The organism is Sinobaca sp. SA16-1 (genome assembly GCF_059510515.1).
In genome coordinates this window covers 459330-517000 of sequence record NZ_JCAKFL010000001.1, presented here as the reverse complement: position 1 = coordinate 517000, position 57671 = coordinate 459330, and the positions used below count along the sequence as shown (strand labels likewise).

At 44.9% G+C, this 57671-nt stretch carries 56 protein-coding genes and 1 pseudogene (2 of these 57 cut by a window edge); 35 read left to right on the top strand and 22 right to left on the bottom strand.

Annotated elements, in window-relative coordinates:
• The 9 genes from atpD to AC5W2J_RS02405 form a co-directional block, all read left to right on the top strand.
• On the top strand, nucleotides 1-362 hold the 3' end of the coding sequence (atpD, locus tag AC5W2J_RS02445) for a F0F1 ATP synthase subunit beta (RefSeq protein WP_496057892.1). It extends 1051 nt beyond the left edge of the window; 362 of the gene's 1413 nt are visible here — the last part of the coding sequence; its start codon lies beyond the left edge, outside the window; the stop codon is at nucleotides 360-362.
• A gap of 31 nt (nucleotides 363-393) precedes the next feature.
• On the top strand, nucleotides 394-798 hold the full coding sequence (locus AC5W2J_RS02440; RefSeq protein ID WP_496057891.1) for a F0F1 ATP synthase subunit epsilon: 405 nt from the start codon (nucleotides 394-396) through the stop codon (nucleotides 796-798).
• 413 nt (nucleotides 799-1211) lie between these two features.
• Entirely contained in the window at nucleotides 1212-1439 is a 228-nt protein-coding gene (locus AC5W2J_RS02435; protein WP_496057890.1) for a DUF1146 family protein, read from the top strand.
• A gap of 179 nt (nucleotides 1440-1618) precedes the next feature.
• Nucleotides 1619-2938 carry a UDP-N-acetylglucosamine 1-carboxyvinyltransferase gene (gene murA / locus AC5W2J_RS02430; RefSeq protein ID WP_496057889.1) on the top strand — a complete coding sequence of 440 codons (1320 nt, stop codon included), beginning with the start codon at nucleotides 1619-1621 and terminating at the stop codon, nucleotides 2936-2938.
• A gap of 150 nt (nucleotides 2939-3088) precedes the next feature.
• Nucleotides 3089-3904: a flagellar hook-basal body protein gene (locus tag AC5W2J_RS02425; RefSeq protein WP_496057888.1), complete on the top strand. Its 816-nt coding sequence runs from the start codon at nucleotides 3089-3091 to the stop codon at nucleotides 3902-3904.
• A gap of 22 nt (nucleotides 3905-3926) precedes the next feature.
• Entirely contained in the window at nucleotides 3927-4766 is an 840-nt protein-coding gene (locus AC5W2J_RS02420; protein WP_496057887.1) for a flagellar hook-basal body protein, read from the top strand.
• A 47-nt stretch (nucleotides 4767-4813) separates the two neighbouring features.
• Nucleotides 4814-5098: a DNA-directed RNA polymerase subunit beta gene (locus tag AC5W2J_RS02415; RefSeq protein WP_496057886.1), complete on the top strand. Its 285-nt coding sequence runs from the start codon at nucleotides 4814-4816 to the stop codon at nucleotides 5096-5098.
• A 73-nt stretch (nucleotides 5099-5171) separates the two neighbouring features.
• A complete protein-coding gene (gene fabZ / locus AC5W2J_RS02410; RefSeq protein ID WP_496057885.1) occupies nucleotides 5172-5609 on the top strand; it encodes a 3-hydroxyacyl-ACP dehydratase FabZ in 438 nt (145 codons plus the stop codon).
• Between the two features lie 155 nt (nucleotides 5610-5764).
• Entirely contained in the window at nucleotides 5765-5938 is a 174-nt protein-coding gene (locus tag AC5W2J_RS02405) for a hypothetical protein (protein WP_496057884.1), read from the top strand.
• An 82-nt stretch (nucleotides 5939-6020) separates the two neighbouring features.
• Here AC5W2J_RS02405 and AC5W2J_RS02400 read toward each other — a convergent pair whose 3' ends face one another.
• On the bottom strand, nucleotides 6021-7097 hold the full coding sequence (locus tag AC5W2J_RS02400; RefSeq protein ID WP_496057883.1) for a branched-chain amino acid aminotransferase: 1077 nt from the start codon (nucleotides 7095-7097) through the stop codon (nucleotides 6021-6023).
• 89 nt (nucleotides 7098-7186) lie between these two features.
• Nucleotides 7187-8365, bottom strand: a complete 1179-nt coding sequence (locus AC5W2J_RS02395) for a YbfB/YjiJ family MFS transporter (RefSeq protein ID WP_496057882.1) — start codon at nucleotides 8363-8365, stop codon at nucleotides 7187-7189.
• A gap of 85 nt (nucleotides 8366-8450) precedes the next feature.
• Here AC5W2J_RS02395 and AC5W2J_RS02390 point away from each other — a divergent pair, with 85 nt between their 5' ends.
• The 3 genes from AC5W2J_RS02390 to ytvA all read left to right on the top strand — a co-directional run bounded on the left by AC5W2J_RS02390 (nucleotide 8451) and on the right by ytvA (nucleotide 11674).
• Complete coding sequence (locus tag AC5W2J_RS02390) at nucleotides 8451-9950, top strand: methyl-accepting chemotaxis protein (protein WP_496057881.1); 1500 nt, start codon at nucleotides 8451-8453, stop codon at nucleotides 9948-9950.
• Nucleotides 9951-10411: 461 nt separating this feature from the next.
• Nucleotides 10412-10786, top strand: coding sequence for a hypothetical protein (locus tag AC5W2J_RS02385; RefSeq protein WP_496057880.1), 375 nt, complete (start codon nucleotides 10412-10414; stop codon nucleotides 10784-10786).
• A gap of 105 nt (nucleotides 10787-10891) precedes the next feature.
• The gene (gene ytvA / locus AC5W2J_RS02380; RefSeq protein ID WP_496057879.1) at nucleotides 10892-11674 is read left to right on the top strand and encodes a YtvA family blue-light photoreceptor; all 783 of its coding nucleotides are present in this window, start codon (nucleotides 10892-10894) and stop codon (nucleotides 11672-11674) included.
• 41 nt (nucleotides 11675-11715) lie between these two features.
• On the opposite strand, the gene AC5W2J_RS02375 is transcribed toward ytvA, so the two are convergent.
• Entirely contained in the window at nucleotides 11716-11895 is a 180-nt protein-coding gene (locus tag AC5W2J_RS02375) for a CsbD family protein (protein ID WP_496057878.1), read from the bottom strand.
• Nucleotides 11896-11998: 103 nt separating this feature from the next.
• On the opposite strand from AC5W2J_RS02375, the gene AC5W2J_RS02370 reads away from it, so the two are divergent.
• The 4 genes from AC5W2J_RS02370 (at nucleotide 11999) to dgoD (ending at nucleotide 15666) form a co-directional block, all read left to right on the top strand.
• Nucleotides 11999-12784, top strand: a complete 786-nt coding sequence (locus AC5W2J_RS02370) for an IclR family transcriptional regulator (protein ID WP_496057877.1) — start codon at nucleotides 11999-12001, stop codon at nucleotides 12782-12784.
• 100 nt (nucleotides 12785-12884) lie between these two features.
• Complete coding sequence (locus tag AC5W2J_RS02365) at nucleotides 12885-13526, top strand: bifunctional 4-hydroxy-2-oxoglutarate aldolase/2-dehydro-3-deoxy-phosphogluconate aldolase (protein ID WP_496057876.1); 642 nt, start codon at nucleotides 12885-12887, stop codon at nucleotides 13524-13526.
• Between the two features lie 2 nt (nucleotides 13527-13528).
• Nucleotides 13529-14521 (top strand): 2-dehydro-3-deoxygalactonokinase, encoded by a 993-nt coding sequence (locus AC5W2J_RS02360; protein ID WP_496057875.1) that lies wholly within the window; start codon nucleotides 13529-13531, stop codon nucleotides 14519-14521.
• A complete protein-coding gene (gene dgoD, locus AC5W2J_RS02355; protein ID WP_496057874.1) occupies nucleotides 14518-15666 on the top strand; it encodes a galactonate dehydratase in 1149 nt (382 codons plus the stop codon). Before AC5W2J_RS02360 ends, dgoD begins: the two co-directional genes overlap by 4 nt.
• Nucleotides 15667-15705: 39 nt before the next feature.
• Here the strand turns inward: dgoD and AC5W2J_RS02350 are convergent, their stop codons facing one another.
• Nucleotides 15706-16563, bottom strand: coding sequence for a MurR/RpiR family transcriptional regulator (locus AC5W2J_RS02350; RefSeq protein ID WP_496057873.1), 858 nt, complete (start codon nucleotides 16561-16563; stop codon nucleotides 15706-15708).
• Nucleotides 16564-16745: 182 nt separating this feature from the next.
• Between AC5W2J_RS02350 and AC5W2J_RS02345 the strand changes: the two genes are divergently transcribed.
• Genes AC5W2J_RS02345 through gnd form a run of 3 tightly spaced genes read left to right on the top strand, consistent with a single transcriptional unit; the run spans nucleotide 16746 to nucleotide 20596 of the window.
• On the top strand, nucleotides 16746-18320 hold the full coding sequence (locus AC5W2J_RS02345; protein ID WP_496057872.1) for a gluconokinase: 1575 nt from the start codon (nucleotides 16746-16748) through the stop codon (nucleotides 18318-18320).
• Complete coding sequence (locus tag AC5W2J_RS02340) at nucleotides 18317-19669, top strand: GntP family permease (RefSeq protein ID WP_496057871.1); 1353 nt, start codon at nucleotides 18317-18319, stop codon at nucleotides 19667-19669. Before AC5W2J_RS02345 ends, AC5W2J_RS02340 begins: the two co-directional genes overlap by 4 nt.
• Nucleotides 19670-19690: 21 nt before the next feature.
• Nucleotides 19691-20596, top strand: a complete 906-nt coding sequence (gene gnd / locus AC5W2J_RS02335; RefSeq protein ID WP_496057870.1) for a phosphogluconate dehydrogenase (NAD(+)-dependent, decarboxylating) — start codon at nucleotides 19691-19693, stop codon at nucleotides 20594-20596.
• Nucleotides 20597-20969: 373 nt separating this feature from the next.
• On the opposite strand, the gene AC5W2J_RS02330 is transcribed toward gnd, so the two are convergent.
• Nucleotides 20970-21101: a hypothetical protein gene (locus AC5W2J_RS02330; protein WP_496058225.1), complete on the bottom strand. Its 132-nt coding sequence runs from the start codon at nucleotides 21099-21101 to the stop codon at nucleotides 20970-20972.
• Nucleotides 21102-21398: 297 nt separating this feature from the next.
• Entirely contained in the window at nucleotides 21399-23009 is a 1611-nt protein-coding gene (locus tag AC5W2J_RS02325) for a long-chain-fatty-acid--CoA ligase (RefSeq protein ID WP_496057869.1), read from the bottom strand.
• 208 nt (nucleotides 23010-23217) lie between these two features.
• Between AC5W2J_RS02325 and AC5W2J_RS02320 the strand changes: the two genes are divergently transcribed.
• From AC5W2J_RS02320 to AC5W2J_RS02300, 5 genes are all read left to right on the top strand, one after another.
• Nucleotides 23218-24213: a 2-hydroxyacid dehydrogenase gene (locus AC5W2J_RS02320; protein ID WP_496057868.1), complete on the top strand. Its 996-nt coding sequence runs from the start codon at nucleotides 23218-23220 to the stop codon at nucleotides 24211-24213.
• The gene (locus tag AC5W2J_RS02315) at nucleotides 24206-25576 is read left to right on the top strand and encodes an aspartate aminotransferase family protein (protein ID WP_496057867.1); all 1371 of its coding nucleotides are present in this window, start codon (nucleotides 24206-24208) and stop codon (nucleotides 25574-25576) included. The genes AC5W2J_RS02320 and AC5W2J_RS02315 overlap by 8 nt, the downstream gene beginning before the upstream one ends.
• A 129-nt stretch (nucleotides 25577-25705) precedes the next feature.
• Nucleotides 25706-26905, top strand: coding sequence for an N-acetylglucosamine-6-phosphate deacetylase (gene nagA, locus AC5W2J_RS02310; RefSeq protein WP_496057866.1), 1200 nt, complete (start codon nucleotides 25706-25708; stop codon nucleotides 26903-26905).
• Between the two features lie 2 nt (nucleotides 26906-26907).
• Nucleotides 26908-27636, top strand: a complete 729-nt coding sequence (gene nagB, locus AC5W2J_RS02305) for a glucosamine-6-phosphate deaminase (protein ID WP_496058217.1) — start codon at nucleotides 26908-26910, stop codon at nucleotides 27634-27636.
• Nucleotides 27637-27678: 42 nt separating this feature from the next.
• Complete coding sequence (locus AC5W2J_RS02300; protein WP_496057865.1) at nucleotides 27679-28413, top strand: GntR family transcriptional regulator; 735 nt, start codon at nucleotides 27679-27681, stop codon at nucleotides 28411-28413.
• 108 nt (nucleotides 28414-28521) lie between these two features.
• Here the strand turns inward: AC5W2J_RS02300 and nagE are convergent, their stop codons facing one another.
• Nucleotides 28522-29895, bottom strand: a complete 1374-nt coding sequence (gene nagE / locus AC5W2J_RS02295; protein ID WP_496057864.1) for an N-acetylglucosamine-specific PTS transporter subunit IIBC — start codon at nucleotides 29893-29895, stop codon at nucleotides 28522-28524.
• Between the two features lie 16 nt (nucleotides 29896-29911).
• Nucleotides 29912-30835 carry an N-acetylmuramic acid 6-phosphate etherase gene (gene murQ / locus AC5W2J_RS02290; protein WP_496057863.1) on the bottom strand — a complete coding sequence of 308 codons (924 nt, stop codon included), beginning with the start codon at nucleotides 30833-30835 and terminating at the stop codon, nucleotides 29912-29914.
• A 346-nt stretch (nucleotides 30836-31181) separates the two neighbouring features.
• Here murQ and AC5W2J_RS02285 point away from each other — a divergent pair, with 346 nt between their 5' ends.
• The 6 genes from AC5W2J_RS02285 (at nucleotide 31182) to AC5W2J_RS02260 (ending at nucleotide 38999) form a co-directional block, all read left to right on the top strand.
• The gene (locus AC5W2J_RS02285) at nucleotides 31182-33542 is read left to right on the top strand and encodes a glycoside hydrolase family 31 protein (RefSeq protein WP_496057862.1); all 2361 of its coding nucleotides are present in this window, start codon (nucleotides 31182-31184) and stop codon (nucleotides 33540-33542) included.
• A 533-nt stretch (nucleotides 33543-34075) separates the two neighbouring features.
• Nucleotides 34076-34831: a C40 family peptidase gene (locus AC5W2J_RS02280; RefSeq protein ID WP_496057861.1), complete on the top strand. Its 756-nt coding sequence runs from the start codon at nucleotides 34076-34078 to the stop codon at nucleotides 34829-34831.
• Nucleotides 34832-34971: 140 nt separating this feature from the next.
• Complete coding sequence (locus AC5W2J_RS02275) at nucleotides 34972-35664, top strand: Na-translocating system protein MpsC family protein (protein ID WP_496057860.1); 693 nt, start codon at nucleotides 34972-34974, stop codon at nucleotides 35662-35664.
• 179 nt (nucleotides 35665-35843) lie between these two features.
• The gene (locus AC5W2J_RS02270; RefSeq protein WP_496057859.1) at nucleotides 35844-36746 is read left to right on the top strand and encodes an ROK family protein; all 903 of its coding nucleotides are present in this window, start codon (nucleotides 35844-35846) and stop codon (nucleotides 36744-36746) included.
• A 99-nt stretch (nucleotides 36747-36845) separates the two neighbouring features.
• The gene (locus AC5W2J_RS02265; RefSeq protein ID WP_496057858.1) at nucleotides 36846-37490 is read left to right on the top strand and encodes a hypothetical protein; all 645 of its coding nucleotides are present in this window, start codon (nucleotides 36846-36848) and stop codon (nucleotides 37488-37490) included.
• A gap of 510 nt (nucleotides 37491-38000) precedes the next feature.
• The gene (locus tag AC5W2J_RS02260; RefSeq protein ID WP_496057857.1) at nucleotides 38001-38999 is read left to right on the top strand and encodes a C40 family peptidase; all 999 of its coding nucleotides are present in this window, start codon (nucleotides 38001-38003) and stop codon (nucleotides 38997-38999) included.
• Nucleotides 39000-39050: 51 nt separating this feature from the next.
• On the opposite strand, the gene AC5W2J_RS02255 is transcribed toward AC5W2J_RS02260, so the two are convergent.
• Nucleotides 39051-39284, bottom strand: a complete 234-nt coding sequence (locus AC5W2J_RS02255; RefSeq protein ID WP_496057856.1) for a DUF2273 domain-containing protein — start codon at nucleotides 39282-39284, stop codon at nucleotides 39051-39053.
• A 184-nt stretch (nucleotides 39285-39468) separates the two neighbouring features.
• Here AC5W2J_RS02255 and AC5W2J_RS02250 point away from each other — a divergent pair, with 184 nt between their 5' ends.
• A complete protein-coding gene (locus tag AC5W2J_RS02250) occupies nucleotides 39469-39885 on the top strand; it encodes an Asp23/Gls24 family envelope stress response protein (protein WP_496057855.1) in 417 nt (138 codons plus the stop codon).
• A gap of 236 nt (nucleotides 39886-40121) precedes the next feature.
• On the top strand, nucleotides 40122-40868 hold the full coding sequence (locus tag AC5W2J_RS02245; RefSeq protein WP_496057854.1) for a glucose 1-dehydrogenase: 747 nt from the start codon (nucleotides 40122-40124) through the stop codon (nucleotides 40866-40868).
• A 1-nt stretch (nucleotide 40869) separates the two neighbouring features.
• Here AC5W2J_RS02245 and AC5W2J_RS02240 read toward each other — a convergent pair whose 3' ends face one another.
• Entirely contained in the window at nucleotides 40870-41319 is a 450-nt protein-coding gene (locus tag AC5W2J_RS02240; protein ID WP_496057853.1) for an OsmC family protein, read from the bottom strand.
• Nucleotides 41320-41491: 172 nt separating this feature from the next.
• On the opposite strand from AC5W2J_RS02240, the gene AC5W2J_RS02235 reads away from it, so the two are divergent.
• Nucleotides 41492-42949, top strand: a complete 1458-nt coding sequence (locus AC5W2J_RS02235) for a glycoside hydrolase family 32 protein (protein WP_496057852.1) — start codon at nucleotides 41492-41494, stop codon at nucleotides 42947-42949.
• 36 nt (nucleotides 42950-42985) lie between these two features.
• On the opposite strand, the gene speB is transcribed toward AC5W2J_RS02235, so the two are convergent.
• From speB to AC5W2J_RS02205, 6 genes are all read right to left on the bottom strand, one after another.
• Nucleotides 42986-43933 (bottom strand): agmatinase, encoded by a 948-nt coding sequence (speB, locus tag AC5W2J_RS02230; protein WP_496057851.1) that lies wholly within the window; start codon nucleotides 43931-43933, stop codon nucleotides 42986-42988.
• A gap of 24 nt (nucleotides 43934-43957) precedes the next feature.
• Nucleotides 43958-45349, bottom strand: coding sequence for a YjiH family protein (locus AC5W2J_RS02225; protein WP_496057850.1), 1392 nt, complete (start codon nucleotides 45347-45349; stop codon nucleotides 43958-43960).
• 57 nt (nucleotides 45350-45406) lie between these two features.
• On the bottom strand, nucleotides 45407-46786 hold the full coding sequence (locus tag AC5W2J_RS02220) for a sigma-54 interaction domain-containing protein (RefSeq protein WP_496057849.1): 1380 nt from the start codon (nucleotides 46784-46786) through the stop codon (nucleotides 45407-45409).
• Between the two features lie 92 nt (nucleotides 46787-46878).
• A complete protein-coding gene (locus tag AC5W2J_RS02215) occupies nucleotides 46879-47676 on the bottom strand; it encodes a carbon-nitrogen hydrolase family protein (RefSeq protein ID WP_496057848.1) in 798 nt (265 codons plus the stop codon).
• The gene (locus tag AC5W2J_RS02210) at nucleotides 47673-49013 is read right to left on the bottom strand and encodes a purine-cytosine permease family protein (RefSeq protein ID WP_496057847.1); all 1341 of its coding nucleotides are present in this window, start codon (nucleotides 49011-49013) and stop codon (nucleotides 47673-47675) included. The genes AC5W2J_RS02215 and AC5W2J_RS02210 overlap by 4 nt, the downstream gene beginning before the upstream one ends.
• Nucleotides 49014-49039: 26 nt before the next feature.
• Nucleotides 49040-50491 carry an aldehyde dehydrogenase family protein gene (locus tag AC5W2J_RS02205; RefSeq protein ID WP_496057846.1) on the bottom strand — a complete coding sequence of 484 codons (1452 nt, stop codon included), beginning with the start codon at nucleotides 50489-50491 and terminating at the stop codon, nucleotides 49040-49042.
• Between the two features lie 225 nt (nucleotides 50492-50716).
• Here AC5W2J_RS02205 and AC5W2J_RS02200 point away from each other — a divergent pair.
• Nucleotides 50717-51902, top strand: a pseudogene (locus tag AC5W2J_RS02200) (pyridoxal phosphate-dependent aminotransferase).
• A gap of 27 nt (nucleotides 51903-51929) precedes the next feature.
• Here AC5W2J_RS02200 and AC5W2J_RS02195 read toward each other — a convergent pair.
• Nucleotides 51930-52706, bottom strand: coding sequence for a Cof-type HAD-IIB family hydrolase (locus AC5W2J_RS02195; protein WP_496057845.1), 777 nt, complete (start codon nucleotides 52704-52706; stop codon nucleotides 51930-51932).
• 93 nt (nucleotides 52707-52799) lie between these two features.
• Entirely contained in the window at nucleotides 52800-53246 is a 447-nt protein-coding gene (locus AC5W2J_RS02190) for a DUF4385 domain-containing protein (RefSeq protein WP_496057844.1), read from the bottom strand.
• 142 nt (nucleotides 53247-53388) lie between these two features.
• On the opposite strand from AC5W2J_RS02190, the gene AC5W2J_RS02185 reads away from it, so the two are divergent.
• Nucleotides 53389-55350 (top strand): glycoside hydrolase family 15 protein, encoded by a 1962-nt coding sequence (locus AC5W2J_RS02185; RefSeq protein WP_496057843.1) that lies wholly within the window; start codon nucleotides 53389-53391, stop codon nucleotides 55348-55350.
• A 124-nt stretch (nucleotides 55351-55474) separates the two neighbouring features.
• On the opposite strand, the gene crcB is transcribed toward AC5W2J_RS02185, so the two are convergent.
• The 4 genes from crcB to larB all read right to left on the bottom strand — a co-directional run.
• The gene (gene crcB / locus AC5W2J_RS02180) at nucleotides 55475-55849 is read right to left on the bottom strand and encodes a fluoride efflux transporter CrcB (RefSeq protein WP_496057842.1); all 375 of its coding nucleotides are present in this window, start codon (nucleotides 55847-55849) and stop codon (nucleotides 55475-55477) included.
• Nucleotides 55846-56268, bottom strand: coding sequence for a fluoride efflux transporter FluC (locus AC5W2J_RS02175; RefSeq protein WP_496057841.1), 423 nt, complete (start codon nucleotides 56266-56268; stop codon nucleotides 55846-55848). Before AC5W2J_RS02175 ends, crcB begins: the two co-directional genes overlap by 4 nt.
• A 93-nt stretch (nucleotides 56269-56361) precedes the next feature.
• The gene (gene larC, locus AC5W2J_RS02170; RefSeq protein ID WP_496057840.1) at nucleotides 56362-57555 is read right to left on the bottom strand and encodes a nickel pincer cofactor biosynthesis protein LarC; all 1194 of its coding nucleotides are present in this window, start codon (nucleotides 57553-57555) and stop codon (nucleotides 56362-56364) included.
• Nucleotides 57552-57671: the 3' end of a nickel pincer cofactor biosynthesis protein LarB gene (gene larB / locus AC5W2J_RS02165; protein WP_496057839.1), read on the bottom strand. It continues 558 nt past the right edge of the window; 120 of the gene's 678 nt are visible here — the last part of the coding sequence; the start codon falls outside the window, past its right edge; the stop codon is at nucleotides 57552-57554. Before larB ends, larC begins: the two co-directional genes overlap by 4 nt.

Here is a 57671-nt window from a genome sequence, read left to right as displayed (position 1 = left end):
CCCGTGCTCTTTCTCCGGAAATTGTTGGAGAAGAGCATTATCAAGTGGCTCAGGAAGTTCAGCAGACGCTTCAGAAGTATAAAGAACTGCAGGATATCATTGCTATCCTGGGTATGGATGAGCTCTCGGAAGAAGATAAACTTATTGTGCACCGCGCAAGACGTGTCCAGTTCTTCCTATCCCAGAACTTCCACGTAGCAGAACAGTTTACCGGCCAGACAGGATCTTATGTCCAGGTGAAAGACACCATCAGAGGATTCCGTGAAATTCTGGATGGAAAACATGATGACGTGCCTGAAGATGCGTTTCGTCTAGTAGGTCCAATTGAAGCTGTGCTGGATAAAGTAAAAGCATCGTCTTAATAATTGAGGCTGCTGTGAAGGAGGATAAATGATGTCTACTACCAAACTTAGTATCGTTACTCCTGACGGCACAGTTTATGAGGGAGAAGCAGACCTGGTCAGTGTACGTTCCACTACGGGGGAACTCGGTATACTGCCAGGCCATATTCCTTTAGTTGCGCCCCTGGAAACAAGCCCTGTGCGGGTGACAACAAATGCGGGCACAGATCTTGTAGCGGTCAGCGGCGGCTTTGTAGAAGTGCGTCCTGATAAGGTGACTATATTAGCCGAGTCAGCAGAGCGCCCGGAAGAAATAGACAAAGGTCGTGCGCAGACGGCAAAAGAAAGAGCGGAAGAGCGACTAAACCGTGCTAAACAGGAAGAAATTGATATCAAGCGGGCACAGCTTGCTCTAAAGCGTGCCAATACCAGGCTTGAAGTAGCAAAACAAAAATAAAAAATGGTTCACTGTGTCCAAACAGTGAACCATTTTTTATTTTTATACGTTTTCTTTTTGGAGAAACCTTATGAATTAAGCAATTCATTTCTATATTTGTAATTTTCTTTCTATTGTTGTAATCTTTTTGTAAAGATAATTTAAAAAACATGTTATATTGTATTTACTATTTCTGTAAATGTGGTACATTAGGTAAGGAAATATTTAACTTTTTCATTTTTTGCACAACTTTTGTCCTGAATTTTAAAAAAATATGTAAAAAACCACGTGATGTTTTATGTTTATGCTGAAAAGGGAAAGGAAAGACTGGGTAAGCTATTCTGGGACTAGGAATTTTGACCCTTCTTTTATGTCTGCATATAGCTTATGATAGTGTGCGGATTGTACCCTCCTCAAGTAAGGAGTTTTTTCGAATGGAAGCCGGTCAGGAAGCAATTTTACATATACTCGTTAACATCTTTTTTCTGATAGTAGTATGGTGGACCCTGCAGGCCTTTCGTTTTGATGTCTTTTTGAGAGATCCCGAAGGCTTAAGAGCTAAATTGCTTTATGTATTCGTCACAATAGCTATCAGTTATCTTGTCAGTTCGTTTTTCATGGAATACCTGCAAGGCTCTTTCATGTTAAGAAACCTGCTTTAAAACGAAAATTTCAAGAAAAAGCAATAAATCTGTAACCTTTGCTGCATGCTGCCGACTATATTAGGTGGAACCATGCTCGATGCAGCATAACTGGCAATCGTCACCGTAACTAACCTTAGATAATCAATTGAGAATAATAATGTTTAATAATGATGTATTAAATAGTGGAGGGAAAAATGGTGGAAAAAATTCTAGTACGAGGTGGAAAACGCTTAAAAGGATCAGTGAAAGTAGAAGGAGCGAAAAATGCCGTTCTACCTGTTATTGCAGCATCTCTGCTTGCAGAAACAGGAAAAAGCACGATCTATGAGGTACCGCCTTTAGCCGATGTATATACAATGAAGAGCGTCCTTTCCCATATTGACGCACGAATTGATTATAAAGATGGAATCTTTACAGCAGACGCAAGCGGATCGATCGGAACGGAAGCCCCGTTTGAATATGTACGTAAAATGAGAGCATCCTTTCTTGTTATGGGCCCAATGCTTGCAAGAAAAGGACTTGCTCATATTGCGCTTCCAGGCGGATGCGCGATCGGATCGCGTCCTATTGACCAGCACCTGAAAGGCTTTGAAGCGATGGGTGCTATTGTAGAAATCGGCAACGGCTATATTGAAGCCAAAGTGGAAGGGCGTCTAAAGGGAGCCCGTATATACATGGATTTCCCAAGCGTAGGCGCAACGGAAAACATTATGATGGCAGCGGCTCTTGCAGAAGGAACGACAATTTTGGAAAACGTAGCAGAAGAGCCGGAAATTGTAGACCTTGCCAATTACATTAATGCGATGGGTGGAAAAGTACGCGGTGCAGGCACCGGCACTATCCGCATCGAAGGTGTAGAAAGCATGCATGGTGCGGTTCACACTATTATTCCAGACCGTATTGAAGCAGGTACATTTATGATCGCCGCAGCTATTACAGGAGGAGAAGTTTTTGTAGAAGGCGCGCTTCATGAGCACCTTCGTCCTCTCGTAGCGAAAATGAGAGAAATGGGCGTTATTATTGAAGATGAAGATAACGGCATGCTCGTAAAAGGTCCTGATATGCTTCGTCCGGCTGATATCAAAACATTGCCGCATCCTGGTTTCCCAACAGACATGCAGGCCCAGTTTATGGCTCTTCTTACACAGGCGCACGGTACGGCTGTTATCACGGAAACAGTCTTTGAAAACCGCTTCATGCATGCAGAAGAATTCCGCCGCATGAATGCTGATATTAAGACAGAAGGAAGAACAGCTGTTGTTACAGGCCCGGCTCACTTAATCGGCGCCGAAGTAGCAGCAACAGACCTTCGTGCAGGTGCCGCTCTTGTTCTTGCCGGTTTAGTGGCAGAAGGAGAAACATCTGTAACGGAACTTCGCCACCTGGACAGAGGCTACGTAGATTTCCATCAAAAGCTGCAGGCACTTGGAGCCAACGTTACACGTGTCAGCATAGAAGAAAGCAAAGGAGAAGAAGTAGAAGAAAATACAGTACTTCGTTCCGTACAAAACCGTTAATATGTAAAGCCCAGGCCCGGCGCTCACGCGTCGGGCTTTTTATTTTAAAAAAATGGATAAAAAAAGTACACATTATTTTTTTTCTGCCGATATAGTGAAGGAGAGTACTACCAGCAGCGGAAAGAAACTAAAAAAGGATGTGGCGCCCGGATGTTAAGAGGGTTTTATAGTGCAGCCAGCGGAATGATAACCCAGCAGCGGAAAACGGAAATGCTTAACAATAATATATCGAATGTGAATACACCTGGTTTTAAAGAAGATAAAGGGGCAATCCGGACGTTTCCAGAGATGCTTCTGCAGGCTAAAAATACTACCGGCCAAAAGGGGCATGGCTCCTACCCGATTGGAGATCTGGCTACCGGCGTTTATATGCAGGAAAAGACGGCCAACACGATGCAGGGAGATCTTCAGGAAACGGGGAATGCTGTGGATATTGCTATTTTAAATGGTAATGTTCCTGAAAATGAAGCAGGAGACCCGAGCTCTATTTATTTTGCAGTGACGAATGATGAAGGAGAAACAGGCTACTCCCGCAATGGCAATCTGGCCGTGGATGGGGCAGGCTTCTTAACGACGAGCCAGGGGCATTATGTTCAAGGAACCGACGGACAACCGATAGCTGTAGGGAATGAACGGTTTTCACTAAGCCGGGAAGGCATCGTGACAACAGAGGATGGAGAGGAAGTTGGGGAGATTGCTGTAGCTTATGCAGAAAATAGCGATGACCTCGTAAAAGAAGGATCGGGGCTGTATCGTTCAGAGAATGGAGACCTTCCGTTAGCCGGTGAGGCAGGAGCAGACTATCAGCTGCAGCAGGGCTTTGTGGAGCGGTCCAACGTAGATGCTACGCAGACGATGGGAGAGCTGACGAGCAGCTACCGGAATTTCGAATCCAATCAGAAGATACTTCAGTCATATGACCAGAGCATGCAGCGCGCCGTAAATGAAGTCGGCCGTCTGGGATAGCTATAACTAAAGGAGACAGTGTATGAATTCAATGATGATGCCTGCATACAATACAATGGGAGAACTTCAGAAACAAATGGATGGCATTACGAACAACCTTTCCAACAGCAATCAAATTGGCTATAAACGAAGAGAAAGTACATTTTCTGATCTATTGTTCCAGCAGATCAACAATCAGCCTAACGCCAATCAGCTGGGCCGCAAAACGCCCGAGGGCATCCGCCAGGGAAATGGAGCGGGCATTGCCCAGACCGCTATCCGTCTGGAGCAGGGCGCTTTAAAACAGACAGATCGTGAACTCGATTTTGCAATTACTGCCGAAGATTCCTTCTTTCAAGTAGAAAACACGCAGGGAGAAGGGGCGGAAAGGCGCTATTCCAAAGATGGCAACTTTAAGCTGTCTGAGAACCCGCAGGTGCCCGGCTCATGGACATTAGTAAATAGTTCAGGGGAATATGTACTCGGAGAGAACGGGGAGAGAATAAACGTGCCTGACGGCGCAGGAGAGATTGCACTGCGTAATAACGGACAGCTTACAGCCGTTCTGGAAAATGGGGAAACAGCAGAAATAGGCAGCATTGAACTGGCCAAAATACTTAAACCGCAGCTTTTGGAAAATCAGGGCGGTAATTCTTATACACTTCCAGATCCTGCATTGCTTGATATCGCAGAAGGAGATATGATAGAGTTGCAACCGGGAACATCAGATCTGCTTCAGCAGAAAACATTGGAGCAGTCTAATGTTGATATGGGACAGGAAATGACAAATCTTATTCAGGCACAGCGTAATTATTCCTTCAACGCCCGTGCAATTACGCAGGGAGACCAAATGATGGGATTAATTAACAGCGTTCGCGGTTAATCAACATGCTGCTGGCTTGCCGGATGGATGGTATAGGAGAGAAACCGATGAAGCCAGGAAAAAAGCCCAGGCAGGGGACGACCAGAACGGAACAGAGGCATAGGCATAGAGGAAAACCAGCATCGGACAGCGGAGCTCCTCATAAAGAAGAAAACCAGGATAGAACCATTCCCCCTTTATGGAAGCGTCTTGTAGGCCTGCTTATCGTACTGCTTATCCTCGCTGTTGTGGGATTGATTGTCGGCTATCTTATTTTAGGAGACGGCGGGTCTTTACAGGTGTTGAATCCCGTGACTTGGATTGAACTGATCCGCTTTGTAACGGGTCGATAGATAGCACAGCCTGTTTATGGCATACTATAAACAGGCTGTGTTTTAGTATGCTCAAAAAAGAGGAGAGATACATATGTTAACTATTGACGAAATTAAAGACATTATTCCGCACCGCTACCCCTTTCTTCTAATTGATAAAGTGATAGAAGTAGAAGATGGCAAACGAGCCGTAGCTGTTAAAAATGTTACAGCGAATGAAGAGTTTTTTAACGGCCATTTCCCGGATTATCCAGTAATGCCCGGTGTGCTTATTGTAGAAGCGATGGCTCAGACCGGCGCTGTAGCGTTGTTAAAGCTGGAAGAAAACCGCGGAAAACTGGCTTTGTTTGCAGGCATTGATGGCTGCCGGTTTAAGCGCCAGGTCAAACCGGGCGATCAGCTTACGCTGGAAGTGGAAATTAAAGGATTCCGCCGTTCTATTGGTAAAGGAAAAGCCACTGCCACAGTAGATGGCGAAATTGTAGCAGAAACAGAACTGACTTTTGCGCTGCAGGACGCACCGTCTGCTTAAGTGAAGCTGAATAATGAATAGATGGAAAAGCCCGGCCTGTATGGATGCCGGGCTTTTTTTCTATCTGGTTTATACAGGCATTATATAAAAAAGAACAGGCTGGCTGTGATAAAATGAAAAGAAACAGTTACAACGTATAAGGGGGGGCTCCTGCAATGCTTCTAACATCCAAAGAAAAAAAGCATCTGCTCAAAGTGTTAAAACGAGATCAGTATAAGTGGTTTCATCCGCAGGCGGAAAAAGAAAAATCAAAAGAACTGTACGATAAAATCAAACAGACGGTCCGAAACGAAAAAATAAATGAAGATAAGCCAAGCAGTAAGCTTTAAAGGATCTATCAGCACGATGGATTGATATGAAGCGTTAAAAAAACGAGAAAGCCCCTAGGGCTTTCTCGTTTTTAGGTGCCTATTAAGTCTGGACAGCAACGGTCCAGTTCATTTTATCTTCAATCATACCAGTTTGGATACCGGCGATCGTTTCATACAGCTCGAGGGAAAGTTTTCCCGTTTTCCCGTGGTTGATCAAAAGGTCTTTGCCTTTCCATTTAAGCGTGCCTACCGGGGAAATAACGGCTGCGGTGCCGGTACCGAATATTTCTTCCAGGGTGCTGTTTTCATGAGCTGCCTCTACTTCATCTATAGAGATCAAACGCTCAGTCACTGGAATATCCCAGCTTTTAAGCAGCTCGATTACGGAATTACGGGTAATCCCTTCCAGGATGCTGCCGTTTAATGCAGGTGTAATCACTTCTCCATTAATTTTAAAGAAAATGTTCATACTGCCTACTTCTTCTATATATTTCTTATCAATGGCATCAAGCCAGAGCACCTGGTCGTAGCCAAGATCTTCTGCTTTTTTCTGGGCTTTCAGGCTTGCTGCATAATTGCCTGCCGTTTTAGTAAAGCCGACGCCGCCTTTTACCGAACGGACATAATCGTCCTCTACAAAAATACTTACCGGGCTCATCTGCTCGGAGTTGGAATAATAGGCTCCCACCGGAGATAAAATAATGATGAGTTTATAGCGTGAGGAAGGCTTGACGCTGAGGCTTGCTTCCGTCGCGATAATGAAGGGACGGATATACAAGGACTGGCCCTCTTTCGTAGGGATCCAGTCTTTTTCAAGCTTAACCAGTTCTTTTAAGGCTTCCACCATGAAATCTTCATCAATTTCGGGAATGTTCATGCGGCGGTTGGATTCGTTCAGGCGTTTGAAATTTTTCTCCGGGCGGAATAAAAGCAGCTTATCCTGAAAATGATAGGCTTTTAATCCTTCAAATACCGCCTGCCCATAGTGAAACACAAGACTGGATGGATCCATTGTTAACGGCTGGTATGGAACAATTCTAGGGTCATGCCAGCTGTCGTCTGTGCTGTAATCCATAATAAACATGTGATCGGTAAATTCTGCGCCAAAGCGGAGATTATCATAATCCGGCTTTGACTTTTTTTCTTCTCTCTCTTGAATGGCCAATGATAAAGACATACCGTATCGCTCTCCTTGTGTGTAAATACAATCGTATGGTGTGCATTATAGCAAGTATACTCTTAAAAAACCACTTAAGGAAAGACTGTTCAAGAATAAGAGGTAATCGAGTTCTCAATCACGCGGCTTTTAAGAAACAATAACAAAATACTAATCAGAAGCACTCCTGCCGATAGAATAAATCCACCGGTATATTCACTGCCGGTTGTTACGGCTGCCGCTGCCAGCGGTCCAATAAGCTGGCCGATGCCGTAGCTTGCGGTGAGACCTCCCATAATAAGCTGCGGCTTTAGAGGCTGCAGCTGTCTGGCAAGCATCATCGTTAACGCTACAATGCCCATGAAAGAGCCTCCATAGCCGATGGCAGAGACTACGGCAAATCCTGTCGTTGGAGAAAGAATCGGCAGAAGCACCGCTGCGGTCTGTAAAATATAGGCGCCCTTTAACGCAGAAAGGATTCCGATATGCTTTTGCAGCCAGGCCCAGAATAAGCAGGAAGGAATAACTGCCGCCCCGACAACAGCCCATATGTAGGATGGAGACAGGCCGAGTTCTCCTTTGGAAGACAAAAGCGAAATAATAAAGGTTCCGAATATAATGTAGCCAAAGCCTGCACAGCCATAGATGAGATAAAGAGCCTGCACGGCTTTGGGGTCTGGAGTATCGACGGCAATAAAGGAGGCTTTATCAGAAGACGGTGTCTGATTGGACGGCTCAGGGAGCTTTAGCTGCAGACCGAGCCAGATTAACAGGGACAGCACGAGGCTGATAACCCCAAAGCCTAGCCAGGCACCTTCCATTCCAACTCTTTCGACTAAAGAAGGGGTAAACAGGCCGGACAGCAGAATGCCGCCGCCTACGCCGCCATAGAGCACTCCGGATACAGGCAGATGGTCATAGCCTTTTAATTTATTAAGGACAAAAGCGGCAACAAGGACAAACACCAGGCCGCTTGCAACGCCCGACAGCAGCCGCCACACAAACCAGGGGAAAAGAGAGCCGCTCAGCCCCATAGCAGCTGTAGTGAGGACACTGACAGCCAGTCCGGAATAGATAATGCCTCTGCCTGGTTCAAGGCGGCGTGCCCACATTGCTCCAATAAAATAACCTGTATAGTTAGCGGAGGCCAGAAGTCCGGCAGAAAAAGGAGCAAGGCCCCGGCTTTCCATTGGAGGGAGAAGTGGTGTAAAAGCAAACCGGCCAATTCCCATTACAACGGACAAAGCAAGAAACCCGGCTGCCATATAAACGATTGGTATCCATTTCATTGTATCAGCCTCTTTTTTTATAGTTCTTATTTCCTTGTTTAATTATTTTCTCCATATTTATATGTAATTATTATGTGAATAGGTAATGCTTTGGATTGGAGGCGGTGCTCTTTTTATTATGACGGCCGTCCTTATTTTACACCAAATGTTTCATTGGCAGCATATTATGATGAATCACAGCGGATCAGGCAGCAGCCTGAACGGCTTTTCCCTGGTTATGGCTGTTGTCTTCATTGCAGGGGCTGCAGGGCTCTATATTTCTTCTCTGCTGGTTTATATGGCTTCAGCAGCAAACGCTAAACTTCCGCTTATGTTAACGCTTGCGATAACGTTGACTGCGATGGGGACCATTGCTGCAGGAGAAGGAATGGTGGAATACCATTTTTCTATATTTGTCTCTCTTGCTATTGTAGCTTATTACAGAAGCATCCCGCTGCTTTTATTATCAGCTTCTCTATATGCGCTGCATCACATTACCGGTTTTCTCTTTTTTTCGGCTGCGGTCTACGGGATGATGGAATATAATCTTGTCATGGTGACCGTGCATGCCGTATTTGTTATCCTTACTGTTACTGCCCTGGTATTTCAAATTAAGTCCAGCGAAGCATTCAATAGAAAACAGGCTGCTGTTCAACGGAAGCAGGAAGAGGTTATTGCAGGATTAACGCAAAATATCCGAGGTGCCTCTGCTGATCTGAAAAACGCGTCTGCTGATCTATTCACCAATACGAGAGAAACGGAACTGGCTGCACAGGAAATCAGTTCCGCTGTTACTGCCCTTTCCGGCGGGCATGAAAGGCAGGCTGTTCAAACAGAAAAAGAGGTGGAAGCCCTAAAGGATATAGAATACCTTATTCATGATTTAGCGGGCCACAATAAAGCGGTCCAGGCTTCCTCCGGTCAGTGGGCGGCGCAGTCTTCAGCCGGCGTGAAATCACTGCAGGAATTTACAGAAACGATGGAAGCGGTAGATGCTACGATGAAGGATGCATCGGAAACGATCAAGGTGCTGGAAGAAAGGTCCGCTAAAATAGGAGGAATGATCGAATTAATTACAAGCATTGCCGATCAGACAAATCTGCTTTCCTTAAACGCCTCGATTGAAGCGGCAAGAGCGGGAGAAATGGGCAAAGGTTTTGCGGTAGTGGCAGATGAAGTACGAAAGCTTTCCGAGCAGTCTAATAACTCAGCTAAAAGCATAAAGCATATCGTAACAAATATCCAAAAAGACATTCATTCGGCTTCTTCTGCCTGGAAAAAAGGCGAGGAACAGCTTGAAGAGGGTAAGGCGCTTACGGCCGAAGCAGCAGAGATGCTGGGACAGATTGCAGCCGGCGCCGACATCGTCCACAAACAAATGGAGCAGTCGATGCAGAATACCGGCCAGCTCTTAAGTAAAACGGGCATTCTGGTGCAGTCCTCTGAAGCGACGACCGAGCTGACAACTGCTAATTTAATGGAAGCCCGCTCGGTTTCTGCTGCTGCAGAGCAGCAGTCTGTAAGCATGAAAGGATTATCGGTAGCCATTGCGGCCGTGGATGGACTGGCCGGACAGTTGAAATGTACAGCAGAAAAACTAAAATAAAAAGCCGGCACCCTCTTATAGAGAGGGGACCAGCTTGTTTTCCGGCGTACTGCTGTATTTATCATTAAAAGCTAAAATAGGGCACGATGCGCAGCTTTCGTTGATTCCGGTGCAGGTAACCATGCATTCCATTTTTCCTTTGTTATATACCTGGGATAATTCCTGTTTAACATAACAGTTAAGCTTAGAACAAAAAACCAGCTGTTCTGAAAGAGCATATTCCATCGTGTGCACCTCCCTTATTATTTGCCTTAAAAGTATCTTTATACTTCTATATACCCATTATAGGAGTGTGGAAACAACAATATTTTTCATTCGCATAAAAATATTTTCTTTAAATTAGCGATAAAATGTTTAAAAAGAACTGAAATAAGGAAAATATTACTAATATACGTAATGGTACAATGAATTGCCTTTCTTTATCCGGAGGACTGTTTTGCTGTACCGGGAAGGGGGCTGAAATGAAATATTGGACATACATACTTTTTCTTTTATCTATTTCAGCCCTGCTGGCCGGGTGTGGAACAAAAAGCGGAGAATCGGCTCTTCTGGAAGAAAGTCCGGAAAGCCCTTCTTTTTTTCTTTTTTCCAATGATGAAAATATGACAGCGGAAAAACCTTTTTATGACGCGCTTCTTACCTACTCCAATGTATGTGGAGAAGCCGGCGGGGCAGCGGTGGAAATTCTAAGTCAAACGGCCGGCATGGAAAACGGCACTGCATCTTTTCTTTTTGCGGATCAGAAGCAGGAAACCCCTTATGAGGGAGAAGCTGATGCAGAAAGCATCTATACCTTTATGGAGGAACATGCCCCGTGTCCGGTGGAAGGTAAGTAATAAACAATGCAGAAAAAGCGAATGTTTTCAAATAGTAGCAGGGTATTATTTGTAAGAGTATAATGTAGAAAAATGATGTTGGTAGATAGAGAGAGGTAAACTGCGATGAAAGATAATTATATTTCAAAGGAGTTCGCTGATTCACTCGTTGTGCAGACAATTGATTCAGCACAGGTGGGCGTTACCATCACGGATCCTTCTCAGTCGGATAATCCGATTATTTATTTGAACAATGGTTTTACGGAAATTACCGGATACACGAGCAGCGATACGCTCGGCCGCAACTGCCGGTTTCTGCAGAGTGATGTTGCAGCAGGCGATGCGGTCGAAGAAATGCGGCGCGGCATAAAAGAAAAGAAGCCGGTTACTGTGGAAATACTCAACCGCCGTAAAGATGGCCGCGTCTTTTGGAATGAAATATATATAGAGCCTTTGTATAGAGAAGGAAAGCTCTATTTTCTTGGCGTGCAGAAAGATATATCCAAACAAAAAGAGTATGAAGAAAACCTGGAAAAAACCCAGGAACAGGTCTCTCAGCTGTCAACGCCTATCGTTCCTATTACAGAAGAGTTCTCGGTGCTTCCTATTATTGGGGATTTATCCTATGAACGGTTTGAAACGATCCGCAATTATATATCGGAAACCTATTATTCGATGCATTACTCTTACCTGGTGCTGGATCTATCCGGTCTGGGGAAATACGATAATATGGTGGCGGATGGGCTTTTAAATCTCAATCGTCTGTTAAAAATGCTTGGAGCAAAACTTATTATTACAGGCCTTTCTCCGGAATTGTCGATTGCCTTTGTAGGAAGAAACATCAATCTAACCGATATTCAGACGGCATCGACCGTGAAAAACATTTTAAAACAATACGATATAACCTAAAAAAGCCGAAAATCCTCTCCAGGATTTTCGGCTTTTTTTTATTAATTTTTCTTCTTTAGGTTTCCAATGCCTTCTTGGGTTTTGCCTTTGGTTTTATCTTTTTTTCCATCTGCCTGCATATCCGGATCGTTTTTTGCGTTTCCTACCTGATCTTTTACTTCACCTTTGGCTTTGTTTACTGTACTTTTTGCTTTGTCGCTGAATCCTTTTTTATCTGCCATTATGTTTCGCTCCCTTTATAAGTTAATACTCTTATATTCCTCTCCGGCCGGGAAATGAAACCGGATTATGGTATACTAACGGCTGAATAAGGAGGTTAATTTTATGAACAACAATAAAGGACCAGCTTCCGGTGCCTCTATTCAAGCGGTAGACCGGGCCCTGTTAATTTTGGATCTGCTTCAGGATCGTCCGGAAGGAATGGGAGTAACGGAACTGGCTAATAAGCTGGACGTAGCTAAAAGCACGGTACATCGGCTGCTGATGTCATTGCAAAAGAAAAAATATGTAGTGAAAACAGCGGATAAATATCTGCTTGGCTTAAAATGTCTGGAAATAGGTGAAGCTATGTCCGCCCGGCTCGACATAAGAACGACAGCTTCTCCTATATTAGAAGCGCTCTCCAAAAAAACCAAAGAAACGGTGCATTTAGTTACTATGGATGAAGGAGAAGTCGTTTATATAGATAAAAAAGAAAGTGAAGCTGTTATACGAATGTTTTCCCAGATTGGAAAACGTGCCCCGGTGCACTGTACAGGAGTAGGAAAGGCAATGCTTGCTTACTATCCGGAACAGCAGATTGAAGAGATTCTCGACAGACATCCTATGAAACAATTTACCGCAAATACGATTACAACAATAGCAGATATGATTCCTCATCTGGCAGATATACGTGATAAAGGCTGGGCAATAGATGATGAAGAACATGAAGAAGGCATTAGGTGCGCAGCAGCCCCTATATTTAATCGCGCAGGAGAAATAGAGGCTGCTATTAGTATTGCAGTTCCAATGATGAGGGTGAAAAATAAAGAATTTGACAGTTATATAGCTGAAATAAAAACAGCGGCTCATGAGATATCAAAAGCGATGGGCAGCCAAAAGATTTCTTGACGGCGCTTTCAAAATGAGTATAATAATAAAAATATATGAATGTATTTTTATTTAACCATAATAAGGAACATCGTTCCGTAATGAGGAACAAGGAGGCGCTATGAAAAATAAGTTACTGGAAACATTAAAAGAAAAAAAGCTGGCAGCGATTATCCGTACAGAAACAAGTGCAGGTTTGGATAAAACAATTGAAAGTCTTTATAAAGGAGGTATTCGTTTTATTGAGGTGACATTAAATACTCCCCATGCTCTTAAAATAATTGAAGACAATGCTGGTCGTTATGACGATCTTTATCTTGGTGCAGGAACTGTACTGGATAAAGAATCAGCTGCCGCTGCCATCAGAGCCGGAGCAGTTTTTCTTTTAACTCCGACATTTGATGAAGAAGTAGTGAAATTGGGGAACCAATATGGTGTGCCGGTAATCCCGGGAGTGATGACACCGACAGAAATACTGGCAGCCTACCGGGCTGGAGCTGAACTAGTGAAAATTTTTCCAGCGCACGCTTTAGGAAGCTCCTATATAAAGGATGTGAAGGGGCCGCTTCCCTTTGTTGAAGCAATGGCGGTAGGAGGTATTTCAAAAGAGAATGTTTCGGAGTACTTTCAGAAAGGCTGGCACTCCGCAGGAATTGGAAGCTCCCTTGTGAATCCGGTATGGATAAAAAATCAGGAATTTGAACGAATAGAAAAGCAGGCAGCAGTATTCGTAGAGCTGGCACGTTCTGCAGAAAGGAAATAAATATGGCATACATTATGCTGATTGATTCAGGAACTACAAATTCCAGAATTAGACTGGTGAAAAAATCCAGTGGTACGATTGCAGCTTCAGTGAAGATAGAGACCGGGGTTCGAAGCACTGCTATAGACGGCACAAACGACCGATTGAAATCCGGAATCAACCAAGGGATCAAAAATCTGCTAAGAGACAATAGTGTTCAAAAACAGGACGTTCAGTATATTTTAGCCTCTGGAATGATCACTTCTAATTTAGGGCTGCATGAAGTAGCGCACCAAAAAGCCCCGGCAAATGCGGGAAAATTAGCCGCAGCTATGGAAAAACGCTGTCTGGAAGAATTGCTTTTTATCCCGTGCTATTTTATTCCTGGTTTGAAAAGCGTAAAAGAAGCAGAAGGACTTACAGAAGTGCTCGATGTAATGCGAGGAGAAGAAACAGAGGCTCTTGGGCTGCTTGATACTCTGCAGCTGGAGGGGGACGGAATATTTATGCTTCCTGGTTCGCATACGAAATGGATTAAAACAAACAGCCAGAGAGAACTGCTTTGGAGCTCTACCAGTTTAAGCGGGGAATTGTTAAAGGCTGTACAGAGTGAAACGATCCTGTCTGATTCGCTGCCTGACGGACTAATAAAAGACCTGGATGAACAGGCATTATGGGAAGGGTATAAAGCGGCGGAAACGCTGGGAGGAAATAGGGCATTATTTCAAATCCGCCTGCAGCATTTATTTGGAAGCAAGGAGGAGAATGAGCGGGCTAATTATTTAACCGGTGTCATTTTTCATTCAGATATCGTCGCATTAAAAGAAATGAGTCAGCAGCACTCCAGCTGGGTGCTTGTAGGAGGCTCCTTTCCTTTAAAAAATGCAGCCGCAGCATTGATTAGAAAAGCTTTGCCGGACATTGCCGTAATCGAAGCATCTGCTGCTGAAGTGGAGCAGGGAGCCTGGAGAGGCCCGTTAGTCATCGCAGAACAAAAGGAGGAATTATCCAAATGAAAATTACAGGATATGAATTGTTTCAAGTACCGCCAAGGTGGCTGTTCTTGAAAATAGAAACAGCAGAGGGTATTACAGGTTGGGGAGAGCCCGTTATTGAGGGAAAAGCCCATACGGTTAAAGCAGCTGTGGAAGAAATGATGGATCAGCTTATAGGACTTGATGCCCGTAGAATCGAAGATCATTGGAATATGCTGTATAGATCAGGTTTTTATCGCGGAGGGCCTATTTTAATGAGTGCACTGGCTGGAATTGACCAGGCACTGTGGGATATTAAGGGAAAGTATTTTAACGCCCCCGTGTATGAGTTAATGGGAGGGGCGTGCCGAAGCTCTATCGGTGTGTATTCCTGGATCGGCGGCGACAGGCCTTCAGATGTAGGGGCAGCAGCGAAAGCAGCGAAAGATTCTGGTTTTTCTGCTGTGAAAATGAATGGAACGGAAGAGCTGCAGTACATCGATTCCTATCAAAAAATTGATGAGGCTGTAGAAAGAGTAGCGGCTGTAAGAGAACACGGAGGAAAGTATATGGGAATCGGGATCGATTTTCACGGACGCGTTCATCGGCCGATGGCAAAAATTCTTGCTAAGGAATTGGAAGCATTCCGGCCAATGTTTCTGGAAGAGCCGGTACTACCTGAAAACAATGAAGCGTTACGGGAGATTGCCCGGCATACCCACATACCAATAGCTACAGGAGAAAGAATGTTTTCCCGTTGGGATTTTAAGCCTTTGCTCGAGGACGGGTATGTGGATATTATTCAGCCGGATGTTTCTCACGCCGGTGGAATTACAGAAATGAAGAAAATAGCTTCCATGGCTGAAGCTTATGATGTGGCGCTTGCGCCCCACTGTCCACTGGGACCGATAGCTCTTGCTTCATGCCTGCAGGTGGATGCTACTTCCCATAATGCCTTTATTCAAGAACAAAGTCTGGGTATTCATTACAATAAAGGTAGTGACCTGCTTGATTACGTAAAAGATAAAACTGTGTTCGACTACAAAGACGGAGAAGTGAAAATACCATCAGGACCCGGTCTTGGAATTGAAATAAATGAAGATTATGTGAGAGAGCAAGCCCGTATAGGACACAATTGGAAAAATCCAATATGGCGCCATAAAGACGGCAGTATTGCGGAATGGTAAAAAAAGCCGGCTCGTTTTTATAAACGGCCGGCTGCTTTGTTATAAACGCTTCCGGGAGATAGCATCGCGGATTAAAGATAAAGCTTCCTGCGTCTGCTGTTTTCTTTTAACACAGTAATTCACATACAGGGTATCGAGCAGGGACAGCTCGGCAATTCTGGAAGCGAGCGCTTCCGAACGATATTCCGTTTCCTGAGCCACCGTATACAGGGAAATATCGGCCTGTTTTGTAAGTGGGGACTTAGCGTAGTTAGTAATAGCAATGGTCCGGGCCCCCCTGCTTTTAGCCACTTCCAGAACTTCCAACAGATCTTTATTGGCACCGGTATGGGAAATGAAAAAGGCAGCATCCTTTGGCTTAAGCTGGGAAGCGGCCATCAGCTGAAGATGATTGTCCGTATAAGCCAGGCTTGGAAGTCCGGTACGCATGAATTTATGCTGGCCATCCTGCGCTGTTACGCCTGAACCACCACTTCCATAGAAATGAACCTGACCTGCTTCCAGCAGGATATTTAATGCTTCCTGAAGAGTTTCTTCTTTTTGTATATCTCTTGTATGGGCCAGTGCCGTCATGTTGGACTGGAACACTTTGTTCATAATAGTTGTTTCGGAATCATCTTCCTTTATGTCTTCATGAATATCTTCAATCGGAGTCACGAGCTCAGAAGCAAGTGAAATTTTCATTGCCTGGTAGCCCTTAAATCCCAAATGCGTACAAAATCGAAATACAGTAGCATCTGCTATTTGAAGGTTATCGGATAGCTGATTAATGGTAGAATGAATAATTTTTTCAGGATTTTTTAATACATAGTCAGCAATCATTTTTTCTTTCACGCTCATTTGTTTATACGAAGAATGAATAAGATGAAATACATGCGGCACAGATGCGTTGGCCATAAAAGACTCCTTTCCAAATGTGTCTTTCTGATAGTGTAAATCAAATAAACAAAGAAGAGAAGTTGGAAGAAAAAAATTTTCAGGTTGTTTAAAAATTTATTTCTTGTATAATAAAAAAATAAGAAAAATATTTTCATTATTATCAAAAATGAAAACGCTGTAATTTATAAAGGAGGATCCACATGCAGGCTATTATTGGAATTGATATAGGCACGACCAGTACAAAAACTCTTGCGTATGGTACGGACGGCCATATCTTTTCAGAAATGGAGAAAGAATACCCGCTGTACTCGTCTATTCCTTCAGAAAAAGAACAGAACCCGGAAGAAGTCTATTCCGCTGTCATAGAAACGATAAAAGATACCATAGCAGCTTTGAATAAACAGGGAGTAGAAATAGCCGGAGCGGGATTCAGCTCAGCTATGCACAATATTATGGCGGTTGATCAGGATGGAGAACCTCTTACCAGACTGATTACCTGGGCAGACCAACGCTCAGTAAAAGAAACGGAAACATTAAAAAATGAAAATGGCCATGAAATTTTTCTGCGGACCGGCACACCCATTCATCCTATGTCGCCTTTAACTAAAATAATGTGGTTCCGGGAACATAAGCCTGTTCTTTTCAATCAGGCGGACAAATGGATTTCGATAAAAGAGTTTGTCTTTTACCGGCTGTTTGGCACATATGCTGTGGATTATTCGATTGCGTCTGCGACGGGACTTTTTCATTTGGAAAACCTGGATTGGGATGAGGAGGCTCTTCGGACAGCAGGAGTTACAAAAGAACAATTATCGACTCCGACAGATACGAACAGCATTTTCACAGGACTTAAAAAAGAGATTCAGAAAGAACTTGGTCTGTCAGGGGAAACGCCTTTTGTGATTGGGGCAAGTGATGGCGTCCTTGCCAACGTTGGTTCAGGTGCACTGGCCCCGGGCGTAATAGCGTGTTCGATTGGGACGAGCGGAGCTGTGAGAACGGTAATTGATAAGCCTCATGTAGACCCAAAGCAGCGGATTTTCTGTTACGCGCTTTCCGAAGGCAGATGGGTGATCGGCGGACCGATTAATAATGGAGGCATTGCGCTGCGCTGGGCGCGGGATAAATTATTTCCCGATTTGAAAAAACTGGCAGAAAAAAATGGTAAAAATCCGTACGATGTTCTTAATGAGATTATTGATTCGGTAGCCCCCGCTTCAGACGGCTTAATCTTTCTTCCTTACTTAATGGGAGAAAGAGCTCCCTTTTGGAATTCCGATACAAAAGGAATGTTCTTTGGCCTGACCCTTCATCATGGTCGGGAGCATATGCTTAGAAGTGTAATGGAAGGCGTTATGATGCAGATGTACTCGGTGGTTATCGCGTTAATGGAAGCAGGCGTAGAGCCCAGACAGTTCCGGGCAGGCGGCGGTTTCGCCCGCTCGCAGATATGGAAGCAGATGATGGCGGATATGTTCGAAACGGAGATTGTTATTCCGGAGAGCCACCAGGGCTCCTGCTACGGAGCGGCCTGGATGGCGATGGAGGCTCTGGGTATGGTGGAGAGCCTGGACAGTATTGAAAAGACCATCTCTATTGATGAAAAGCAATACCCTATTAAAGAAAATGTCACAGCCTATAGAGACATTAAACCGATTTTTTTACGGATGGCCAGAGACCTGCAGGATGAATTTAAAGCGATATCTGAGGTGCAGCGTTCCCATGCCGAAGGAAAAAGAAGGCTCTCAGCCGACAATGAGGAGGAAATACTATGACAACATCAACACCGTGGCTCGTTATTGTTGCGGTACTTGCAGTTGTTCTACTATTATTTTTAGTAATGAAAACAAAGCTGCAGGCATTTATTGCATTACTGCTTGTTAGTTTTATCGTAGGACTTGCTGTTGGTATGCCGCCTGGAGAAATCATAGAAACCATTGAGGCCGGAATGGGAGGAACACTTGGCTTTATCGCTGTAATCATCGGCCTTGGAGCGATGTTTGGTGAAATGCTTCGCGTGTCTGGAGGAGCTGAACGGCTTGCTTTAACATTAATGGATAAATTCGGGGAGAAAAATGTACCATGGGCCCTCGCTCTTACCGGTTTTATTGTATCTATACCTGTGTTTTTAGACGTAGCACTTGTTATTTTAGTACCGATTCTATACAGTTTAGTCCAGCGCACAGGCAAATCCCTGCTTTATTTTGGAATGCCGCTTTTGGCGGGACTTGCAGTTACCCACAGCTTTATTCCACCGACCCCGGGACCAATTTCTGTGGCGGCTCTTCTTGGAGCAGACCTCGGATGGGTCATATTGTTTGGTGTAATTGCCGGGATACCGGCGGTAGCTATTGCCGGTCCGATTTTTGGTAAATATATTGGCAGTAAGATCCAGGTTGGTGTACCGGAATATATGATAGAACAAATGAAAGAAATGGACTATGACCGCGATCTTCCAAGTTTTCGGAGTGTTGTTGCGATTATCACGCTTCCACTTGCTTTAATTCTAATCAATACCTCAGCCGATCTTGTATTAGAAGATGGAAGCACGCTGCAGGAAATACTTACATTTATTGGTCATCCATTTGTCGCATTAACAATGGCCGCTCTTTTGACATTTTATATCTTTGGTATTCGCCGGGGGTATAAGAAAGAAGAAATTCAGCAGATCACGACGAAAGCACTTGAGCCCGCAGGTATTATTATTCTTGTTACCGGGGCCGGCGGAGTGTTTGGTGAGATGCTGATTCAATCAGGTATAGGAGATGTGCTTGCAGATTCAATGCAGGATGCACAGATGCCGCTGATTGTATTTGCTTTTGTGACGGCAACCATTGTAAGAATTGCACAAGGTTCGGCAACCGTATCTATGATAACAGCTGCCGGTCTGGTAGCTCCGCTTTTAGAAGCGTATGACGTCAGCGATCCGATGCTTGGTCTTCTTGTTATTGCTATTGCTTCCGGTGCGACCGTCGTATCTCACGTGAATGATTCTGGTTTCTGGCTCGTAAACCGTTACTTTGGACTAACAGAAAAAGAAACGCTTAAATCCTGGACTGTAATGGAAACCATCATTGGTGTAGTTGGCTTTACTGTTGTATTTATTATCAGCTTTTTCGTATAAAATAAAAGGGGGAAATATATTATGAAAATCGGATTAGTTGGACTAGGGAAAATGGGATTTAATATAGGAGCACAAATGCTGGAAAAACAACATGAGGTAGTAGCTTTTGATTTAAATAAAGAATTTGCAGATTCTTTTGTGAGCGAAGGCGGTACGGCGGCTGAAAGCCTGGAGAGTCTGGTGCAGCAGCTGGAAACACCGCGCGTCATCTGGGTCATGGTGCCGGCCGGGGAACCGACAGAAAAAGTACTGAATGAAACAGCGGGCTACATGGATAAGGATGATATTCTCATTGATGCCGGGAACTCGCACTACAAAGAATCAGTGGAGCGCCATAAAGCATTTGCTGAACGTGGCATCCGATTTATGGATATGGGAACAAGCGGCGGTATCTCCGGCGCCCGGAATGGAGCCTGCTTCATGGTAGGCGGAGCGAAAAGCGCTTTTGACCACATTGAGCCGGTACTTGATGATCTGTCCGTACCCGACGGCTATCATTATTCAGGAGAAGGCGGCAGCGGCCACTACTTGAAAATGGTGCACAACGGTATCGAATATGGAATGATGGCAGCGATTGGAGAAGGATTTGATCTTCTTGAGAAAAGTCCATTTGACTATGATTATGAAGGGGTAGCCAAAGTATGGAACAACGGCTCTGTTATCCGCGGCTGGCTCATGGAATTAATGGAAGAAGCATTCAAAGGCGATGCAAGGCTCGATGAAATAAAAGGGGTCATGCATTCTTCCGGAGAAGGAAAATGGACCGTAGAGTCCGCGCTTGATATGGAAATGGCGGCACCCGTCATTACGATGGCTTTAATGATGAGGTACCGTTCGCAGGAAGACGATACGTTTACAGGGAAAGTCGTAGCAGCGCTGCGCCACGGATTCGGCGGCCATGCGACTGAAAAAAATACCGATAAGTAAATTGAAAAAGGCTGTTTTCCTGTAATAGGGAGCAGCCTTTTTTTCTATAGGATATGGCGGAACTGATTGGACTGTTCTTCCAACTCTTTAGCGGCCTGGATGATCGTGTGAAAGTTATCGGCGGCTTTTTTAATCTGCAGCTGTTAATATTTTTTAAATAATATGACTTAAGTTGAAAAAAGACTAAAAAAATGCAAAAAAAAGAGTCTGGCTTCTAAAAGTCAGGCTTTTTAGTAAACAGCTATGTATATATAGCAGGGTTGGGATACATCAAACGAAGAATTCTACGCTTGCAGCAGGGTAAGCCGAGCAGGTATCCGAGCCCTGCATTCTGGTAATTCCCTATTTAAAGGAATTTATTTTTAGGTCGTTATTACGCTTTTGTTTTCTTTGCTTTTTTCTTGAAAAGCGGCTTTTTTTCAGCTTTTACAACAGGATTTGATTTGTTCTGCTGCTCTGCATCTTTGCCGTAAAGCTCTCTAGCTTTTGTGTACATTAGTGTCAATTAATAACCCTCCTTTTTTATCTTCTTATAAACACTTTTCCCGCTGTGTTTTTTTCGCAAACATACGATTTGTATGAGCGGAAATCTATTGGCTGAACAGCTGGTAAATAAATTGCTTATAAGGGAAAATTAAACCATTTTTGAAGCACTGTCAATAGAAGAATTTCAATAAAGTTCAGGAAATTTAGACAACTTCTCTAAAGCGCTTCTGACAGTAGATACAGCGGATTTATAAAAAGCGGAAATCTTTTTTTATAAAGAAAAACCGCTCTGTCTGAAGAGCGGTTTTTCAAGAGATCAGGAGCTGGTTTTTAATGCTCTTTTTAAAATTTTACCGGTTGCGTTTTTTGGAAGTTCTTCAATAAATTCGATGGCAGCAGGTAGCTTAAATTTAGCTAAATGCTGGCTGCAGAAACCATGGACATCCTCTGTTGTTAATTCTTTGTTTTTTGTAACAACAAAGGCTTTAATTTTTTCTCCGTATGATTCATCGGGCTCACCGAGGACTGCTGCTTCTACGATATCCGGATGCTGGTAAATAACTTCTTCTACTTCCCGGGGATACACATTGTAGCCGCCGACAATGATGAGATCTTTTTTACGGTCTACAATATAGATGTAGCCGTCCTCATCCATGCGGGCGAGATCGCCGGTATGAAGCCAGCCGTCACGGATCGTCATGCTGGTCTCTTCCGGGAGGTTTAAATAACCCTTCATGACGTTGGGGCCTTGAACAATCAGTTCTCCGACTTCATTTCGAGGCACTTCCCTGTCTTCCGGGTCCACGACTTTATTTTGAATGCCCGGGAAGTCCACGCCGACGGATCCGGCTTTTCTTTCGCCGTGAAGCGGATTAAAAGCCGTAACTGGAGCGCTTTCCGACAGCCCGTAGCCTTCCAGAATCGGTACATCAAATCGCTGCTGGAACCGTTTGAGAAGCTCTACCGGCATGGACGCACCGCCGGAAATACAGAGACGGATAGAAGAAAGCTCTTCTTTTCCGATATCAGGCATTTGGTTAATAAAGTTATACATTGTCGGCACCCCTGCAAACAAGGTCACCTGATGCTTCTGTATGGCTGCCACGGTCTCTTTTGGACTGAAGGCTGGCATAATGACGATAGGCACTCCTTTAATAAGAGAGGCGTTCATTGAGACGGTCATACAGAATACGTGAAACATCGGCAGCACGGCCATGGAGACATCTTTTTCTTCATACTCCATGGCATCTGCCGTAGCGAGTGCATTGGAGAGCACATTTTCATGCGTTAAAATAGCCCCTTTCGGCCGGCCGGTTGTACCTGATGTATAAAGAATAACCGCGGTATCCTCTTTTGTAAGCGTTGTGCTGCTTAATGGAGCCTGATTTTCGTCCAGAAGTGAGGGAAAAGAGATATAGTCCGGTGATGGCTCAAGGCCTTCTCCTGTCAGGATAACGTGATCCAGAGAAGAAAGCTTTGCTTTTACCTGCAGAAGCGGGTCCTTCATTTTTCCAATACCAATAATGGCTTTTGCTCCCGAGTTGGAAAGAATAAACTCAAGCTCGCTTGGTGTATACATCGGGTTCATTGGCACAACGGCTGCACCAATGCGGAGAATGCTGTAATACGAAATAACAAATTCCGGAGAGTTTCCGAGCAGCAGTGCTACACGGTCTCCTTTTTGAACACCGAGTGATTCCAGTCCACCGGCGGCCTGGTTAATGTCTTTAGCAAGAGACGAATAGGTAAAGGGCTGGTCCTGCCATATGTACGCAGTAGACTCAGCAGAGACATTGGCTGCATCCTCTAAATAATCCACAAGTGTAGTCAATAAATGAATCCTCCTTTTTGAAATAATGAATGAACAGTCATTCAATGTAAGCGATAACAAACTACTACAATAAACATAATCTTTATGGAAGAACATGTCAAGATAGGAGCACCGGTCCAAAGTGAAGAAGCGGACAAAACCTTCACATCGTAAAATATAATCCTCTTACTTTTTATGGATGTATATAAAAAAATTAACATATTAAGATAGATCTTAATTCTTTTTATAAAGAAGGAAGGAAAGGAAGTTCCTTGTATAGAAGAGATACGTTACAACGAAGAAACTGATACATAGGTGGGATAAAATGGAGAAGCCGTATATTTTAGCATATGGAAGAGTAAGCGAAGAAGCACTGGATAAGCTCGGACAGGAATACGAAACAGTTTACTTTACACAGGGAGAAAACCTGGAAAATGAACGTTTTCGTGAAGTAGTAAAGCAGGCAGAAGCGATTGTCGGGGTGGAACTTGAGATAAATGAACAGCTGCTCGAACATGCCCCGGCCTTAAAGGTTGTCAGCAATGTAGCAGTAGGTTACGATAACCTTGACGTGAAAGCGCTGTCTAAAAGAGGGATCGCTGGCTGTCATACGCCGGGCGTTCTTAATGATACGGTCGCAGACGCCGTATTCGGAATGGTCCTGGCATCTGCCCGAAGAATCCCCGAAATGGACCGGTTTGTAAAAGAGAACAAGTGGAATGGCGTGATGCCTGATGAAAAATTTGGCGTTGATGTGCATCATAAGAAAATAGGCATTATTGGCATGGGGCGGATCGGAGAAGCAATAGCCAAGCGTGCCAGCCTCGGATTTGATATGGAGGTTCTTTATCATACCCGTTCCAAGAAGGAAAAAGCAGAAAAAGAGTACGGAGCGGTTTATCATGAATTGCCAAGCCTGCTGGAACAGTCCGATTTTGTCGTGCTCATGACACCCCTGACTTCGGAGACAAAAGGGTTAATGGGAGCAGAGGAATTCAGGAAAATGAAATCAGGCTCTATTTTCATAAATGCTTCCAGAGGAGCGGTAGTGGATGAAGAGGCACTGGTTCATTCACTAAAAAATAAAGAAATCCGTGGAGCGGCCCTTGATGTGTTCCAGCAGGAACCAATTCAGCCGGATCACCCTTTTTTAACCATGGATCAGGTCATTACGCTTCCGCATCTGGGCTCGGCAACAGCAGAGAACGAAAACAATATGTCTCTGCTTGCAGCAGACAACGCCCTAAAGGTACTGAAAGGACAGACCCCGGCTTATATAATAAACCCGGAAATACAGAAAGGGAGGAATGAACATGAGTGAAAGGTTTACAGCAGAAGCAGTCAGTCCGGCCGAATGGTATGAAAAAGACGAGGAACTCGTATGGCATGCCATGCGCCCGGGTAGCAAAAAGCGTTCCTTTATTGCCTCAAAAGCAGAAGGGGCGTGGATCGAAGATATAGAGGGAAACCGTTACCTTGATGCGATGGCCGGTCTTTGGTGTGTAAATGCAGGATACGGACGCAAAGAAATAGCGGAGAGCGTGTACGAACAGTTGCTGGACATGCCTTTCTATCCGTTGACGCAAAGCCATAAGCCGGCTATTCAGCTGGCTGAGAAGCTCAACGAGTGGCTGGGTGGGGATTATGTTATCTTTTTCTCAAACAGCGGGTCGGAAGCAAATGAAACGGCCTTTAAAATAGCCAGACAATACTTTCATCAAAAAGGGGAGGCGGCGCGCCAAACATTTATCTCGCGCTATCGTTCCTATCACGGTAATACGATGGCTACGCTTGCAGCAACCGGTCAGGCACAGCGCAAATATAAATACGGTCCGGGTCTGCCCGGGTTTGTTCATGTGTCACCGCCGGATCATTACCGTTCGGGAATGGAAACAGAAGCCCAGAGCAATGAAAAAGCAATACAGGATTTGGAAAACGTTATGAACTGGGAGCTTGGCGAAACGGTCGCCGGAGTAATCATGGAGCCTATCATTACAGGAGGAGGCGTACTTGTTCCCGGAGATACGTATATGAAACGGGTTCAGGAAACATGCCGGAAGAACGGGACCCTGTTAATCTCAGATGAAGTGATCTGCGGATTTGGCCGAACCGGTAAACCTTTTGGATTTCAGCATTTTGATGTGCAGCCGGATATCGTAACGATGGCGAAAGGCATTACAAGCGGCTATCTGCCGCTGTCCGCAACAGCTGTGAAGCGGGAAATCTATGAATCTTTTCAGGGGACAGAAGCCCATGATCATTTCCGGCATGTGAATACATTCGGAGGAAGCCCGGCATCATGCGCGGCGGCACTTGCCAACCTGGAAATTATGGAGAAAGAGCAGTTAAGCGCCCGCTCAGAAGAACTTGGAAAAGAACTGCAGGAGTCACTGCAGGAACTGCTCTCCCTTCCTCATGTAGGAGATGTCAGGGGAAGAGGGCTGCTGGCAGGAATTGAATTTGTGGAAACAAAAGAAAACAAAAAACCGTGGGAAGAAGCGAAAGTAGCGCAGATAGTAGCACGTTGCAAAGAAAAAGGGATGATTATCGGGAAAACGGCGGATACGGTAAACGGCTATAATAATATTATTACGCTTTCGCCCCCGCTAAGTCTTACCCGTGAAGACTTTGATTTTCTTGTAAAAACGTTGAAGGAAACAATTCACGAAGTTGTCACCCAATAAAAAAAGTAAATGGCTCTGTTCCACCAGATAAAATAAAAATCTGGTGGTTCTTTTTTGGTTTATTGGTATAGACAACTATAACATTTAACGGTACAATTAAAGCAAGAGAATATAATAAGGAGTGAGAAAGTGAGCAGCGAATGGATTATAAAGAATGTTCGTGTCGTTAATCCGAAAGAGGATATCGATCGGGCGTTTATTCATATACAGGAGTATAAAATTACAAAGGCAGCTTCTATGGAAGAGTGGGAATTATATAAGAGCAAAATAATGGTAGAAGATGGAGCAATACTGGATTTCTCTAAAGAAAAGAACACTTTTCTAGTACCGGGTTTTGTTGATGTTCATATTCATGGAGCCAAAGGCAGCGACGTAATGGATGGAACACAAACCGCGCTTAAAACGATGGCCTCTTTTCTGCCGGGGGAAGGGACAACAAGCTTTTTAGCTACGACTATGACCCAGCACCCTGATAAGATCAAACAGGCACTTGAACAGGTTGGAAGCTACGAAGCGGAAGAGCGGGCTGAAGCCGAATGCCTCGGAGCCCACGTGGAAGGTCCTTTTTTTACAAAGGAAAAAGCAGGTGCCCAGCCGGCGGGGTATCTGCGTCAGGCGGATGTTTCTCTTTTTAGAGAGTGGCAGCGGGCAGCTTCCGGAAAAGTGAAAATAGTATCGCTCGCTCCGGAGCAGGATCCGGAATTTCTGCTCACCTCTTATTTAAACGAAACGGGAGTAGTTGCTTCCGCTGCGCATTCCAACGCAGAAGCGGCTCTTGTCCGGACGGCACAAAAGCACGGAACTTCTCATGCCACGCATTTATATAACGGGATGAGCGGCCTGCATCACAGAGACCCCGGACTGGCAGCAGAAGCTCTTCTTAATCCTGCTATCACAATAGAAATGATCGTAGACGGAGTGCACATTCACCCTGATATGGTTAAGCTTGCCTATCGATTGAAAGGTGCAGCGTCTACCCTGCTCATTACGGATTCCCTGCGCGCCAAAGGACTGCCGGACGGGAAGTACGATCTTGGAGGCCAGCAGGTAACCGTTAAAGGAAACAAACCATATTTAGACGATGGAACGATAGCCGGCAGCGTCCTGCCAATGAACGAAGCACTCAAAAACATGTTGAACTTCAGCGGCTGTTCCCTGCAGGAAGCGGTGCGGATGGCTTCCTGGAATCCAGCTGAATTAGCTGGAGTGCTCGACAGAAAAGGAAGCATTGAAGCAGGCAAAGATGCAGACTTTGTTTTGATGGATAGAGAAGGGCAGGTTTACAAAACATGGTGCAGAGGACAACTGGCCTTTCAGAAAGGAGAATGACAGTGCGTTTAATAGAAGCAATGGATTACGAAGAGATGAGTGAAACGGCTGCCCGGCTGCTGTATGAAAAAATCGCAGAAAAGTCTGATGCCGTGCTCGGTCTGGCCACAGGCGGCACCCCTGAAGAAACATACGCCGCACTCGTCCGGAAACTAAAAGCAGAACCACTAAATCTGTCCGGCCTTCAGACATTTAATCTCGATGAATATGCCGGGCTTTCCCCGGCTGACCCAAACAGTTATTATAAATATATGGAGAAAAAGTTCGTAAGTCCGCTGCAGATCAATAAAAGGCAGTGCCATATTCCAAACGGCGAAGCAGAAGATTGGGAAAAAGAGGCGGCACGCTATGAAACAATCGTACAGCAATCGGGCGGGGTGGACCTTCAGCTTTTAGGTATTGGGGAAAACGGACATATTGGTTTCAATGAGCCCGGCACTTCCTTTCATTCCACAACGCACGTCGTTACATTAAATGAAGAAACCAGAGCCGCTAATGCTAAATACTTTAAGCAGCAGGAGGATGTTCCTGAAAAAGCTATCACCATGGGAATAGGCACAATTATGAAAAGCCGCAGTATATTGTTGATCGTCTCAGGAAAAAGAAAGGCGAAAGCTCTGAATCGGCTGATGAATGGCGAGGTAACAGAAGCTTTTCCTGCTTCTGTTCTTCACAAACATCCCGATGTTACGATCATTGCCGATAAAGAAGCAGTTTCACTTCTTTCATAAGATAGAAAATGCTTGTACCACAATATGCCAGGAGGACGCCATATGATTGATAAGCAGTCTCCGCTCCCGATTTATTATCAAATTCAGGAGCTGATCCGCAAAAAAATTGAAAAGAAAGAATGGCAGACAGGCGATGTTCTGCCTTCCGAACGGATTTTTGCAGAGCAGTACGAAGTGAGCCGTATGACCGTAAGGCAGGCAGTAACAGAGCTTGTGAATGAGGGCCTGCTCCGCAGAGAAAAAGGAAGAGGAACCTTTGTTGCTGAGCAGAAATTCACCCAGACGCTGCAGGGGCTGACAAGTTTTACAGAAGATATGAAGGCGCGGGGGCTGAAGCCGAGCAGCCGTTTAATCGGCTTTACTATTAAAGAGGCTGCTGGAAAAACAGCCCGTGTGCTTGGCCTCAATGCCGGAGAAGAGGTTTACGAAATACAGCGTATACGGCTGGCAGATCAGTCGCCGATGGCCATGGAAACAACGTATATTTCAACAAAAATGGTTCCCGGCTTAACAGAAAGCATCGTTCAACATTCTATTTATGAATACGTAGAATCTGAGCTCAGTCTGGCGATTGGATACGGTGAGCAATCCCTGGAAGCGGCTTTATCGATGAAAAAGGAAGCTGAACTTCTGGAGATAGAAGTAAACGATCCTATTCTGCTTATTTCAAGAATTACGTATCTTCAGGATAAAACCCCGTTTGAATATGTAAAGTCTGCCTACAGAGGAGACCGTTATAAATTCAGCATTCAAATGCCAAGAAGCGAACGAAAATAAATATTCAATACTTTTCAACATAAATCCCCTTTGTCCTGTTTTAGAAATAGGACAAAGGGGTTTTTATGCTCATAAAAATCCCGCTCTGTTTAAGAGCGGGAAATGAGCTTAAGCACTTTTGTTAGGATTTTGATTTTTAATAGCATCTGCTAAGAATTCTACATCCGTACCTACAATAACTTGTAAATTTATTTTATCCATTTTTACTATGCCTTTGGCACCCTGGCGCTTTATTTCGGATTCATTAATTTCATCCATATTATGAATTTGCAAACGCAGTCTGGTAGCACAGTTATCTATATTTTTAATATTGTCATATCCACCTAATGCAGCTACATATCCATTAGCAAGTACATCATACTTGTCATCTCCTTTTGCGGAAACGATAGAGGTTTCTTCTGATTCTCTACCAGGCGTCTGCAAATTAAATTTAATGATAGCGAAATAGAAGATAACAAAGTAAGCAATACCGAAACATAGACCTATAAGCAGCAGCTTGATAGGTTCAGTAGCTAAACCATAACTGAGTACATAATCCAAAAAGCCGGCGGAAAAACCAAATCCGCTTAAGGTTCCGGCGGCATAGGTAATCATCATGGAAGCCGCCATAAGCAGTGCATGAATTAAGTAGAGGACTGGGGCAAGAAACATAAAAGTGAATTCAATTGGTTCTGTGATTCCAGTAAGAAATGATGCTAAAGCGAGGCCGCCAAGCATACCTGCGGTTTGAAGTCTTTTTTCCGGTTTGGCAGCAAAAACCATAGCAAGACAAGCTGCCGGAAGACCAAACATCATAACCGGGAAAAATCCAGTCATAAATATTCCTGCGGTCGGATCTCCTGCGAAGAATCGGTTCAAGTCTCCAGTAGCGCCTTCAAATGACCCAAATTCGAACCAGAAAAAACTATTTAAAACATGGTGAAGGCCGATAGGTATAAGAAGTCGATTTAAAAAGCCATAAGCTCCTACTCCAATCATACCAGCGTCTATTATCATGGTTCCCAACGAATCTATACCTGCTTGTACAGGAGGCCATGCATAACCGAATATAAAAGCTAATAGAATCATCGTACCTGCTGTAATAATAGGAACAAACCGTCTTCCTCCAAAAAAGGCAAGCCACATTGGGAGTTTAATATTATAAAAACGGTTGTACATCAAGCCGGCAACAACGCCGCTTATAATTCCTCCTAAAAATGACATATCAACAGCTTCATTTATTGCTGCTGTTCCATTAGTTAAAACAAGATAACCAATGGCTCCTGCTAATCCTGCGGCACCATTATTGTCCTTGGCTAAGCCGATAGCTACTCCAATAGCAAAAATAAGAGGTAGATTATCGAATAATGCTGCCCCTGATGCAGCCATAAAAGGGATATCGAAAATATCTTCTGCCCCTAGACGAAGTAATAAAGCTGCAGCAGGCAGAGTAGCTATAGGAAGCATTAAAGCTTTTCCTATTTGTTGTAAAAATCCAAGCATATGAAACCCTCCTCAATTAATTAGATTCTTTAGTAAGGTATAAATGATTTTGAATTGCTTTTTTAAGATGGCCATTATGTTTTTTTAATAGTTTTTCAGGACTTTCACCACCCTCACCAGTAATTAATTGAACAATAGCTGCTTTTGTATTATTTTTTTGTTCTTTTAAAGCGGAGGCCGCCTCCTCTCTATTTGCTCCAGATGCATCCATCACAATAGAAAGAGCGCGCTCTTTAAGCTTTAAATTTGTAGGTTGTACATCAATCATTAAATTACTGTAAACTTTACCAATCTTTATCATAGAAACAGTAGAAAGCATATTTAAAATAAGTTTTTGGGCAGTTCCTGCTTTCATTCTGGTGGAGCCGGTAATTACTTCAGGGCCAACACAAAGCTCGATTGTGTGGGAAGCTGCAGATGCCATGGGAGAACCAGAAGAACAGACAAGAGCTATTGTGAAAGCTCCTTTGCTGTTTGCTGTCTCTATAGACCCTAAAGTATAAGGTGTGCGTCCGCTGGCTGCTATACCGACGACCACATCGTCTGCTGTTATGTTTACAGATAAAATATCTGAACGTCCGGCTTCTTTGTTATCTTCAGCATCTTCTAAAGTATTTTTTAAAGCTGCTTCTCCTCCTGCCAGTATCCCGATCACCTGCGCTGAATCTACTCCATATGTGGGCGGGCATTCAGAAGCATCCAGGAGTCCTAGTTTTCCACTTGTTCCAGCTCCTATGTATATAAGCCTTCCTCCTTTTTCAAAGGCTTCTGTGATCTTTTCTACTGCAATTACAACAGCAGGAAGCGCCCTGGAAATCGTCAATGGCACAATTGCGTCTTCTTCATTAATAATGGACAGCATTTCATGAGTGGACTTTTCATCTATATCCAGTGTCTTTAGATTTCTGTTTTCCGTTTTAATAGAATGAATATTGAACATTAGTATTCTCCTTTTCTATAGGAATTTAATAAAAATTTACCACCTTAAAGTATAGATATCTATACCAATGTTAGATTATCTCTTAAGTTAAATATATTTGAAGACATTTCTTTTTACAAAATAGCGCTTACATAAATATAGCATCATATAGTATAGATGTCTATACCAAAAAAACTATCTTATTTTATCTGAACGCCGGTTTATATAATAGAAGAAACTGAAAAAAAGAGAAGAAATAAATAAAAAGAAATAAACGCAAACGGTTGCGTTGAAGACTCGTTCTTTCTATAATGTTCTTCATGAGCTAAAAAACGAGGGAATATTGAAGAAAGAATAAGGGGGATTTATGAAAGACACTAGTTTTGCTATACATCCAGACCATCAACAGACAGCAGAAGCAGTAAATTTTCAGGATATCGGTAATGTGAACACCGTTTCCAAAAGCGAGGGTGTAGTAAGCCTTATATGCGAACATGGTTATGTGAGAATCAGCTTTCCAGCACCAAGTATAGCCAGGGTGAAAATGCACCCTAAAGCAATGCCGGATGATTCAAGTACGGCAGCGGTTACAGCACAGGAACCCCTGCAGGAAATATCCGTTCAGGATATGGAGGAGGTCCTCGCCGTTCGGACGGAAGAACTCCGCCTGTCTATTTCCAAATTTCCCTGCCGGATTACAATTTACGATAAAGACGGGGGGCAGATTACAGACGAACAGCAGGAAGGAATGGCGTTTTCTTCAAGAGGAGAAGTCCGTGTTAGTAAAACCATGGAGCCGGAAGACCATTTCTACGGTTTTGGTGAAAAAACCGGCTTTCTGGAAAAGCGCGGGGAAAAAATGAGAATGTGGAATACAGATGTATTTGCGCCTCATAACCCTGAAATAGATGCGCTTTACCAATCTATCCCTTACTTTATGTCTATCCGGAAAGGGAAAGCATACGGCTTTTATTTGGATAATACATTTCAGACGGAATTTGATTTGAAGACTTCTTATGAGACGTATTCTATTTCAGCAGACGGAGGAGCGCTGGATTATTACATTTTAGCAGGCCCGCAGCCTAAAGATGTGATCCGCCAGTATACCTCGCTTACCGGCAGAATGGAGCTCCCGCCCAAATGGGCGCTGGGCTATCACCAGTCCCGCTACAGCTACCGGAGTGAAGCAGAAGTACGTGAGCTGGTGGAAGCATTTAAACGAAAGAATATTCCTCTGGATGCCGTTCATCTGGATATTCATTATATGGATGAGTACCGTGTATTTACGTTTGATGAAGAAAAATTTCCAAATCCGGAAAAGCTCGTTCAGGATTTAAAAGCAGAAGGAATTAAAATTGTGCCGATTGTAGATCCGGGAGTAAAGCGTGATGAAACGTACCTGCCTTATCAGGAAGGAATGGAGAATAACCATTTCAGTGCCTATCCGGATGGATCGGTCTATTACGGAGATGTATGGCCTGGTGAAAGTGCCTTTCCTGATTTTTTCCGCGAAAAAACAAGAAAATGGTGGGAAGGGCAGCAGGCCTACTATACAGATATGGGAATAGAAGGCGTTTGGAACGATATGAATGAGCCCGCGGTGTTTAATGAGAAAAAGACGATGGATAACGACGTTTTTCATGAAGAGAATGGAACGCATAAGACACACCGGGAGCTTCATAATGTTTATGGCCTTCATATGGGCCAGGCAAGTTTTGAAGGGCTGAAGAACAAGCTTGATGGAAAACGGCCGTTTGTTCTCACGAGAGCAGGGTTTGCCGGGATTCAGCGCTATGCAGCAGTGTGGACCGGAGACAATAGAAGCTTCTGGGAGCACCTGCAGATGGCTGTACCAATGACCCTTAATCTTGGAGTATCCGGTGTTCCTTTTGCCGGAAACGACGTAGGCGGCTTTGCTCATGATACGAGCGCAGAGCTGTTAACAAGGTGGACCCAGCTTGGAACGTTCACGCCATTTTTCCGTAATCACAGCAACATTGGCACCGTGTTTCAGGAACCGTGGGCTTTTGGTGAAGAAACAGAAGAAATTATTAAAAAGTATATTGAACTCCGCCATAAATGGATGCCGCATTTGTACGACCTATTTCAGGAAGCCACTGAAACCGGTATGCCCGTGATGAGACCGATGATGATGCATTATGCGGATGATCCAAATACGCTAAAGCTGCACGATCAGTTTATGATAGGTGAAGACGTTCTGGTAGCACCGGTTACTCAATCAGCTGCCAAGCACCGGATTGTTTATCTGCCGGAAGGAACATGGTATAACTATTGGAATGACCAGGAGAGTCATCAAGGCGGCCAATACATTATGGCGGCTGCTGATTTGGATACTCTTCCTATTTTTATCAAAGAAAACAGTGTGGTGCTTGAAGGTGATGTGAAACAAAATGCAGACGCAGAAAATGACAGCCTGACGGTACATGCATATCTCGGGGAAGAAGGAAATCTGCAAAAACGTATTTATGAAGACGACGGGGAAACGCTCAATCATCAAAAAGAAGCGTATTTCTCACAAAGTATTCACATTTCTCGGAAAAGCGACGTTATTTCTATAGAAGAAAATGAAATTCATTCAGGCTATGTGCCTGGCTGGACGTCTAAAACGTATGTATTTCATCAAGTCCCTGAAGAAACAGAGATATATGTAAACGGCATAAAGCAGAACTCCGCGTACGATAAAGCACGGTTTCGTGCATCTGTATAAGAAAATATCCCAGTCGCGTTTAAGCGGCTGGGATATTAATTTTTTAGTGAAGTATAGGCCATAAGGATGAAGTATTTAATATTTCTAAATATTACACTACGATTACACTGTAATTTTGGTAAAATTTAGGAAGTTAAAAGTAAAATGCTATAAAGTCAGGTATTACGGACGTATTATTATACTGTTTACCCCGTTTTTTTACTGATTAAACATTTCACTGTACTATTTTTTTTTTACAGTTGTATCACAAAGGTCCAAAAAAGGTTGAGGAATAACGTCACGGGCTCTATAATTCAGAGTGTTGATAAGAAAACAAAGACAAGTGAAAAAAACATACAGTACTAAAAAAAATATCAGGGGGTGACTTTTCGTCTAAAGAACAGCATATACTTTATAGCGATAAGATATACATAGAATGATTTAAAGTAATGAAAGTACAGTAATATCTTCTGTGGAAAAAAATCGATAAAGGAATCATGCGCCGTTCTATATACCTTATACATGTACAGGGTATAAATAGATGAAAATCAATTATGAAAAAATATCTAGTAGGTTCAGCATTCGCAGCAGCAGCACTATTCGCAGTACCAAACGTATCTGACGCAGCATCCATCGACGGCCACGGCAGCCTGAACAGTGGAGACGTTAACTCTTCTGTTAATGCTCTGCAGGAAGAATTAAAAGCGCAGGGTTATTTCAACGGCTCTACCGGTTCTACTTTCGGACCAAGAACATTAAGTGCAGTAAAAGCATACCAGCTTGATAAAGGCATTTCCTCTTCAGCAGGAAGCTTTTACGGAGTAGTAGGACCACAGACAATTCAGTCTTTGAACGGATCCGGCAGCTCATCCAACACATCTTCAAACACGTCTTCTAATACAACAACAGTTTCCAGCAGCTCTTCTGAAACGAAGGTTGCCGGCGCATCTACGACACAGGCCAGCAGTGGTGTTGTTTCTGCAGCCAGACAGCATATGGGTACCCCGTATGTATGGGGCGGAACTTCTACAAGTGGTTTTGACTGCAGCGGATTCTTACAGTATTCCTTTAAGCAGGCAGGAAAAGATATTCCACGTACAGTTTCCCAAATGTACAGCGCAAGCACTAAAGTATCCAACCCAAGCGTTGGAGACATCGTATTCTTTGATACAAGAGGCGGTCCTTCCCACGCAGGTATCTACATTGGTAACAATCAGTTTATCCACTCCGGTTCTTCTACAGGAGTAGCTATTGCAGATATGGACAGCTCTTACTGGGCTCCACGTTACATCGGCGCCGGACGCATGTAATTCAATCATCCCAAACAGCCTCTTCCTCTAGGAAGGGCTGTTTTTTTACGCAGTTACAACGGGTGTATCGTCTTTCTTTCTTATAATGTATAATAGTGAATGAAACCTATTCGACGATTTATTGCAAAGGAAAGTGAATAATGAATATACAATCTGTACAGACCCAGCTTGCAAGTTATATAGGGAGACTGTTAAGGAATCATTTTGGCAAAGGACCCGGCTCCGTCTTTGTGTCAGTGAAAAATCCTTTTATCACTATTTATTTAAAAGATTTTATAACACCTGTAGAGCAGGTGCTGATTAACCAGGATAAGCAAACCAATGTCGAGAAAACCCGGGATTACCTTATGGCGGAATTAATTCCGGAAATAAAAGAGTACCTTAGTGAAAATGCAGGATTTTCTATAGAAGAAGTGTATTACGACTGGTCCCTGGATACGAAATCAGGGATGATTCTGGGTGTGCTTTCCGAAGGGAAAGCTTCGAAAGATAAAACATGGGAAATGTATCCCGGAAAAGAAAAGGTGCATAAAGAAATCATCAGAATGAGTCGTCATGCCGAGAAAACGCCTGTGTACGTGGACTCGTTTTACTTGAATGAGCGGACGCTTGTTATTATGCGTACCGGTATTCTAGTAAGAATTGAAAAAGAACTAATCAAAGCAGGATTTGAAGAAGAGTTAAAAATCACCAAACGCCCGCTGGAAAAAAATCTGATTCGTAAAACGCAGCTGGAAGAAATTCTGCCGGCTGCAGTTGAAAATATTTTCCTGGACTGGGATTTTGCCGAGGATATTAGTTTTATCGTGATTATTTTAAACCCAAATAAATAAAAGGCCAGAAAAAGGACGGATAGGAAGCCGGCCTTTGTGCCGGGAACAACAGAAATTTCTGTTGTTCCCGGCTTTTTTAGTGGTTTTTTACAGGATAGACTATAAAATAAAGTCTTCTTATCCGATCATATTGATGTGTTATGATGGTATCAGTTAATTTGGAGAGGAATCCAACGTGTATGAAAGACTATAAAATAGGAATCGATATAGGCGGCACAAAAATTCTGGGCATATTAGTAGATGCAGAATATAAAGTAATTAGAGAATGCCAATACCCTACATTTCAGGAGAACAAGGCCCTGGATTGGAAGCAGGCTCTCTATATGACATTGGATGATCTTTCCTGCAAACTGGAAAACACAGGCAGGATTCGGCATATTTCTATTGCCTGTGCGGGGTTGATTGATACTGAAAGGGGTACCATTGTGTATTCACAGAGCCTGAATGTTTATCAGCTCAAGCTCGCTGAGGAATTGTCAGCGGCTTTTTCCATTCCGGTCTCTCTTCATAATGATGCAGATGCGGCAGCTTATGCAGAAGCTGCTTTTTATCAGGCAGAATCACTTCTTTATATTTCTGTAGGGACGAGTATCGGCTCAGGGCTGATCGTAAATGGGAAATTGTTTAAAGGAGCGGAAGGTATGGCCGGGGAACTGGGCCATTTTCCTGTAGAACAGGAAGGAAGGCTCTGTGCCTGTGGAAATAAAGGCTGTGTAAGAGCGTATGCTTCTGGAAAGGCAATAGAACAGGAAGCAGGGCAGTGGCAGCAGAAGCATCAGCAGCCGGCTTTTTTCATGCCGCAGATTTTATCAGCAGCAGAACAGGGACACCCATATTACGAAAAGCTTCTAAAGGCAGCGGCTTCCCGGCTTGCCCAGGCAGCAGCGGGGGCCGTTCATTTATTAAATCCTTCCATGATTGTCTTTGGGGGAGGGCTTATGGAAAACAGCCCATTATATTTTGAGTACACAAAAAAAGCTGTACATACGGGTCTTCTTCCCCGTTTTTCTGACAAACTGAAAATCGAAAACAGCTTCGGGAAGGAAAAGAGTGCTGCGCTGGGAAGTGTTTACTTAGTATAAAAAAATAGATAAATGATGAAAAGTCATACTGCTATGTATGGAAAAATAATCAGAATTTATGTAGAATGATAAAAGATAACGGAAAGGGGCGCTCAGCCTATGTCATCGATATTACGAAAACAGCTGAAGGATGCATTAAATGATGCCGTTGAAAAGCAGCAGTTTCACTTAGCGGAGCAGGCCGTCACTCATTTAAAAAACCTTGCGCAGCTGGAGGCTTTTATTGAAGGAAAGCCCGCCGCAGAAAGTTATTCCGTTCAACAGCCGTCGGCAGCTGTTAACCAGGGAATAGTAGATCTTCTTGCCCCGGTTTCAGAATCTGAACGGTCCCGCGATAACGGATTAACTTCTTTCCGGAATACATCCTCCTCTAAAAGAGATATGCTGCTGTTATATTATATAGAAGAAGAGGATTTGATTAAATTTAAAAAATCCCCACAGACTTACGCTGTAAGCGTTGATTTCTTTCGTTCATTTCTGGGCCATTTAATAGAATGGAAAAACAAATCACCTTTTTCTTCCAAAGACTACTACGAAGCTTTTGGAGGGAAACTGAGCGAGAAGTCAACGTATCAAACATCCACATTGAGGCAGTTTATTACCCTTTTATTCAGGTATTGTGTCAGACTCGGACTGCTCGAAAAGCCGGAAATTCATCAAAGAAGCCGATACGTGGTTTCAGATGACAGTGATGTTGAGAAAACCATACAATACATTAAAAGCGAAAAAATGCTTCAATTATAATAAAAAGGCTGATTTTGCAGAGAATCCAATAGATTCTTTACAAAATCAGCCTTTTTTTGTGCAGAAAACGTAAAATAATCAAGAGTATTGTATGGGGGTACTTTTATCTCTCCAATGGCTGAATTTATTCATAAGACGTGCAAATAGCAAAACGAAAGTCGCATATATAAACTTTTATTAAAAATAAGAATAGGTAATTAATCATGTTTATGTTACGTATGGTCGTTTTATTGTTACGAATATGGGTCTTACGTTACAGTTGTGTAACAAAACAGGAAATAGTATTGTGAGTTCTTTCCCTATCATCATATAATTCAAACATACTAAAACAAATAATATAAAAAACAAGGAGGTGTACGTTCGTTTCACTCTCACTACATAACAATAAACATGTCGTTGGAAAACATAAAATTATTTATCATACATATAGCTTTATACATAGAACAATTAATAAACCCTGTTCTAACGACATACTTACATAACGAGAGATAAACGGCGTCTACAACAATTATGAAAAAATACTTTATCAGCGGTGCACTTGCAACAGCGATTCTATTCACTCCATCCATGGCGGATGCAGCCCTTGGAGACCAGACCCTTCGTTCCGGAATGAAGCATTCTGATGTATCCGAACTGCAGACATGGTTGAACAGTAAAGGATTCAATGCAGGCTCTGTAGACGGTTCTTTCGGCCCGAGAACGAGAAGTGCGCTTATCTCGTTCCAAAGAAGTGCAAACATTTCTGCTGATGGTATTGCAGGTAACCAGACATTCGGAAAAATGAACCTTAGATCTTCCGGTTCCTCTTCTTCCTCTTCTAACTCTTCTTCCAACACAACTGTTAAATCTGCCTCAACCGGCAGCAGCGAATTTTCCCGCACGCTCCGCCAGGGAAGCCGCGGCAATGACGTAAGAGCACTTCAAAGCGCTTTGAACAGTAAAGGGTTCAGTGCCGGTACAGCAGACGGAGTATTTGGTGCCCGTACTGCAAGTGCGCTCCGCTCTTTCCAGTCCGCTGCAAGAATTGGTGTAGATGGTGTCGCAGGCCCGAACACGTTTGCTGCGCTTAGAGGAAATGTGCGTGCTTCTTCCAATAATTCATCGGCAGGCAGTTCCACTGCCGCTCCGGCAAAAGTAGCAGGAGCTTCTACTACTGCTTCTACAAGTGGAGTCGTAAACACGGCAAGAAAATATCTTGGTACTCCATATGTATGGGGCGGCACGACGACTAGAGGATTTGACTGCAGCGGCTATATTCAATTTGTTCTTCGCCAGCACGGAGTAAACACTCCCCGTACAGTAGCACAGATGTACAGCGCAGCTTCAAGAGTGTCCAGTCCATCCGTAGGTGATATTGTTTTCTACGATACTAGAGGAGGCCCTACTCACGCCGGAATCTACATTGGTAATAATCAATTCATCCATGCAGGGGCTTCAACAGGAGTAGCTGTGGCAAGCATGAATAACAGCTACTGGTCTCAGCGTTACATTGGCGCAGGACGTCTTTAATACAGCAATATGAATAAACAGCCGGCTGCGTATCTGCGCAGCCGGCTGTTTTTATCGTTCTGTTGTAAGCCACTTAAAAAAAGATGAAAGATTTTCCCGTAAATCTTTTTTTCCGTCAATTTGCCGGCCGATTATTACTCCAAGTGTTAAAAGAAGCGTAACAAGCAATGCTTCTCCAAATCCCCAAAGCAGAAAAACGATACCTGCGATAACAGCAGATAAAAGGCCAATGATTCTTCCTCTGTAGGGCAGAATTATTTCAAGGAAAGTGGGGTGATTTTGCATAATCTCCTCCGTTCTACCAATGGATGCGGTTCGAAATATATGTTCTTGTTTTATATACTATCTCCCATATTCCACATTTTGAAACGCTCTGGAAGGAAGTATATTCTAAAGAAAAAGGATTACAACTTTATAAAAAAGGGAAAGCTTGTATCATAACGATATTATTTATAAAGGAGCTAATAATATGGCAGAGATAAATAATCCGAATAACCAAGAAGAAAAAGAACTGCAGTTCAGTAATGAAGTTATAAAAAAAATTGCAGCATTAAGCGCAGCCGAAGTAGAAGGGATTTTATCCCTCAGCGGCGGAGTAGCTGAAGGGTTTGCAGAACGTCTGGGCAGAAAGAGCCTTACTAAAGGAGTTACTGCAGAAACCGGTGAAAAGCAGGCGGCAATTGAATTAAATGTTATCGCGAAATACGGCGCTAACGTGCCACAGGTATTCCAGGAAGTGAAACGGAGAATCACTGAAAATGTAAGACAGATGACTGGCCTGGAAGTAGTAGAAGTAAAAATGTTTGTCGACGATGTGGATGTTGAAGGAGATAGAAAGCTCGGAGAAGAAGAGCCGGAAGTTCGTGAAACAGGACGTCTCGAATAGTATTGCATTCGAATCGGGCTATTATAATTCTATTTAACTAAAGGAGAACTTGCATATGTTTAGAATGGTAAGCAAATTATTTAAGTTTGGTGTGATGGCAGCACCGTTTATTAAAAAGGGCTACAGCAAATACAAAGCAAAGAAACGCCCAACAGACACTACACGCTAAGAACATCCCCGGCGGGAAGCCGGGTTTTTTTGTACTTAGATCATAATGGCTTTACAAGGAGGGTACTATGTCTTTTGAAAATAAAACAGTAGTAGTAACAGGAGCAGCGAAAGGAATCGGTCGTGCGACGGCCCGGATGTATGCCGAAAAAGGGGCGGCGGTCGTGCTGGCTGATGTGGATGAAAAGGGACAAAGTGTAGCAGAAGAGCTTCAAAACCAGAACCTCAAGGCTATTTTTATTAAAACGGATGTTACACGGGAAAGTTCGATGTCTTATTTAATGAAAAGAGTGTATGAAATATACGGCACTATTGATGTGCTCGTAAATAATGCAGGGATAGAAGCTTTTCTTTCCCCATTCGAAATAACGTTGGAAGAATGGGAAAACGTGATGCATACGAATTTACGAAGCGTGTTTCTGGGAACAAGAGAAGCCGCGAAGGTAATGAGGCAGACGCAGAATGGAGGCGCTATCGTTAATATTGCTTCAACGAGAGCATCCATGTCAGAACCCCACTCGGAAGCCTATGCAGCCTCAAAAGGAGGCGTTATCGGCTTGACGCATTCATTTGCGGCTTCTTTAAGCCCTTATAATATTACCGTGAATGCCATCTCACCGGGGTGGATCGAAACCGGAGATTATCAAAAGCTTTCTATTCACGACCATACCCAGCACTTGTCCAACCGGGTAGGGCGTCCGGATGACGTAGCGAAGGCCTGTCTTTATTTATCTGAAGAAAACAATGATTTTGTCACAGGAACCAACCTGGTTGTAGATGGAGGAATGACCCGCAAAATGATCTATGAAGAATAATCTAGGAAAAGCGGCGGATGACAGGGTGAACGGAAATGGAAACATTTCCAGCCACCGCCCTGGAAATCATGCAGCTTTTTTCTGCTTTGTCAGCGAGCTGTATGGCTTTTGCTTCTTCCTTTTCGGTAACAGAGGATGTGAGCAGTAAATCTGGATAATGGATAATCTCTTTATACGTAAAAACACCATTGGTTACATCGACGAGTCCTTTGCTTTCCATGGAGAGCTTTTCTGTTTTGATGCCGGCTCTTTCCAGCATGGCGGCAAACGTAATAATATAACAGGCAGCAGCTGCCCCGAGAAGCATTTCATCAGGATTGGTCCCAATGCCGGGTCCGTCCATTTCCGCAGGAATAGAGATCGCGGTTTCCAGATGTTCAGAAGCCAGCGTGCCTACGCTGTTTCGGCCTTCCGGCCAGTGCGTAGTAACGATAAAAGGGTGCAGAGCCAAACGTATCACTCCTTCAATGTATAGGGATATTCTTTTAAACTAACGAAATATAGTACTTATTTCAAGAAATATCTTCCAGACTGTCTTGACAAGGTTTACATAGTAACTGTACGATAAGATTATGTTTAATGGAATCGATTCCATTAATGAAATAAAGGAAGGCGGTAGATGAATGAATTGGCTTCTGACAGATAAAAGCAAGCGTCTTACTTCTGATAACAGCAAAGAACTGGAATATATAAAAGAACAGGTGGCACTATCGCCGTGGCGCCAGACGTTTCATATTCAGCCGGAGAGCGGTTTGTTAAATGATCCAAATGGTTTTGCCTTTTTTAATGGGGAGTATCATTTATTTTACCAATGGTATCCGTTTGGCCCTGTGCACGGGTTAAAGCATTGGTATCATCAGACATCAAAGAATCTAGTAGACTGGCAGAGCCATGGGGCGGCGCTTGCGCCTGATATTTATGAAGACAGGCACGGGGTCTACTCAGGCAGCGGTATAGTGGTAAATGAAAAGCTTGAGCTTTTTTATACGGGCAATACGAAGCTTGATAATGGAGAAAGACTGCCTTTCCAATGCTCCTGTGCGATGCGGGCGGATGGAACGTTTGAAGAGAAGAAGGTGCTGATCGAAGGCGCGCCGGACGGATATACGACGCATTTCAGGGATCCGAAAGTATGGCAGACAGAAGACGGCACGTATTATGCAGTAATTGGCGGCCAGCGGGAAAACCTGACGGGAGTCATCCTGCTTTATGCTTCTGCTGATCTCGAGAACTGGGAGTGTAAAGGAGAAGTTAAAACAAGCCTGCCTTCGTTTGGTTACATGTGGGAATGTCCGGATTACTTCGAAATGCAGGGACACGGAATCCTGATGTTTTCTCCGCAGGGGATCGAAGCAGAGGGCGACCGCTTTCGAAATATCTACCAGTCCGGTTATATTATGGGAGAGACACTTGATTTAACAACGGGCAGGCTGGAGCACGGGGATTTTAAAGAGTGGGATCACGGTTTTGATTTTTATGCACCGCAGACAACGGAAAGTCCGGATGGCAGAAGAATCTTAATCGGCTGGATGGGGCTGCCGGATCAAAGCTATCCGACCGATCGTTTTGGATGGGCCCATTGCTTGACGCTTCCGAGAGAGATTGCGTTTGAAAACGGGGAAGTGCGGCAGAGACCGGTGAAAGAATTAGAAGAAAAACGCATCACCTCAGAGCACCGGACCTGGAACGAGGCAGACCAGATGCTGAATGGAAGCGCTTATGAGCTTAATATCCGTTTTGATTCGCTGCCGGATGCACCTTTTTCTTTATATGTGCGGGAAGGCACGGAGGAGAGAACAGCACTGCACTACGATCCGCAGGAAAAGAAGCTTATCCTGGACAGAACAGACAGCGGAGAGCCGTTAAATGAAGAGTACGGCACGGTGAGAGCTGCTTCGCTGTCCCATCCGCTGTCGGATCTTAGATTGTTCGTTGATACCTCTTCAATAGAAATATTCGCAAACGACGGGGCGTGCGTCTTTACTTCACGGATTTTTCCGAAAGAAGACAGTACAGGCATCCGACTGCAGGCAGAAGGCAGCGGCCTGGCCTTTCATGCAGAAAAATGGGAATATAAATAAAACCACAGCCCTTTCAACGGGGCTGTGGTTTTTTTGCTATTTCAACTGGTCGCGTTTATGCATGGCGACAAGAGTAATCATTTCAAAAGCGACGGCGGAAGCGAGTGCTGCCGTGATTTCTCCATGATCATAGGCCGGAAGGACTTCAACGAGATCAAATCCTTTAATGTCCAGTCCATATAACCCTCTCACATATTCAAGCGCTTCGTGGCTCGTCGGACCACCGACTTCCGGCGTTCCTGTGCCGGGGGCATAGGCCGGATCAACAAAGTCGATATCGTAGGAGACAAAAGCAGGAGCGTCCCCAACGCGTTCCCGCACCTGGCGGAGCACTTCTTCGCAGCCAAGCTTGTGTACTTCACGCATTGGAATTGTTTTAAAGCCCAGGTCTACTGGATCCGTTACATCATGGGGACCATAAAGCGGGCCGCGCAGGCCTACTTGAATAGAACGGGATGTGTCAATTAAGCCTTCTTCCACGGCCCGCCGGAAAGGAGTGCCGTGCATATATTTTTCCCCAAAGTAGTTATCCCATGTGTCGCTGTGTGAATCAAAATGTATCAAAGCGACAGGCCCGTACTTTTTGGCAAAGGCACGAAGATGGCCCAGGCTTACAGAGTGGTCCCCGCCTAATATTACGGGCGTCACATCATCGGCCAGAATAGTGGAAAGCTGTTCTTCCACGAGTTCGTATGAGCGGTGAATGTTCTGCGGAACCGTGTCAAAATCACCGTAATCAACGCCGGAGCAGTAGTCGAATATATCAATTTCCTGATCCGGGTTATACGGGCGGAGCAGGATGGAGAAATTACGGATGTGCTGAGGGCCGCCTCTCGCTCCAATCCGGTTTGATACCGCGGTGTCAAATGGGTTTCCGACCACGACGAAATCAACGTCTTTTGTTGTGCGGATGTTTTCCAGGCGCATAAATGTGCGGACTCCGGTGTAGCGTGGGCTTAATGAAGAGTCTTTTGGTCTGTACATATGTAATCCTCCTAGAATATCGTATTAGAAAAAGAAAAGATGGGCCATCGCAACAATAATAGGCAGCGTAATAATGGTCCGCTGAATAAAGATAATAATCAGGTCAAGCAGGGACAATGGAATTTTGGAACGAAGCAGAAGAATACCTACTTCCGACATGTAAACGAGCTGTGTCATCGATAAAGCAGCGATAACGAACCGGGTTAGCTCGCTTTCGATTCCGCTTCCGATCACAGCCGGCAGAAACATGTCGGCAAATCCTACGATCATGGCCGGAGCGGCAGCGCCTGCTTCAGGAATGGACATCCACTCCAAAACCGGCACAAGCGGGTAGGATAAGATCGTAAAAATAGGCGTAAATTCTGCCGTTAACAGGGCAATGGTTCCAAGCCCCATCACAAGAGGAATTAAGCCGAACCAGATATCGAGCACATTTTTGGTTCCGTTTACGACCAGCTCTTTTGGCCCTGTTACTTCGGACGCTTTAGCCACTGCTTTTTCAGAAGCCCAGCGCAGCCGCGTTTTGCCTTCCGGAACGTCTTCTGAAATCTGTTTGCCGACCGGCTCATAATATACGTCGGATTTCCGGGACAGAGGCGGAATGCGCGGACATATGATGGCAGCTGAAAGGCCGGCAACAATCACTGTCAGGTAAAAAGGAATAAACATATGATCAAGTCCAATAAATTGAATCACCACTAAACTAAAAGCGATAGAGGCGACAGAGAAATTAGTAGCAATAACAGAAGCTTCCCTTTTCGTATAAAAGCCGCCTTCGTACTGCTGGGTGGTAATGAGAACGCCGACCGTTCCGCTTCCCATCCAGGAAGCCATCGCATCAATAGAAGAACGGCCGGGGAGCTTAAATAATGGACGCATAAGCGAACGGACGAGCGTACCGATAAACTCCATTAAGCCGAACTGCAGGAGAAGCGGCATGAGGAAGCCGGCGACAAGAAACCATGTAGTCAGAACCGGAACTAAATCATAAAGAACGGTTCCGCCGGTCAGGTCGGACCATATGACTTCCGGTCCTATCTGATACAGAACCATAACAGCAAAAGCGGCTCCTAAAAGCCGGAAGCCGGCCCAGACCCAGCTGACCGCAAACAGTTCGCGAATAAACGGAAAACGCTGCAGCCAGGCGGCGTTTTGTTTTTCAGCGGTCATTGCCACAAGCGTCATGACGCCCGACAAAACGAGCAGAAGCGTCATAAATGAAGCCAGGCCGTCCTGAAATACAAGCTGAAGGGATTCGGCAGCGATACCGATGCCTATCGTCCACTGCCCTTGATAGGGAACAGGGAGCAGAAATAAAAACAAGCTGATAATAGAAGCAGTCAGCGCCTTGGACATATTTCGTTTCGTCCAGGTCGTTTCTAAACTGTGCCTGTCCACTTCTTTATTTGATTCCATCGTGTCCACATCCTTTGCAAGTGTCTACCCTTACCTATTGCAAAAACCATGCCAATATCAGGAGCGGATGTTGTATTTTTTTAATTTGCGGACGACAGAAGGCTGGCTGATCCCAAGCCATTTTGCCATTTCAGTCGTCGTCCGGCAGTTGGAAGCGGCTTCTTGCATAATGGATGCTTCGACTTCAGCGAGCGTGTCCGGAAGCGTTTTGGAAAAGGTATCGTACATTTCTTTTTTGGCAGCCGGCGAGCGCGGAATGGTAATATCGTTTGCGGTGACAACGCGTGAGCCGCTTGTCACAATCAAGCGCTCAATCATGTTCATCAGCTCACGCACATTGCCTTTCCATTCCAGTTCGCTCAATAAATAAAGCGTGTTTTTATCGAAGGATATGTCCCGGTTGTGCTTCTCGGAAAACTCCTGGAGAAAATGGTAGATCAGCGGAATAATATCGGAAGAACGCTCCCGGAGCGGAGGGATCGTAATAGGCACCACGTTCAAACGGAAATACAAGTCTTCCCGAAAAGTATGCGCCTCGACCATCTCATCAAGCTTTTGATTGGTGGCACTAATGAGCCGGAAGTCAACAGACTTTATTTTGCGGCCGCCTACTCTGTAGAACTGCTTCTCCTGAATGAACTTCAATACTTTCACCTGGTCAGCGAGAGAAAGCTCTCCAATTTCATCCAGAAACAGCGTGCCGCCTTCCGCCAGCTCCGCCAGGCCGATCTTGCCATGACGCTGGGCCCCGGTAAAGGCACCGCCTTCATAGCCGAACAGCTCCGCTTCAAACAAAGACGCCGGAATGGCACCGCAGTTTACTTCAATAAAAGGACCTTCGGTGCGCCTGCTTTCTTTATGAATCATTTTCGCGATCTGGGTTTTCCCAACCCCGGATTCCCCGAGGAGAAGCACGTTAACATCCACATCGGCTACTTGTTTTGCCATCTCCAGGCACCGCTTCATCTCCGGCGATTTAGCCACAAATCCGTGCTCCTGCATGTGTCTGCTGCGCAGATGGGTAAGTTCGTGAAGCACACGCTCCATTTCTCCTTCCATATCCTCCAGATAGCTTTTCATATTAACGAGCTCAGTCACATCATGAGAATAGGTGGCAACCCGCCACAGCTTTCCCTTTGCATTGAAAACGGGAACACCGGTGACGAGAAATTTTTTATTTTCTCTCGTCGTTTGAATCAGCGTCACCCGGTCTTCCTGCTTCTTAACCAGAGGGGTAACAATGGGGGTGAAAAGACCTTCTTGCTCAAGATCATATACGGAGCGGCCGACGAGCTCTTCGTCGTTGTGAAGGCCATACAGCTCCTTCATGGCCGGTGTAACTTTCGTAATCACACCGTGAATATCAGTTACCAGCAAATCATCTTTAATAGCATTCAATATCGCTTCATTTTCTGCGTTAATCGTCGTATTATCCATATCTTTCATCCTTTCCTAAATACATTATTCATTATTGAATAATGTATGGGAGAAAAATTCCCCCGCCCTGGACGGAGGAATTATCATGTATGTTAAGAAAAAATATCGGTGCAGCGTTCTTGATTCATCGTATAAAACGTCTGCCGGCAGGAGTGCTGGTAGGCACTGTCCAATGAAGCGGTCCCTATATCAGGCTCTCCGGAATAAAGCTGATGCCTCAGTTTCCCATCCGGAGCATAAAGGGAAGATTCTCCAAAGTATGAAAAAGAGCCGCTCTGTCCTGTCTGATTCACCGCCGCTACATAAAGCGAATGATCACGGGCGCGGGAAGAGGCAAACCCGTGAAATGCATGTTCGTAAGGCTCTTCCCATGCGCTTGGGGCAACAAGGATGTCGGCTCCTTGATTGGCCAGGTAAGCCGCATGTTCCGGAAAGGCCATGTCCCAGCAGATCATAACCCCGATACGGCCTATTTCAGTTGATAATACTAAAGGGGTACGGCCTTTTTTAAAAGAGGTTTCCCCGCTGGTGCAGTGAATTTTCCGATAGGTGCCGGCGAGCGTTCCTCCGGGGCTTATCACGTTGACCGCATTGTATACCTGCGTGTCTCCGGGAACAGCCTCGGCAAATCCATAAAACAAATAAATGTTGTGTTTTTTGGCAAGAGCGGAAAGCTCATCATAATGGCTGCCTTCCGCGTGGCTGGCCGAGGGGGCATAGGCATGGCCCGCCTTGTAGCCGGACACGCACATTTCCGGCAGGACGACTGCTCCCAGACCCGGGGAAGTCTCTTTTGCCTTCTGTACGGATTGTATGACCATCTGGAGATTTTTCTGTTCCCTGCCTACAGAGTAAGAATCCTGAATCAGCGCTATTTGAGTATCATTCATGCCGTACTTGTCCTTTCCTTAGGTGCTAATGTCATAAAGAGCCAGTAGAGAAGACCTGACAGGAAGAAAGTAAGAATAGTGGAGCCGATAGGGAGCGGAGCAATATACGTAAAGTATAAAGCAAAGCCTGCGCCGAGGACATAGGCCAAATAGGAGAATGTGTTAATTCCGTTTTGGTACTGGTACGTGCCGCGGGCATTGGAAACCAGCTCCTCCGCTTCATATTTCGCTTTGTGAATTAAATAGTAATCCGTTAGAATAATCGCAAAGATAGGAATATAAAGAGTTGCAATCAATAGAACGAAATCAAAAAAGTTAGCCATCAGCATGTCTTTGAAAAGCGCTCCTGCAGTTGTTATAACGCCAAAGGCCAAAGCCGGCTTCCAAAACGTCAGCTTTGGAAAAATATTTAAAAACGACATGTTTGCGCTGTAAAGCGCCATCGCATTGGTAGATAATACCGAAAAGAAAACGACCGTCGCTGCAACCAGGCCGAAGCCGTGCTGGGCTAAAAGAATAGTTGGGTCGTATGTCTGCGGCATGCCTCCGATAATACTGTAGCCGCCGACTGCTGCCCCAAGGCCAAAGGCAATAAGAGAAGCAATAATGTAACCACTGAACGTAGCCGCCATTGCCCCTTTTTCACTTTTGGCGCTCCGGTTATAATCGCAGACCGAGGACATCCACGAGAAGGCGGTCGCAATCACAATATCAAAGGCAATAACGGCCGTTGTAATAGGATTTTCATTTAACTGCATCATAATTAAGTCATTCAGCTGATACACGGTAAAAAGCTGATAAAAAACAATAAAGGATAGAACGAGCATCGCCACCGAAATGAATTTCTGTGTCAACGCGATGCCGCGGATACCGTAAATAACAATCAGGACAACAATGATCTGCGTAAGTATTGTAAATAAATTAATGTTGCTGTAGCCAAATACAGTATTTACTGCGTAATTCAAGCTGAGTCCGGCCATATAGGCCTGAATCCAGCTCCAGCCGACAAGGACAACCGTATTTGCCAACGCCGGCAGGACGGCGCCTTTCTGCCCGAAAGCCCCGCGGGAGATTACCATAGTAGGAAGTCCGGTACGCGTCCCGATCCGGCCCATTAAAGCGAGAGGAACTGCGCCGACCGCTGAGCCGATCAGGCTGACAGTAACGACGGTTTGAAACGATATATCCGGAACAAACAGCATGCCTGTTAAGATGGTAGTAATAACAAAGTTAGCCGCAATCCATATAGCGAATATGCCAAACGTGCTGACTTTTCGCTCATGGGGCTGGAGGGGACGGATATCATCTGTGCCAAACTTCTTCTTTTTTGCTTCCATGAACAGTTCTTCCCTTCAAGGTGAATTTATTTTTCAAAGTGGTACCAGCCCGGTGAAGCAAGGCTGTTTGAATAATTCGTATGTTTGTATTCGGTAAAAGAAACAAGGCCTTCCGGGCCGAGTTCGCGGCCTATTCCACTTGCTTTAACGCCGCCCCACGGTGCATTTACGTAGGGGGTATGATAACTGTTGACCCAGATAATGCCGGCCTGAAGCCGTGCCTGCACCCAGTCTGCGAGCTCTTTGTTTTCTGTGAGTATACCGGCAGCCAGACCGTATGGTGTACCGTTGGCAAGAGCGACCGCTTCTTCAGGGTCGGCAAAAGACTGGAGCGTGGCAACCGGTCCGAATACTTCTTCCTGCACCACGGCCATTGACTGCGTGACTCCGGTCAATACAACTGGATCAAGAAAAAAACCGGGCCCCTCGAATGTTGTGCCGCCGCATAAACGCTCTGCACCTTCTGCTTCTGCCTGCCTGACAGCAGCAGATACCTGCTCATAGTGATTTCTGCTGATCACAGGGCCCAGTTCTGTTTCGGGAAGAAGCGGATCTCCTGCTTTCAGCTGCTGCAGCTGTTGCACAAGCTCTTCCTGGAAAGAATCGAGTATCGTTTCCTGAACGAGGAAACGAGGGGCGGCGACGCACACTTCGCCCTGGTTAAAAAAGGCGGCAAAAACGGCCCAGGACACAGCTTTTTCCACAGAAACATCATCAAACACAAGCAGCGGTGATTTGCCGCCCAGCTCCAAAGACACTCGTTTCATGGAAGCCGCGCAGGAGGCATAAATTGATCTGCCCGTTGGAACACTGCCCGTAAAGGATATTTTTGTCAGGGCAGGGTGATCGACCAATGCTTTTCCGACCGTGCCGTCTCCGGTAACTAATTGAAAGACACCGGCAGGAAGCCCGGCTTCTTCGAGTATTTCAGCGAGCAGGACAGCGCTCAGCGGGGTAAGTTCAGATGGTTTGTACACGACCGTATTTCCTGCTGCCAGCGCCGGCGCGACTTTCCAGATGCCCAGCAGAAGCGGGAAATTCCACGGAATAATCAATCCGCAGGCGCCTATGGCTTCTTTAGAAACAATACTTGTGGTTCCGTCTTCCATTTCTTTTGTTTCTGTAAGAAAATGAGGAATCAGGCCGGCATAGTACTGCAGGCAGGCCGCCGTGTCTTCAATATCGAGCTCGGCCTCCCGGATGGGCTTCCCGGTATTTTGGGTTTCCAGAGCTGCGGCCTCGTCTTTTCGGTCTAAAAGGATCGAAGCAGCCTGCAGAAGCACTTGTTTTCTTGCTTCTGCATCAAACCGCCAGGAAGAAGTGTTAAAGCAGTCCAGAGCGGATGTGGCCGCATTATCAACCTGCAAAGCGTCAGCACCGCGGATAGAGGCAATAACTTCTTCGGTAGCAGGATTAACGATCGAGCGGGCCGGACCGTTTCCTTCCAGCCAGCCCCCGTTTATATAAATTGACTTCATGATGTGTCAGCCTCCTTGTACATGTGTAATTAGAATATTTGCAAAATTCGTGCCAAGTGTAAAAAAAACATATAAAAAGAGTGAAAAGACGGCTCTGCTTATTTTCCTGCCGTACGTTTCCCAGTATAATAGGAAAAAATGCTGCATGCGGAACAATGATAGATAATCTGACAATAGTTATTCATTATTGAATAATTATTTATTATTGAATAAAAGGAGAAAATTATGGCTGTATTTGAATCGTCCCATCTTTTAAAGCAACTGCCGGAACAGTTTTTTGCATCGTTAACAAGAAAGGTGCAGAAGCTGCAGCAGGAAGGAGTTTCGTTGATTAATCTTGGACAGGGCAATCCGGACCGTCCCACACCTGCACCGATTGTGAAAAAAATGCAGGAGGCGGCCGCAGATCCGGCAAATCATAAGTACGCGCCTTTCCGGGGATACGCTTCTCTTAAAGAAGCCGGAGCTGCTTTTTATAAAAAAGAATACAACGTTGACCTTGATCCTGAAACAGAAATAGCCGTGTTATTCGGCTCCAAAGCGGGACTGGTCGAATTAAGCCAGTGTTTATTAAATGAGGGCGATACGGCTCTGCTTCCAGATCCAGGCTATCCGGACTATTTGTCCGGTATTGCGCTCGCCAAAGCAAAAAGTGCGTTTATGCCGCTTTTGGAAGAAAACCAGTTTCTTCCCGATTATAAAGCCATATCGGAAGAGACGTGGAAGAAGGCGAAGGCTTTGTTTTTAAACTACCCGAACAACCCGACAGCAGCCGGAGCGGATGCCGGTTTTTTTGAAGAGACCGTAAAATATGCGGAAAAGCATCATGTCTGTGTGATTCATGATTTTGCTTACGGAGCACTCGGATTTGACGGAGTAAAGCCGCCGAGCTTTTTACAGGCTCCAGGTGCCAAAGAAACGGGAGTAGAACTGTATACGCTCTCCAAAACATATAACATGGCGGGATGGAGAGTGGCGATTGCGGCAGGCAACGCTTCTGTTATTGAAAGCCTGAACCTCCTGCAGGACCATATGTATGTAAGTATATTCGGCGCTGTCCAGGAGGCGGCTGCTTTTGCCTTCACAGCGGAGCAGACAGAAGTGTACGAAGCAGGCCGCGATATATGAAAAGCGGCGTAATGTGTTTCTGGAAGAACTGCAGCAAGGCGGTATTACAGCGTTGCCTTCCGCAGGTACTTTCTTTGTTTGGCTTGCGGTACCGAAAGGATGGACGTCGGCTGCATATGCGGACCTTATGCTTGAAAAAGCCGGTGTTGTAACGGCGCCTGGAAGCGGATTTGGAGATAAAGGGGAAGGGTATATCCGAATCAGCCTTCTCGAATCCGAGGAACAGCTCAAAAAAGCAGCCCAAAAAATTGCTGCACAGACAAAAGCCCTGCGCTCTTTGTAAAAAGAGCCAGGGCGGTACTGCCTGATATTATTCTACGAGACCGTAATATTTGAGTCCGTTGTAAATGCCGTCATTTTCAACGCTTGAGGTAACATATTTAGCGGATTCTTTTACCACGTCAGGAGCATTTCCCATAGCGACGCTGTTTTCAACAAATTTAAGCATTTCAATATCGTTTAAATAGTCGCCGAAGGCGTAGACATTTTCAGGCTTGGTGCCTGTTTCAAACATATACTGTTCGATGCCTTTTGCTTTGGAGCCGCCGGGAGGAAGAATATCCATAGACAGCTCATGCCAGCGGATAAAGTCCAGGTTGTCAAAATACTTGTGGTATTCATTTTCTTCCTGCTTTCCGCAGAATATAAGCATCTGATAGATGTTGTGGTGCTTATAATAATCGCTGTCATGATCCGGATGCATTGCTTTTAATGTAGAAATGCTCGTTTCAATGTCTTCATGATGGGGAACGTTGGCACGCATGCCTTCGTAGCTCATATAAACAAGCGGATGATTACGCGCTTCGCTGAAGCCGTTGATTTCTTCAATCGCTTTTAAATCAATCGGGTTTTTGCGGATCGCTTCTCCTCTTCGTTGCACATACTGTCCGTTAAAGCAGACAAATGAATCAATATTAAGCTCCTGCTGAATGCCCTGAAACAAATAAGGTGCCCGTCCTGTGCTGATAGCCACTTCGTGGCCTGCTTTATGAAGCTCAAAAATAGCATGTTTAGTAGAGGCCGGGATTTGCTTTTTATGGTCCAGCAGGGTGCCGTCGATATCAAAAAATAGTAATTTTTTCTCCATAGGTTTTCCCTTTCCTCTCCGCTCTTATGCAGGTATCTGTTTTCTGCCCTTACAGATTACCATATCCACGGGGTGGAAAGGCAGGGTTTTCTATTATCCGTACTTCTCTTTATGCTCTTTCTTCAAAGCGAGGTACGTTTCGTCTTCTCTCGCTTTGATCCACTTTTCTTCAAAAATCGCTGCGGATTCAGCTTTTTCCTCATTGATCTGCCTTTCGTTCACGTTGCCGTCTTTATCGTATTTTTTTCCACCCTTGTAATTTGCATAACGCCTGGCGCGGGTGTAGCCCATCTGCAGATATTTACGGGCCATATCCATGCCGACAAAGTCCCCCTGCTTTTTATACTCCAAAAACATCTCATAAATTTTTTCAGACGACTCTTTGGCGATATCCGGCGTTTTAAAACGCCAGTGCGGCAGGATTTCACCTTTGTAAGGCTCTACCATTAATAATCCCTGTTCTCCGCGTCCAACTTCATACTTTTCTGGATTTTTACGGAAATCTATATTGTCAAAGTCTTTCTTATAGTCGAAACCCAAAGCTATCTCCCCCTTATCTAAAGATAGTAGCCGTAAAAGGGCGCAAATAAACCGAGAAGTGCAAAAAAGGCTCTTTTCATTTTTTATGAGTTCCTATAAGGTATAATTAATAAACAAGTTCAAGCTAAGAAAGAGGGAAGCCATGAGAAAAAAACCATACGTCACCGACGCAATTATTGGAAATGGAAATATGCTGATTTCTTTAACAAAGGATGGCGAGGCTCATCGGCTTTATTGGCCTCAAATCGACTATACCGACCAAATCAATGCACAGTCCGCGGGCTTTTATGATTACGAAACGGAAAAAACCCTTTTCTTTCACGGAAAAAGCTGGAAGCATACGCAGTATTATCGGAAAAATACGAATGTTCTTATAACAGTTCATCAGTATGAAAATTGGGTCGTGGAACAAAAAGATTTTGTCCTGTCGGACAGGGACGTGTGGATCCGCCGTTTTAAAGTGAGAAATACGGCTGACTATGCGCGGAAAGTGCAAATACTGTACAACTCGGACAGTGCGGTAGGCGGAAGACATCACTTCCAGACCTCGGACTTTGACGAAAATACGGACTGTCTGTACCAGTATAATCGGAGCGACTGGATGGCTCTTGCCAGTCCCAATCCGATTACGAATTATTTCATAGGCAATTTAAATCTTCAGGCGCTGCCCGAACCGTTTGACGGGCGAAGCGTATTTAATCATCCAGAATCGAGCCTGTTTTTTGATTTTGACACGATCGAGCCGCAGGAGGAGCATGCCGTTTCCATCTATTTAGCTTGTGGAACGAACAAGCGCGAAGTAACCGATTTAATCTGGTACTGCCGCCGGGAAGAAGAAGACCTTGAAGAAATTACCGCGGCTTACTGGTATAAGGTACTGGAGAAAGCAAAGCGTTATTCCTACGGGGGCGAACGCACGCAGGAGATATACGACCGGTCTATCCTCACTTTTCATCTATTAAAAGATAAAAAAAGCGGAACGTTCATTGCCGGTCCGGAAGGCGATGAGAACTACGACTTTTCGGGAGGATACGCCTACAGCTGGGGACGGGATGCCGCCTTTATCGCAGCTGCCGTGGACGCAGCGGGCTACCCTGAACTCGTAGATGAATATTACCGCACGATAGCCAGCTGGCAGATGGAAGCCGGTTACTGGGAGCAGCGCTATTATACGGACGGACAGGTGGCTCCCAACTGGGGAGTGCAGATAGATGAAACAGGGTCCATTCTCTGGGGCATTCATGACCACTATGCTCAGACCGGGGATAAATACTTTAAAGAGATTATGTGGCCGACGGTGAAAAAAGGTGCTTTTTTCCTCAGGGACTTTATTGATAAGGAAACAAATCTGCCGAAGCCCTCGAAAGACCTGTGGGAAAAGCGTGACGGCTCACACAGCTATTCCGCTGCGGCGGTTTATGGCGGCATGATCGGTGCTTCCAAGCTCGCCCGGGAAGAAGGAGAGCACCATCTGGCGGAAACCTGGGAAAAAGTAGCGGTCGATATAAAAAAAGCGCTGGAAACAAGAGCGTGGAACGAAAAAAAAGGAAGTTTCCTAAGAACCATTAAGCTGGCGGTGAGTGCCAGTGTCTATGAAGAAGCACTGGCAGAGGGCCGTGAAGGATTTATTGAGTACAATCAGAAGGGCACCCCGCTGTACTATTTATGGGAAGATGATATAACCGATATCTGCCTGCTCGGATTGAATTATCCGTTTAACGTATTCGATTCTGGAGACAAACGGATGCAGAAAACTGCAGATCTGATTGAAGCAGAGTGTACGTCGACTCATATCGGCGGCATTGAGCGTTTTCCGGGAGACGTATATATTGGCGGCAATCCATGGATTATTACGACGCTGTGGCTTGCCATTTTCAAAAAAAGAAGTGGCAAAACAGCCGAAGCCCATGAACTGCTGCAATGGACGATCGGGCACGCAAACCACCTTGGGCTGCTGCCGGAGCAGGTAGATAAGCATACGGCAGAACCGGCCTGGGTGATGCCTCTTACCTGGTCGCATGCGATGTTTGTTCTTGCCGTTAAAGAAATGTCGACAGAAGAAACAACGTATAATCTGGAAGAAGATTTGGAAGCAAAACGATAATAAACTAAAAAATAACCCTCACCAAAGTGCTGACCCCTAAAAGTTAGATTTCACTCTAACTTTTAAGATGCACTACCCAATGGTGGGGGTTATTTTTAATGGATTGAAGTTCTGAATGCCTGATTTACAGTAAAGGCAGATAAAACAGCATAAACGCGGCGAGGCTGCCAAATACACTAAAAAAGACGTAAAGAAACAGGGCTTTGTAAGCCTTTTGTTCGATCAGGCGGAATGATTCCATACTGAATGTGGAAAACGTAGTAAAGGCACCGAAAAAGCCAACTGCTGCTGTAAGAAACAGTGGATCGTCGTAGGCGTCTCCCGGAACATATCCGTAAAAAAGCGCCAGAAATAAACCGAGCCCCGCAGAGCCTAGAATATTCACGCTGAGCATTGCCGTAGGAAAAGACCGCTCCGCCAAGGTCCGGTCGATCCACTTTCCAATAAGATAGCGGCAGACCGCACCGGCCGCACCGCCGATCATGACTAAAAATATCATGAGCCATCCGCCTCCTCAGATGAGCGGAGTTTTCTTCCAAGACGCTGTCCACCGGCAAATCCGGCCCAGGCAAAGATAATACCCCCGATAATAGTAGGGAAAATATAGGCTGCTATATGAACCGGTGAAAGCGCCGAACCGATTAAAACCGTGTCTGACACAAGGGTGGAAAAAGTTGTATAGCCGCCGCACAGGCCGACACCGAGTCCGGCGCTGATCCATTCCCGAACGGTGAAAATGGCAAAAAAACCGGTCAATGCGCCGAGAAGCGCGCTGCCGCTCCAGTTTTCCATCAGGGTGCCGAATGGAAAGGTATAGTCGATCGCAGCAAGGTTAATCGAGTAGCGAAGCAGGGTGCCAAGCATAGCGCCGACTGCAATGGCGAGCAGCACACCTGGCGGCCCAAATCGTTTGTCCATGGTTATCCCCGGCTTTCTATGTAATCTACCTCCAAAAGTATACGTCTTTTATGTCAAAAGAAAAAGCCGCTCCGTTAAAAAGGAGCCGCTTCATTAAGGCGAAAAGGTTTGCTGGGCCAGGTTTTTAATTTCTGCATACATATCCACAAATGGTCTATCTGCGTGGAGGGATGCTTTCTCAACATCATCATACTCAGGCGAGACCTGGTAGAGGGTGCCGCCTTCAAACCCAAGTTTAATGGATATGGGGCCGTAAGCCGTGTCCAGCGTTTCAAACCGGCGGGAAAGAATGCGGCGTTCCCACTGGCTGCTCCGCACGCCAAAAGTAGTCGTCTCCCGAAAAAGAATAGATTCCAGCAAAGATTTATCCGCTGATTTGCATAAAACGGTAAGCAGCGTGCCGGGCCTGTTTTTTTTCATATACACCGGCGTGTAATAAACGTCGAGTGCCCCTCCCTGAAACAAACGATTCATTGTCGAGCCGAGGGCTTCTCCGGATATATCATCCACCTGGCATTCCAGGGTATAGACGGTTTCTTCCGAAACGCCTTGTTCTTCAAACAAAACAGCACGCAGCACGTTGGGATGGGCAAAATCCTTTTTGCCGGCCCCGTAGCCGATTTTTTGGAGAGGCAGTGCGGGAAGGCTGCCGAAGGAATCGGCCAGGGCTTTTAGAAAACCGGCTCCGGTCGGCGTCGTTAATTCTCCTTCCACATCGAGGGAAGCAAGCGGAATCCCTGTCAGTAGTTCAGCCGTAGCAGGTGCCGGAATGGGGTAGAGGCCGTGTGCCATCCGCACCTTTCCCTGTCCGGTCGGGACGGGAGACGCCATAATCCGCCCGGCATCAAGACTTTCAAGCGCCAGACAAACACCAATGACATCTATGATAGAGTCCATGGCACCGACTTCGTGAAAATGAACATCAGCGGCCGGCAGACCGTGAATATGCCCTTCAGCTTCTGCAATATGTTCAAAGACAAGCCGGCTCCTGTCTTTTACACGCTCCGCAAGCTCACTCTGCTCGATCATCTGCAGAATATCCGCCGCTTTCCGGTGCTGATGATCATGGTCATGATGATGGTGATGGGATTCTTCAATATCGAGCTGTAAATAAGCAGCGGAAATGCCCTGCTTGATAACCGGTACGATCTCCATCGTAAAGGCATCGAGCGGAAGCTTCTCCAGTTCGGTTCGAATATAGGAAATATCGGCACCGAGGTCAATCAGGGCGGACAGCGTCATGTCGCCCGAGATCCCGGAGATACAGTCCAGATAGATTGTTTTCATGAGGGAGCTCCTTCCGATGCCAGTTTCAAAATCATGGCGGCCTGGTAGGCGGCACCGAATCCGTTATCAATATTGACGACGCTCATTCCGGAAGAACACGAGCTCAACATACTGAG

Coding starts and splice junctions, on each gene's coding strand:
- AC5W2J_RS02440 (WP_496057891.1), top strand. CDS start 394: ATGTCTACTACCAAACTTAGTATCGTTACTCCTGACGGCACAGTTTAT.
- AC5W2J_RS02435 (WP_496057890.1), top strand. CDS start 1,212: ATGGAAGCCGGTCAGGAAGCAATTTTACATATACTCGTTAACATCTTT.
- AC5W2J_RS02425 (WP_496057888.1), top strand. CDS start 3,089: ATGTTAAGAGGGTTTTATAGTGCAGCCAGCGGAATGATAACCCAGCAG.
- AC5W2J_RS02420 (WP_496057887.1), top strand. CDS start 3,927: ATGAATTCAATGATGATGCCTGCATACAATACAATGGGAGAACTTCAG.
- AC5W2J_RS02415 (WP_496057886.1), top strand. CDS start 4,814: ATGAAGCCAGGAAAAAAGCCCAGGCAGGGGACGACCAGAACGGAACAG.
- fabZ (WP_496057885.1), top strand. CDS start 5,172: ATGTTAACTATTGACGAAATTAAAGACATTATTCCGCACCGCTACCCC.
- AC5W2J_RS02405 (WP_496057884.1), top strand. CDS start 5,765: ATGCTTCTAACATCCAAAGAAAAAAAGCATCTGCTCAAAGTGTTAAAA.
- AC5W2J_RS02400 (WP_496057883.1), bottom strand. CDS start 7,097: ATGTCTTTATCATTGGCCATTCAAGAGAGAGAAGAAAAAAAGTCAAAG.
- AC5W2J_RS02395 (WP_496057882.1), bottom strand. CDS start 8,365: ATGAAATGGATACCAATCGTTTATATGGCAGCCGGGTTTCTTGCTTTG.
- AC5W2J_RS02390 (WP_496057881.1), top strand. CDS start 8,451: ATGCTTTGGATTGGAGGCGGTGCTCTTTTTATTATGACGGCCGTCCTT.
- AC5W2J_RS02385 (WP_496057880.1), top strand. CDS start 10,412: ATGAAATATTGGACATACATACTTTTTCTTTTATCTATTTCAGCCCTG.
- ytvA (WP_496057879.1), top strand. CDS start 10,892: ATGAAAGATAATTATATTTCAAAGGAGTTCGCTGATTCACTCGTTGTG.
- AC5W2J_RS02375 (WP_496057878.1), bottom strand. CDS start 11,895: ATGGCAGATAAAAAAGGATTCAGCGACAAAGCAAAAAGTACAGTAAAC.
- AC5W2J_RS02370 (WP_496057877.1), top strand. CDS start 11,999: ATGAACAACAATAAAGGACCAGCTTCCGGTGCCTCTATTCAAGCGGTA.
- AC5W2J_RS02365 (WP_496057876.1), top strand. CDS start 12,885: ATGAAAAATAAGTTACTGGAAACATTAAAAGAAAAAAAGCTGGCAGCG.
- AC5W2J_RS02360 (WP_496057875.1), top strand. CDS start 13,529: ATGGCATACATTATGCTGATTGATTCAGGAACTACAAATTCCAGAATT.
- dgoD (WP_496057874.1), top strand. CDS start 14,518: ATGAAAATTACAGGATATGAATTGTTTCAAGTACCGCCAAGGTGGCTG.
- AC5W2J_RS02350 (WP_496057873.1), bottom strand. CDS start 16,563: ATGGCCAACGCATCTGTGCCGCATGTATTTCATCTTATTCATTCTTCG.
- AC5W2J_RS02345 (WP_496057872.1), top strand. CDS start 16,746: ATGCAGGCTATTATTGGAATTGATATAGGCACGACCAGTACAAAAACT.
- AC5W2J_RS02340 (WP_496057871.1), top strand. CDS start 18,317: ATGACAACATCAACACCGTGGCTCGTTATTGTTGCGGTACTTGCAGTT.
- gnd (WP_496057870.1), top strand. CDS start 19,691: ATGAAAATCGGATTAGTTGGACTAGGGAAAATGGGATTTAATATAGGA.
- AC5W2J_RS02325 (WP_496057869.1), bottom strand. CDS start 23,009: ATGTTCTTCCATAAAGATTATGTTTATTGTAGTAGTTTGTTATCGCTT.
- AC5W2J_RS02320 (WP_496057868.1), top strand. CDS start 23,218: ATGGAGAAGCCGTATATTTTAGCATATGGAAGAGTAAGCGAAGAAGCA.
- AC5W2J_RS02315 (WP_496057867.1), top strand. CDS start 24,206: ATGAGTGAAAGGTTTACAGCAGAAGCAGTCAGTCCGGCCGAATGGTAT.
- AC5W2J_RS02300 (WP_496057865.1), top strand. CDS start 27,679: ATGATTGATAAGCAGTCTCCGCTCCCGATTTATTATCAAATTCAGGAG.
- nagE (WP_496057864.1), bottom strand. CDS start 29,895: ATGCTTGGATTTTTACAACAAATAGGAAAAGCTTTAATGCTTCCTATA.
- murQ (WP_496057863.1), bottom strand. CDS start 30,835: ATGTTCAATATTCATTCTATTAAAACGGAAAACAGAAATCTAAAGACA.
- AC5W2J_RS02285 (WP_496057862.1), top strand. CDS start 31,182: ATGAAAGACACTAGTTTTGCTATACATCCAGACCATCAACAGACAGCA.
- AC5W2J_RS02280 (WP_496057861.1), top strand. CDS start 34,076: ATGAAAAAATATCTAGTAGGTTCAGCATTCGCAGCAGCAGCACTATTC.
- AC5W2J_RS02275 (WP_496057860.1), top strand. CDS start 34,972: ATGAATATACAATCTGTACAGACCCAGCTTGCAAGTTATATAGGGAGA.
- AC5W2J_RS02270 (WP_496057859.1), top strand. CDS start 35,844: ATGAAAGACTATAAAATAGGAATCGATATAGGCGGCACAAAAATTCTG.
- AC5W2J_RS02265 (WP_496057858.1), top strand. CDS start 36,846: ATGTCATCGATATTACGAAAACAGCTGAAGGATGCATTAAATGATGCC.
- AC5W2J_RS02260 (WP_496057857.1), top strand. CDS start 38,001: ATGAAAAAATACTTTATCAGCGGTGCACTTGCAACAGCGATTCTATTC.
- AC5W2J_RS02255 (WP_496057856.1), bottom strand. CDS start 39,284: ATGCAAAATCACCCCACTTTCCTTGAAATAATTCTGCCCTACAGAGGA.
- AC5W2J_RS02250 (WP_496057855.1), top strand. CDS start 39,469: ATGGCAGAGATAAATAATCCGAATAACCAAGAAGAAAAAGAACTGCAG.
- AC5W2J_RS02245 (WP_496057854.1), top strand. CDS start 40,122: ATGTCTTTTGAAAATAAAACAGTAGTAGTAACAGGAGCAGCGAAAGGA.
- AC5W2J_RS02235 (WP_496057852.1), top strand. CDS start 41,492: ATGAATTGGCTTCTGACAGATAAAAGCAAGCGTCTTACTTCTGATAAC.
- speB (WP_496057851.1), bottom strand. CDS start 43,933: ATGTACAGACCAAAAGACTCTTCATTAAGCCCACGCTACACCGGAGTC.
- AC5W2J_RS02225 (WP_496057850.1), bottom strand. CDS start 45,349: ATGGAATCAAATAAAGAAGTGGACAGGCACAGTTTAGAAACGACCTGG.
- AC5W2J_RS02220 (WP_496057849.1), bottom strand. CDS start 46,786: ATGGATAATACGACGATTAACGCAGAAAATGAAGCGATATTGAATGCT.
- AC5W2J_RS02215 (WP_496057848.1), bottom strand. CDS start 47,676: ATGAATGATACTCAAATAGCGCTGATTCAGGATTCTTACTCTGTAGGC.
- AC5W2J_RS02210 (WP_496057847.1), bottom strand. CDS start 49,013: ATGGAAGCAAAAAAGAAGAAGTTTGGCACAGATGATATCCGTCCCCTC.
- AC5W2J_RS02205 (WP_496057846.1), bottom strand. CDS start 50,491: ATGAAGTCAATTTATATAAACGGGGGCTGGCTGGAAGGAAACGGTCCG.
- AC5W2J_RS02195 (WP_496057845.1), bottom strand. CDS start 52,706: ATGGAGAAAAAATTACTATTTTTTGATATCGACGGCACCCTGCTGGAC.
- AC5W2J_RS02185 (WP_496057843.1), top strand. CDS start 53,389: ATGAGAAAAAAACCATACGTCACCGACGCAATTATTGGAAATGGAAAT.
- crcB (WP_496057842.1), bottom strand. CDS start 55,849: ATGATATTTTTAGTCATGATCGGCGGTGCGGCCGGTGCGGTCTGCCGC.
- AC5W2J_RS02175 (WP_496057841.1), bottom strand. CDS start 56,268: ATGGACAAACGATTTGGGCCGCCAGGTGTGCTGCTCGCCATTGCAGTC.
- larC (WP_496057840.1), bottom strand. CDS start 57,555: ATGAAAACAATCTATCTGGACTGTATCTCCGGGATCTCGGGCGACATG.